Annotated in this window: 39 protein-coding genes (2 of these 39 only partly in view); 14 read left to right on the plus strand and 25 right to left on the minus strand. The window is 44.6% G+C overall.

Translation table 11 applies throughout. The annotated features are described in order from the left end of the window. The 7 genes from GO495_RS23975 to GO495_RS24005 all read right to left on the minus strand — a co-directional run. Positions 1 to 514, minus strand: the start of a protein-coding gene (locus GO495_RS23975; protein WP_205691316.1) for a porin. 785 nt of this gene lie to the left of the window's left edge; the window shows 514 of its 1,299 coding nt (coding positions 1–514); it begins with the start codon at positions 512 to 514; the stop codon falls past the left edge of the window. A 174-nt stretch (positions 515 to 688) separates the two neighbouring features. Beyond that, a complete protein-coding gene (locus tag GO495_RS23980; protein ID WP_157302484.1) occupies positions 689 to 2,176 on the minus strand; it encodes an MBOAT family O-acyltransferase in 1,488 nt (495 codons plus the stop codon). Beyond that, complete coding sequence (locus tag GO495_RS23985; protein WP_157302485.1) at positions 2,173 to 3,402, minus strand: GDSL-type esterase/lipase family protein; 1,230 nt, start codon at positions 3,400 to 3,402, stop codon at positions 2,173 to 2,175. Before GO495_RS23985 ends, GO495_RS23980 begins: the two co-directional genes overlap by 4 nt. Then, complete coding sequence (locus tag GO495_RS23990; RefSeq protein ID WP_157302486.1) at positions 3,377 to 4,696, minus strand: GDSL-type esterase/lipase family protein; 1,320 nt, start codon at positions 4,694 to 4,696, stop codon at positions 3,377 to 3,379. The genes GO495_RS23985 and GO495_RS23990 overlap by 26 nt, the downstream gene beginning before the upstream one ends. Positions 4,697 to 4,853: 157 nt before the next feature. Then, positions 4,854 to 5,384: a glucosaminidase domain-containing protein gene (locus tag GO495_RS23995; RefSeq protein WP_157302487.1), complete on the minus strand. Its 531-nt coding sequence runs from the start codon at positions 5,382 to 5,384 to the stop codon at positions 4,854 to 4,856. Positions 5,385 to 5,592: 208 nt separating this feature from the next. Beyond that, positions 5,593 to 7,341, minus strand: a complete 1,749-nt coding sequence (gene aspS, locus GO495_RS24000) for an aspartate--tRNA ligase (RefSeq protein ID WP_157302488.1) — start codon at positions 7,339 to 7,341, stop codon at positions 5,593 to 5,595. A gap of 81 nt (positions 7,342 to 7,422) precedes the next feature. Further along, complete coding sequence (locus GO495_RS24005; RefSeq protein ID WP_157302489.1) at positions 7,423 to 8,466, minus strand: NAD(P)/FAD-dependent oxidoreductase; 1,044 nt, start codon at positions 8,464 to 8,466, stop codon at positions 7,423 to 7,425. 551 nt (positions 8,467 to 9,017) lie between these two features. On the opposite strand from GO495_RS24005, the gene GO495_RS24010 reads away from it, so the two are divergent. Continuing rightward, positions 9,018 to 10,160: an alginate lyase family protein gene (locus GO495_RS24010; protein ID WP_205691317.1), complete on the plus strand. Its 1,143-nt coding sequence runs from the start codon at positions 9,018 to 9,020 to the stop codon at positions 10,158 to 10,160. Between the two features lie 165 nt (positions 10,161 to 10,325). Here GO495_RS24010 and GO495_RS24015 read toward each other — a convergent pair whose 3' ends face one another. The 8 genes from GO495_RS24015 to GO495_RS24050 all read right to left on the minus strand — a co-directional run bounded on the left by GO495_RS24015 (position 10,326) and on the right by GO495_RS24050 (position 29,882). After that, entirely contained in the window at positions 10,326 to 12,770 is a 2,445-nt protein-coding gene (locus GO495_RS24015; RefSeq protein WP_157302491.1) for an ABC transporter permease, read from the minus strand. A 554-nt stretch (positions 12,771 to 13,324) separates the two neighbouring features. Beyond that, a complete protein-coding gene (locus GO495_RS24020; protein WP_157302492.1) occupies positions 13,325 to 19,393 on the minus strand; it encodes an alpha-2-macroglobulin family protein in 6,069 nt (2,022 codons plus the stop codon). Between the two features lie 245 nt (positions 19,394 to 19,638). After that, positions 19,639 to 20,520 carry a succinate--CoA ligase subunit alpha gene (gene sucD / locus GO495_RS24025; protein WP_157302493.1) on the minus strand — a complete coding sequence of 294 codons (882 nt, stop codon included), beginning with the start codon at positions 20,518 to 20,520 and terminating at the stop codon, positions 19,639 to 19,641. Between the two features lie 64 nt (positions 20,521 to 20,584). After that, positions 20,585 to 21,388: an ABC transporter ATP-binding protein gene (locus GO495_RS24030; protein WP_157302494.1), complete on the minus strand. Its 804-nt coding sequence runs from the start codon at positions 21,386 to 21,388 to the stop codon at positions 20,585 to 20,587. A gap of 1 nt (position 21,389) precedes the next feature. After that, positions 21,390 to 22,133 (minus strand): MlaE family ABC transporter permease, encoded by a 744-nt coding sequence (locus tag GO495_RS24035; protein WP_157302495.1) that lies wholly within the window; start codon positions 22,131 to 22,133, stop codon positions 21,390 to 21,392. A gap of 31 nt (positions 22,134 to 22,164) precedes the next feature. After that, positions 22,165 to 23,196: a hypothetical protein gene (locus tag GO495_RS24040; protein WP_157302496.1), complete on the minus strand. Its 1,032-nt coding sequence runs from the start codon at positions 23,194 to 23,196 to the stop codon at positions 22,165 to 22,167. A 207-nt stretch (positions 23,197 to 23,403) separates the two neighbouring features. Beyond that, positions 23,404 to 26,976 (minus strand): PKD domain-containing protein, encoded by a 3,573-nt coding sequence (locus tag GO495_RS24045; protein ID WP_157302497.1) that lies wholly within the window; start codon positions 26,974 to 26,976, stop codon positions 23,404 to 23,406. Positions 26,977 to 27,581: 605 nt separating this feature from the next. Next, positions 27,582 to 29,882 carry an NADP-dependent malic enzyme gene (locus GO495_RS24050; RefSeq protein ID WP_157302498.1) on the minus strand — a complete coding sequence of 767 codons (2,301 nt, stop codon included), beginning with the start codon at positions 29,880 to 29,882 and terminating at the stop codon, positions 27,582 to 27,584. 122 nt (positions 29,883 to 30,004) lie between these two features. On the opposite strand from GO495_RS24050, the gene GO495_RS24055 reads away from it, so the two are divergent. Beyond that, complete coding sequence (locus GO495_RS24055) at positions 30,005 to 30,445, plus strand: DUF4293 domain-containing protein (RefSeq protein ID WP_157302499.1); 441 nt, start codon at positions 30,005 to 30,007, stop codon at positions 30,443 to 30,445. Positions 30,446 to 30,481: 36 nt separating this feature from the next. On the opposite strand, the gene uvrA is transcribed toward GO495_RS24055, so the two are convergent. After that, positions 30,482 to 33,286: an excinuclease ABC subunit UvrA gene (uvrA, locus tag GO495_RS24060; protein WP_157302500.1), complete on the minus strand. Its 2,805-nt coding sequence runs from the start codon at positions 33,284 to 33,286 to the stop codon at positions 30,482 to 30,484. Between the two features lie 321 nt (positions 33,287 to 33,607). Between uvrA and GO495_RS24065 the strand changes: the two genes are divergently transcribed. Then, positions 33,608 to 34,180: an RNA polymerase sigma factor gene (locus tag GO495_RS24065; RefSeq protein ID WP_089782128.1), complete on the plus strand. Its 573-nt coding sequence runs from the start codon at positions 33,608 to 33,610 to the stop codon at positions 34,178 to 34,180. 60 nt (positions 34,181 to 34,240) lie between these two features. On the opposite strand, the gene GO495_RS24070 is transcribed toward GO495_RS24065, so the two are convergent. Beyond that, complete coding sequence (locus tag GO495_RS24070) at positions 34,241 to 35,440, minus strand: thiolase family protein (RefSeq protein ID WP_157302501.1); 1,200 nt, start codon at positions 35,438 to 35,440, stop codon at positions 34,241 to 34,243. A gap of 126 nt (positions 35,441 to 35,566) precedes the next feature. Here GO495_RS24070 and rlmN point away from each other — a divergent pair, with 126 nt between their 5' ends. Genes rlmN through GO495_RS24085 form a run of 3 tightly spaced genes read left to right on the plus strand, consistent with a single transcriptional unit; the run spans position 35,567 to position 39,143 of the window. Further along, positions 35,567 to 36,604, plus strand: a complete 1,038-nt coding sequence (gene rlmN / locus GO495_RS24075) for a dual-specificity RNA methyltransferase RlmN (protein ID WP_157302502.1) — start codon at positions 35,567 to 35,569, stop codon at positions 36,602 to 36,604. Between the two features lie 35 nt (positions 36,605 to 36,639). Next, positions 36,640 to 38,379 (plus strand): pseudouridine synthase, encoded by a 1,740-nt coding sequence (locus GO495_RS32255; protein ID WP_157302503.1) that lies wholly within the window; start codon positions 36,640 to 36,642, stop codon positions 38,377 to 38,379. Positions 38,380 to 38,399: 20 nt separating this feature from the next. Beyond that, complete coding sequence (locus GO495_RS24085) at positions 38,400 to 39,143, plus strand: RluA family pseudouridine synthase (RefSeq protein ID WP_157302504.1); 744 nt, start codon at positions 38,400 to 38,402, stop codon at positions 39,141 to 39,143. Positions 39,144 to 39,342: 199 nt separating this feature from the next. On the opposite strand, the gene GO495_RS24090 is transcribed toward GO495_RS24085, so the two are convergent. Both GO495_RS24090 and GO495_RS24095 read right to left on the minus strand, forming a co-directional pair. Continuing rightward, positions 39,343 to 39,978 (minus strand): peroxiredoxin, encoded by a 636-nt coding sequence (locus GO495_RS24090; protein WP_157302505.1) that lies wholly within the window; start codon positions 39,976 to 39,978, stop codon positions 39,343 to 39,345. 389 nt (positions 39,979 to 40,367) lie between these two features. Continuing rightward, positions 40,368 to 40,952 carry a hypothetical protein gene (locus GO495_RS24095; RefSeq protein WP_157302506.1) on the minus strand — a complete coding sequence of 195 codons (585 nt, stop codon included), beginning with the start codon at positions 40,950 to 40,952 and terminating at the stop codon, positions 40,368 to 40,370. Between the two features lie 101 nt (positions 40,953 to 41,053). On the opposite strand from GO495_RS24095, the gene GO495_RS24100 reads away from it, so the two are divergent. Together GO495_RS24100 and ade are read left to right on the plus strand one after the other, a co-directional pair. Continuing rightward, on the plus strand, positions 41,054 to 42,055 hold the full coding sequence (locus tag GO495_RS24100; RefSeq protein ID WP_157302507.1) for a helix-turn-helix transcriptional regulator: 1,002 nt from the start codon (positions 41,054 to 41,056) through the stop codon (positions 42,053 to 42,055). An 11-nt stretch (positions 42,056 to 42,066) separates the two neighbouring features. Continuing rightward, positions 42,067 to 43,698, plus strand: a complete 1,632-nt coding sequence (gene ade / locus GO495_RS24105; RefSeq protein ID WP_157302508.1) for an adenine deaminase — start codon at positions 42,067 to 42,069, stop codon at positions 43,696 to 43,698. 59 nt (positions 43,699 to 43,757) lie between these two features. Here ade and GO495_RS24110 read toward each other — a convergent pair whose 3' ends face one another. Further along, on the minus strand, positions 43,758 to 44,843 hold the full coding sequence (locus tag GO495_RS24110; protein WP_157302509.1) for an anhydro-N-acetylmuramic acid kinase: 1,086 nt from the start codon (positions 44,841 to 44,843) through the stop codon (positions 43,758 to 43,760). 98 nt (positions 44,844 to 44,941) lie between these two features. On the opposite strand from GO495_RS24110, the gene GO495_RS24115 reads away from it, so the two are divergent. The 5 genes from GO495_RS24115 to GO495_RS24135 all read left to right on the plus strand — a co-directional run bounded on the left by GO495_RS24115 (position 44,942) and on the right by GO495_RS24135 (position 50,508). Beyond that, on the plus strand, positions 44,942 to 46,831 hold the full coding sequence (locus tag GO495_RS24115; protein ID WP_157302510.1) for a YfbK domain-containing protein: 1,890 nt from the start codon (positions 44,942 to 44,944) through the stop codon (positions 46,829 to 46,831). Positions 46,832 to 46,991: 160 nt separating this feature from the next. Further along, positions 46,992 to 47,645 (plus strand): uracil phosphoribosyltransferase, encoded by a 654-nt coding sequence (gene upp, locus GO495_RS24120; protein ID WP_157302511.1) that lies wholly within the window; start codon positions 46,992 to 46,994, stop codon positions 47,643 to 47,645. Between the two features lie 203 nt (positions 47,646 to 47,848). Continuing rightward, complete coding sequence (locus tag GO495_RS24125) at positions 47,849 to 48,868, plus strand: PorP/SprF family type IX secretion system membrane protein (RefSeq protein WP_157302512.1); 1,020 nt, start codon at positions 47,849 to 47,851, stop codon at positions 48,866 to 48,868. Positions 48,869 to 49,025: 157 nt separating this feature from the next. After that, entirely contained in the window at positions 49,026 to 49,805 is a 780-nt protein-coding gene (locus GO495_RS24130) for an EI24 domain-containing protein (protein ID WP_157302513.1), read from the plus strand. Beyond that, positions 49,789 to 50,508, plus strand: coding sequence for an SAM-dependent methyltransferase (locus GO495_RS24135; RefSeq protein WP_157302514.1), 720 nt, complete (start codon positions 49,789 to 49,791; stop codon positions 50,506 to 50,508). The genes GO495_RS24130 and GO495_RS24135 overlap by 17 nt, the downstream gene beginning before the upstream one ends. A gap of 110 nt (positions 50,509 to 50,618) precedes the next feature. On the opposite strand, the gene GO495_RS24140 is transcribed toward GO495_RS24135, so the two are convergent. Beyond that, complete coding sequence (locus tag GO495_RS24140; protein ID WP_157302515.1) at positions 50,619 to 50,993, minus strand: hypothetical protein; 375 nt, start codon at positions 50,991 to 50,993, stop codon at positions 50,619 to 50,621. 12 nt (positions 50,994 to 51,005) lie between these two features. Continuing rightward, positions 51,006 to 52,382, minus strand: coding sequence for a M20/M25/M40 family metallo-hydrolase (locus GO495_RS24145; RefSeq protein WP_157302516.1), 1,377 nt, complete (start codon positions 52,380 to 52,382; stop codon positions 51,006 to 51,008). Positions 52,383 to 52,583: 201 nt separating this feature from the next. On the opposite strand from GO495_RS24145, the gene bshA reads away from it, so the two are divergent. Beyond that, positions 52,584 to 53,726 carry an N-acetyl-alpha-D-glucosaminyl L-malate synthase BshA gene (bshA, locus tag GO495_RS24150; protein WP_157302517.1) on the plus strand — a complete coding sequence of 381 codons (1,143 nt, stop codon included), beginning with the start codon at positions 52,584 to 52,586 and terminating at the stop codon, positions 53,724 to 53,726. Positions 53,727 to 53,807: 81 nt separating this feature from the next. Here the strand turns inward: bshA and GO495_RS24155 are convergent, their stop codons facing one another. From GO495_RS24155 to GO495_RS24165, 3 genes are all read right to left on the minus strand, one after another. Then, a complete protein-coding gene (locus GO495_RS24155; RefSeq protein WP_157302518.1) occupies positions 53,808 to 55,232 on the minus strand; it encodes a murein hydrolase activator EnvC family protein in 1,425 nt (474 codons plus the stop codon). A 69-nt stretch (positions 55,233 to 55,301) separates the two neighbouring features. Then, on the minus strand, positions 55,302 to 56,132 hold the full coding sequence (lolB1, locus tag GO495_RS24160) for a lipoprotein insertase outer membrane protein LolB1 (RefSeq protein WP_157302519.1): 831 nt from the start codon (positions 56,130 to 56,132) through the stop codon (positions 55,302 to 55,304). Between the two features lie 16 nt (positions 56,133 to 56,148). Beyond that, a protein-coding gene (locus GO495_RS24165; protein WP_157302520.1) for a tetratricopeptide repeat protein crosses the window boundary here: on the minus strand, positions 56,149 to 57,671 show its 3' portion. It continues 283 nt past the right edge of the window; the window shows 1,523 of its 1,806 coding nt (coding positions 284–1,806); its start codon lies beyond the right edge, outside the window; its stop codon occupies positions 56,149 to 56,151.

Below are 57,671 nucleotides of genomic sequence, written 5' to 3' on the forward strand. Positions count from 1 at the left end.
CCGTTTTCATCAGGATCTGCGACATACGCCCGCGTTCCGGTGTTTCCCTATCTGCAGAGGCCAGATTTACCTCATAGCTGAAAGGACGACCGAACATACCAGCGGTAACAGAGAACACGTTCCAGTGGTTTTCGAATACGCGGCCAAAGAAATCACGGATAAATACCCCTCTTTCTGTTCCATCGAACTGAAAGGCAAACTGTACTTTCGGCATCTGATGATCATCGTAGCGGGAATAATCTAAGCGAAAACGGCCACGGCGGAGCGTAAAGCGATTGTTTACGTGAGCAGGAAAGTCTCCCCCGTCATAACTTTTTATACCCTTATCCTGAGCATATTGAAACTGGGGTTGGAGATAACCACTGAAACGCAGCGCGTCATATTTCTGATAAAGGGAGAACATTCCCTTACCCAGGCTTTTGGTAGTGTCGATCATGTCTGTAAGGAACTGGGCCTTCAGCGCATTAGAAAACAACAATAGCAGGCCAAGGGCCGGCAGATGTTTGAGCCGCATTGCAAAGGTAATTTGCCGCAAAGCAAAGAAAAATAATTAACAATAAGGTAATGGAAAATAATAGGTTCTCTCAGGATATTATCGTAACCAATTTGGGTAGAGGGCATTGCCCTGCACCCCTTCTCCAATTTTTTATGTGATGGTGCTTCGCACCACCACATAAAAATGGCTTATTTAAAACTGCAGATAAATCGGTAACATGGTATCAGATGATTTGACCTGTACCAGGATGTAAATAAAGAAGGCCATCACTGCTATGCTGCCCCATACAGGGAAACGGGCCATCGTCCTTTCGGCAAAGTTCTCACTGCGCTTAGGCAGGAAATGCAGGATAAATGCACCCAGCATCACCCAGAATACCATGGTATAGCCATTATACAGCTCCAGCCATACTTCCGGTTGGAAATCATGCACTATCTGGTTGATCAATGCCCAGGAATCATGGAATGTAGATGCTTTGAAGAATATCCAGCAGAAACATACGAAGTGGAAAGTGAGGAATATACCACCTATTTTCAGCACGGTCCCCTTCCATCCGGCAGGTGCTCCTCCCCGTTTCTTCTGGGCATCGATTCTCACTTTATCTACTGCCAGCGCGGTACCATGCAATCCTCCCCAGAAAATAAAATTCCAACTGGCCCCATGCCAGAACCCGCCTATCAGCATGGTTAACCACAGGTTGATGTATTGACGGACTTTCCCTTTACGGTTACCTCCCAAAGGAATGTACAGGTAATCCCTTAACCAGGAAGACAAGGAAATATGCCAGCGACGCCAGAACTCTGTGATTGAAGCACTCTGGTAAGGAGATTCGAAGTTAGGCGGGATCTTAAAGCCTGTCCAGCGGGCAATACCCAATGCCATATCAGAATAACCGGAGAAGTCGCAATAGATCACCAAAGCATACCCGTACACCCCTAAGAGACATTCCAGTCCGGTGTGTTTGGAAGGATCGTCAAATATATATTGTACAAAGTTCTGGTAGATAAAATCGGAGATGATCACCTTTTTGAATAATCCACTGATGATCAGGTACATTCCTTTCCCTATATCTTCTGAATCCAGTTCGTAAGGCTGGGAAATCTGCGGGATGAAATCAGCGGCCCTTACAATAGGTCCCATCATTAGTTTAGGGAAGAATGACAGGAAGAAGAGGTAATCCATGAAATTATCCACCGGTTTGATCTCTCTCTTGTAAACATCAATGGTATAACTGAGGTTCTCGAATGTATAGAAAGAGATCCCGATAGGTAATATAATATCTCTTATCAGGTTAAAGTGCCATACATTCAGATCATTCCCTACTCCGATAAAGAAGTTCATGTATTTAAAGTAGAACAACAATCCCAGGTTAAGGATGATACTGAACGTCATCAATCCTTTCCTGAATCCCGGTTTTTCTGAGTTATAGATCCACCTGGAAAGGTTGAAATCCACGATAGCAGACAATAGTATCAATCCTACATAAGGGCCGCAGGCCTTGTAGAAAAAGTACAGGGAGAAGATGGTATAGATAGCGACTCTATATCTTTTGCTCCTGGCGGCTGCCAGGTAGCAAAGCAGGAACACTGCAAAGAAGTAGAAGAAAAATGCGCTGTTAAATAGTATAGGGTCTTTTTTACTATACAGTAATGTCTCTAACAGTTTGTTCAGGTCAATCATTCCACTGTTTTTAAATATTTCTCGTATCCGGCGTGTAATGCCTCATATAAAAGTCGGCCCTGCAACTGATAACCACGTGCATTAAAGTGGATATGATCTACAGCCCAGGCGCCTGAAAAGCTACCCGCCATCGACCTTGTTAATGCGTTAAAATTCCAGCATGCCAGTCCGTTTTCCCGGCAATAATTCATAATCTGCTGGGTTACTACTGTGATATAAGGATTCGGATAATAAGCTACTTTATAATATGTGCGGTACTTTTTACCAGCTTTTCTTCTAAAAGCCTTTTTACTTGTTCTTTTGGATTCTGCCGGCGTAGTAAGTACAATAGAAACATCCGGGCGTGTACGTTTTATCAACTGTACGGTGCTATCAATCTGGGCACGAAAGGAAGAAGCACTGAGGCTGCTATACGCTTCGTTTGTTCCCAGGGAAATAATTACCAGTTGCGGTTGCAGCACGTCCATCTGGGCAGTAAGAATACTGCTCTGTTCATTGTAATGCTGGTACATGGCCCCATTGATACCAATAGCGCTATACAACACTCCATTATGACCATTACGCAGTAAAGCGCCATAAAAACGGAAAGGGCCATTCCCCTTTTCATCCCATCTTGCCTGGAAGGACTGCACCAATTCCGGAAAGGTTAAAGTAGCCTTCTTCACCGTTTCACCAGCGCCCCGGAAAGGTACTCCTGTAACCTGCACATCAGCGCCTGGTGCACTGATACTACTATCATCCACCCCGGCATCATAGAATAATTCTGCTACACGGATCGTGTTATCTATCCCATCCTGTTTGCCGCTGTAGGCGAGAGCAGGGGCCCCGCTCTGAGAAGTGAGAACAATAGCGCCCGGCCCCAGGGGATCGTCTTTATAACGGTCTACTACGCGGGCCGACTGCCATCTGCCGGTACTGTTCCAGCGGTAATCTTCCGGACCATTGGTACCTGCCAGGTTAAAAGGGAATACCCATCCACGACCCGCACTGCCAAAAGCCTGTTGCAGGTAATTAGCCGTTGTTAAAGGAAAAAAGCCTGCCTGAATATGAGAATCGCCAAGATGCAATATGGATATCACATGACTGTTTGCTTTATGTAAAGCTGCATAAAAACGGTCCAGTGCGGTATCCTGTGCAATCGTATTAGTTTGTGCTGTTACCGCGGTGCCGGCAATAGCCAGCATCACGGTCAAAAAAGATTTACTGATGTTCCATCTTATATTCATCCATCATTGCTTTATACAGCAGCGCCCCTACTTTGGCCGCTCCCTGTCTGTTAAAGTGTGTGTAATCTTTATTCGCAAGGGCAGGGTCCCCTTCTACCCACTGTACCATAGAACCTTCTCCACCCATGGCGGCATACAGGTTCCAGTAAGCGGCACCATGTTCTTTAGCCAGTTCGTGCTGCGTTTTTACCAGGGCAGGTACACCCGGAGCAGTCATCCAGTTCCCCCCTTTCCTGTACGATTTATCAGCGGTGGTAATCACCAGGAAAGAAGTATTCGGAAGGTCATTACGCAATGAATCCATTACTCTTTTCATGGGACGGCCGTACCAGGAATAGTCTGTCAGTTCCGGCTTCCAGAGCATGTTCGCACCATAATGCAGTACTACCAGATCGTACGGATGTTCAGTCTGCATCTGTTCCACTATCTGTTTAGACAATTTACCCAATTCTATGCCACTAATACCCCTGAAGGAATAATTATCTACATATACACCATTATCAGCTTCAAAACAAACCCCATAAAAAGGCATACTGCTTCCGCCAGCCCATTTAATATTAACGTTCGGATGAGCAGAATCCTGTTTCCAGGACAATGTATTGACAGGCGCCCGGCCACTTAAGGCATATTGCTTATCGTTTACAGAGATATTACCACCGGAAGCAGGGCCATATAACAGGCTCACTTCCTCAAATTTGTCGAGGTTGTGTTTATGTACAGGTGCATACCTGGTCCAGCTACTTTCACCCGGTACAAACGTATGCCCGGACATTCCCAGAGGAATACTGGCAGGGGGTAATTCTTTATAGCTATAGTCTTTCCAGTCTTTAGAGAAGGTATGATTGATGGTAGTCCTGAAGCCTGCTACTACTGAAGTAATAGGCACAAAACCTACCCCTGAACCACCAAACAGGATCTGCAGGCTGTCGCGCAGGTCTTCTGTGATCAGGTCTCCTTCTATCATAGAATCCCCGAAGTAGGCGATACGTACTTTTTTCCTCTTACCGGTTTTCAATTCATTCAGTGCCGACAGGAAATGTTCCAGCCCGCTTACAGCAGTATCATGTACTGCGTAGTTGAGGATCCCTGTATAAGAGGCAAAGTCGTGATCGTGGTCGGGGTCCGGAATACCAGCCAATGCGACGGTATCCGCCGGACTTATTGCGGCTGAAGTATCTGTTGGTATTTCAACAGCGATCGCAGTACTGTCTGCCGGCTCATCCTTACGGACATCTGCCAGCATATCTAAAGGGCGGGAAGTATAATGCTGAAGGGAAAAGGTGTTTCTGACCATTGACAAAGCCACTAAACACACTAAGGAACCTGCGATTATATAGAAAGGATAGGCCGATTTGTTTTTGCCGGACATAACTCTAAGTCGGATTTGTAATTCACGTTTGTAGTCCCCATTTACATCACACGATATAAGGAAATTGCTACAAATCTATAAGTTAATTACTTGAATACGCCATTTGCTCATCTAATTTGTACAATTTATGTTTAGTGATCATGTTGGTCACTCTTCTTACCCATTCCTTTCCTGCAGAGGAATATCCTCCGTGGTTCATATGGGTAAGCCATAATTTATACTCCGGTTTCCCTTTTACTTTGGAGAACCATTTTTTGCGGGAGAGCATATTTACAAAGTATTTGTAAGAGTCGGCGTCAGATGCAAATTCCTTGTATTTTGAGCGATAGGTAGCCCCTTTGATTTTATGTAGTTTGTTCTTCCCTACTATTCCGAAGTGATTATGCAGCAGCTTGGCATTTTTGCTGGTCCCTGAACCAGATTCCAGCATGGCCACGCCCAGTATTACACTGGCGGGGATCCCGGTCTCATTCATCAGTTTTACAGCAGTTTCTTTGTGATTGTCCACGTAGCGGGTTACTGAACGCTGCGCGAACGCTGTATTGCCAGCAAATAAAATGATACATAACACCGCACAAAACCATCCTCTGCAAAAAAAGCGGTTTAATGACATGGCATTGTTATTTTTTGTTCCGGCAATATAGTTTAAATATTTATACAATATGATGATTAACTTGTAATTAATTATTAATCTGTTAGTTATAAGAAACCAACAGTTAACGTTCCTTATTGTTTGCACTGATCCCCCTTAATACTGTAATTTCCAGCATCAAGGGGGACCCGGTTACAAAGCAACACCCTTTGGCAAATTTTATGCCATCCTACTTCACTAATGATATTTTGAGCTCGTTCAATTGTGACTGGTCAATGTCGCTAGGCGCGTCCAGCATTACATCGCGGCCGGAATTGTTCTTCGGGAAAGCGATGAAATCCCTGATGCTTTCGCTGCCACCCAATAGCGAACACAGGCGGTCGAACCCGAAAGCGATACCACCATGCGGGGGTGCACCATATTCAAAAGCACCGAGCAGGAAGCCGAATTTATGACGGGCTTCATCCGGGCTCATGCCTAATGCGGCAAACATTCTTTCCTGGAGTTCACGCTGGAAGATCCTGATAGATCCGCCACCAATTTCGGTACCATTGAGTACTATATCGTAGGCGTTTGCCTTAATGTCTGCGTATTTAGAAGTGTCCTCCATCCAACTGATATGTTCAGGCTTTGGAGAGGTAAACGGATGGTGCCGTGCTACCCAGCGGTTTTCTTCTTCCGCGTATTCGAACAGCGGGAAGTCTATTACCCATAACGGCTTAAACTCGTCTTTATTACGCAGGCCCATGCGTTCGCCCATTTCCAGGCGCAGTTCGCTCATGGCCTTACGGGTGCGTTCTTCCTTACCAGCCAGTACCAGTATCAGATCGCCGGGCTGAGCCTGGCATTTATCTGCCCAGATTTTCAGTTTGGTTTCGTCGAAGAATTTATCCACAGAGCTTTTAACGGAACCGTCAGCGCCTACGCGGGCGTAGATCAGGCCGCTCATACCTATTTGCGGACGTTTTACCCATTCGGTGAGTTCGTCCAACTGTTTGCGGGTGTATTCCGCGCAACCTTTGGCGCAGATAGCTACTACCAGTTCAGCTTCATCGAATACTTTAAAGCCGTTGTGTTTGGCAACGTCGTTAAAATTCACCAGTTTCATTTCGAAACGGATATCCGGTTTATCGTTACCATAGAATTCCATGGCATCGTCGAAGGTCATGCGGGGGAATGGTTCATTGAACGTAATCCCTTTTATTTCCTGGAAGATATATTTCAGCATCTCTTCAAAGTTGTTCAGGATATCTTCCTGTTCTACGAAGCTCATTTCACAGTCGATCTGGGTGAATTCCGGCTGACGGTCGGCACGAAGGTCTTCGTCGCGGAAACATTTCACGATCTGATAGTAGCGGTCGTATCCGCTGACCATCAGCAGTTGTTTGAAAGTCTGTGGCGACTGTGGCAGAGCATAGAACTCGTTAGGGTTCATACGGCTTGGTACTACGAAGTCGCGGGCGCCTTCCGGTGTGGATTTGATCAGAAAAGGCGTTTCGATATCCATGAAGCCTTTGCTGTCCAGGAAGTTACGGGCAGCCCTGTTGAGGCGGTAGCGCAGTTCCAGGTTTTGCTTCACGATATTACGACGCAGATCGAGGTAGCGGAATTTCATACGTAATTCATCGCCGCCGTCAGTATCGTCCTGTATGGTGAAAGGAGGCGTTTTAGCAGCATTCAGGATAGAAAAGCTGCTGACAGTGATTTCCACTTCACCGGTAGGGATGTTCTTGTTTTTGCTGGAACGCTCTGTAACGGTACCAGTTACCTGTATAACAAATTCGCGCCCAAGTGGCTGGTTATCAAGCTGCTGATTCAAAGATTCACCAAACAGCAACTGCGTGATACCGTAGCGGTCGCGCAGATCCACGAAAGTGATGCTTCCAAATTTCCGGACTGTTTGTACCCAGCCGGACAATGATACCTGTTTACCGTTGTGTTCCAGTCGTAGCTCGCCACAAGTGTGCGTTCTGTACATATAATTATATTATAAAGTTCAAATTTGGTCCGGAAACTTCGTTACCGGGGTCGGCAAAGATAACGTATGATCATTGCATTTCTATCCTTTACGCCTGTTAAAAAAGCGTTTAATATCTATTTCCTGCCATAGTGGCTTATCTTCAAGCAGATGTGTCACAAACTGAGCCGCCATAGCGGGTGCCAGAGATGTACCTTTTGTGCCCAGGCCATTGAAGATCCCCAGCACCGGGTGTTCCGGATGTACGCCCATCATAGGGCGGCGGTCTGTTCCGGATGGGCGAACGCCTGCGTATTGATCAAGTACCTCGTAAGGGACTTTCAGCAGTTGTTGCAGTCCAGCTTCCAGGTATTCTCTTTTTTCTGCGGTAGGCAGTTCATCTTTATAATCCCAGGCAAAGGTGGCTCCTACCCAGTAGATGTCCTTTTCCTGCGGTACGAGGGTAATGCTTCTCTTCACAATATCTTCGGTATAGAAACCGGGGATACGCACTTTCAGTACCTCTCCTTTATTCAGCAGGAAAGGGATATTATTGAACCAGGGGTTTGATGCAGTGGCCGAGCCTTCACAGAAGATGATACGGTTTGCGGTGATATCCTTGTATTTTATCTTCTCACCTATCTCTAATGCATTTACGTTAAAGCGTTCTTCTCTTAAAACATGATGCTGTTTCAGGTAATTTCTCCAGGCAGGCAACAGGTTATGCAGTAACACCGTAGCTCCTTTAATAACTGCTGCACCAAAAGGCTGATGCAAAAAAGCATCATAAGGATCATTATCCGGAACATGCATGTATGTTAGTCCGGACGTTCTCTCCATGAATGCATCCTTTAGCTGTTCAGATGGCAGCACATTCCAGATATCACGTTCCCTGAATACCGGTACGTTTAACAATTGTTCCAATCGCTGATAAGTCTTTACCGCCACCGGATATATATCATCATATAACCAGGAAACAGTAAACCGCCTGCCTGATACAGGATTAATAACCCCTGCCGCAATACGGGACGCACTATTGGGCTTGTACTCATCCATGACCATCACAGAACATCCTGCTTCCATCAAAGCATGACTAAGTACTGTGCCTGCAATCCCCTGCCCTATAATAAGAAAATCAACATTCATTGGGACGCAAATTACAATAAACAGCATGCTTCAGACAAGCTAAAATTTCAATTGCCAGGAATATTTATAAATAATAAAACAGTACAAATGATTACCGGTCCGGGAGTGCATCAAATATTATGAAAGCGTAGATTGGCAGATGTTGTTGATCATAAATACACTGCATCTGACTGTTTAGTTCTCTGATGTAGCTTTGGAATATGGGCTCAGGACTTGTTTTTCAATTTAACTTCACCTGATATTCACGTCAGATAAGGTGTATTTATCGATCAACAACATCTGGCGCGAAGATTATGTAATAAAAATGAGGCACTCCCAATTACCACTTATTTTAATAAATAAATATTTATACTTATCTTGATATCGATTCGTGAACAATGAGCTGCCATTTCTTTGTATTGAAAAAATCCGGTTTGGATACCATAACAGTGTAACAATAAATAAACCTACTAACACCTTAATCCATGAGAGCCAATTACCTGAGTGCACTTCTCTGTGCCTTTTCGTTATACGTTTTATTTGCTGCAGCATGCAAAAAAAGCAGAGAAACATTGACACCTTCCCTAGCTATCAATGATCATGACACCGCTTTCGTACATCCTGGGCTGTTACATACAGCGGCAGCTTTTGAACGCATGCAGGCAAAGGTGGCCGCCGGCACGGAACCATGGTTGTCCGGCTGGAATAAACTTACTTCCAATGCGCATTCTTCTACAAACTGGACTGCCAGTCCGCAAGCCATTGTTTACCGTGGAGCTGATGGTGTGCATGCCGAAAACTACAGTCTGTTATTTAATGATATCGCAGCCGCTTATGCATCCGCACTGAGGTGGAAAGTATCTGGTGACGAAGCATATGCAAGGAAATCTATCAGCATCATGAATGCATGGTCGGCCCAACTGACGAAACTGGCAGGGAATAATGATTCTGTGCTGGCTGCAGGTTTGTATGGCTATGAATTTGCCAATGCAGGAGAGATCATGAGAACATATAAAGGATGGTCTGCTTCTGATCTCGCACGTTTTCAGCGAATGATGCTGAATGTATTCTATAAAGTGAATCATACTTTCATAACGAGGTGGGAAAGATGCATGGGGCATTATTATGCCAACTGGGACCTGTGTAACATGTGTTCCCTGCTGGCAATCGGTGTACTTTGTGATGACCGGGACATTTATAATGAAGCCATCACCTATTTTAAATACGGAGCAGGAAACGGTAATATCAAAAATGCGGTCTATTATATTCATGATGGCGGACTGGGGCAATGGCAGGAAAGCGGTCGTGATCAAGGGCACACAATGTTAGGCATGGCCTTGATGGGTGCTTTTTGCGAAATGGCGTGGAGCCAGGGAGACGATATGTATGGATACGACGACAACCGTTTTCTGAAAGGAGCCGAATACGTAGCAAAATATAACATGGGACAGGATGTCCCCTACGTTGCATATACTAATTGCTTAGGAGTAGATCAGGAGATCATCAGTGATGCTTCCCGTGGTAACACCCGGCCGGTATGGGAACTGATCTATAATCACTATGTAAAATTGAAAGGATTGTCTGCGCCGTACACCACACAGTATGCAGAAAAAGTAAGACCTGAAGGAGGTGGTGGAGACTATGGTTCAGGCAGTGGAGGATATGATCAGTTGGGATATGGTACGTTGACGTGTACGCTGAATAATCCTCAGTAATAAAAACGATGCTCCTGACAGAACGAAATTCGCTATGTCAGGAGCATCAACTATAATTTTTAATGATGATAAAGTACTTCTTTGGGAATAGGATTAGTCTCCTTGCCTCCTGGCACGAGATAAATAATCAAAGGAATAACTGCACCTGTGTATTGTTTTTCATATTTATTCTGTTTTCAGACTTTTAACAGGATTTGCCAATGCAGCACTTACGGCTTTATATCCCACTGTAATCCAGGCGATGATTACGGATAACACAACAGACATCACAAATATCCCCCAGCCCATATTTGTATGATAGTAAAAACCAGCGAGCCACTCCTGCATGAAATAATATCCCAGGGGTGCTGCTACCAGGAATGCAATCCCGATTAAGATCGTAAATTCTCTGGAAAACATGTATACGATACTTTGTATAGAGGCGCCTAAGACTTTGCGGATACCTACCTCTTTTGTTTTCTGTACTGCCATGAATGAGATCAGTCCATATAAACCAAGGCAGGAGATAAAGATGGCCAGAAATGCAAATACCTCGAAAAGTTTTGCAGTGATCCCTTCTATCTCATAATATTCCCCAATCCTTTCATCCAGGAATGTGCAGTCGAACAGATAGGTAGGAAATACTGAAGTAAATACCTTTTGTACCTGTGGCAGCGTAGTTTGCATTTTAACAGGGTCCAGCCTCAACGCGACAAAACTGTAGGTCCTGAAATAGGTAGTTAATACTAATGGTTGCACAGCATAACGCAGGTTCCGGCTGTTAAAGTCCTTAAGTACTCCTACTATGGGATATTTTATACCATCATCAAAAGAAATTGTTTTATCCAGGATCTCATTGACTGATTTTAATCCAAGCTTTTTTACCATTGTTTCATTCACTAATAATTCCCGGATAGTGTCACTGGCATATGGCATTCTGCCTGCGACCAAACCTAACTGAAAAGTTCTTATATAACCGGTATCAGCAAATTGCTGCATCGTTACAAAAGGCTGCTTCTCCGGATTGTTATCGAAAAAGAAAGTACTGGAAGATTCCCAACCGGCAGAAGGAGCATCCATACATAAACTGGCTGCGGATACACCGGGTATCTGTGATAACTGCTGTTTCATGTTTTCATAATGCTGTTTATAACTGTCCTCACTGGGCAGACTTATCAGGATAACAGCTTCTTTTGCAAAGCCCATGGGCTGGTTACGGAAATACGCCATCTGCTTTACCACCACCAGGGTACCTATTACCAGCAACTGGGCAATCACGAACTGCATCACCACCAATCCCCTTCGTAATGAGATCCCCCCTATTGTACGGGTCGTAATCTTGCTTTTAATGGCCGCTACGGGGTTAAAACCAGATAAGACCATAGCAGGATAGGAACCGGCTAATAAAGTGATTAAAACGCCTGTAAAGAGCAAATACAAGATAGTGACAGGAGAATATAATAATTGCGGGGAAATCTCCTTCTGCATTAATGTGCTGAGGGCCGGTAATGACAGCGAAACTATCACACCCGCAAGTACCAGTGCCATCGCTGTTATCAGGGCTGTTTCATTCAGGAACTGACGAAGTAACTGGGTACGGGTGCTACCCAATACCTTACGCACCCCGATTTCTTTTGCACGGCTTACCGATTGCGCAGTGGCCAGGTTGATGAAGTTGATACAGGCTACAAGCAGCAGGAAGATGCCGATAAGTCCTAATGAGTAAAGTTCCCGGTAGGTGAGACTGGCTTTACCATAATGCGTAAAACGCTTATCCAGGTGCACTTCCTTCAGCGGCTGAAAAGCTAAATGTGTTTGTTTCGTTTTAAGCCCATGTTCTTCCGGGTAATAATGGTTTACAAAACCCGGCATTTGCTGCTGCAGTTTGTTCATGTCCTGTTTGGCAGATATCAGCACAAAGCAGGAGCTGTTAAAGTTCGGATGCGACCAGGACGATTTATCCAGCAGGTTGTTCCCATTCAGCTTAACGAAGGTCACAAAGGAACCCACCAGGCGCACAGGAACATCTGTATTGGCGGGAAGATCTTTATACACCCCTACGACCTTTAAAGGGACCCGATATGACCATAACTGCACTGTTTTGCCTATCGCATTGCTATAGTTACCGAAAAAGGTTTCTGCCAGGCTTTTATCAAGTACTACCGTGTTCAGGTCTTTTAAGCCTTCGGCATTACCTGCCAGCCAGGTGTAATCAAATATTTTAAAGAGATGCGGTTCTGAAAAAAACAGCCCGTTCTTTACATTAAAACGTTTTTCATCGGCTAAGTCTTTTCCGGGTACATATACCTGGGCCGGTCCTATATCCCAGATGCCTGCTGCCTGCTCAATACCGGGAAAATCCTGTCTTAATGTGCCTGATAAAGGCATGGGTGCAGCGGCATGCGTGGATTCCACTTCCCCGTTGCTGGCATTAGTTACTGTGGTCACGACACGGTAGATCCTGTTGACATTCTTATGATACCTGTCATAACTCATTTCATTCCTGATCACGAGGAAGATCAGCAGGCTGGCGGCAATACCTACTGCCAGTCCGGCAATATTCAGGAAGGAAAACGCCCGTTTTCTCCAAAGGGAGCGGTAAGCAATCTTAAAATGGTTGTAGTTAAACATGGTTGTAGCAATAGATGAGCGTGATGACAAAAAGAATACCACGCATTAAATGATTGATTATCATAAATATAAGAAGTAGACAGCCGTGTTTTTTCGTTCGATTTTGAAGAGGAAGTGTACGTTTTTGAACAGGTTGTAGGGCCTTTGAACAGGAAACGTCTTAAATACAACGCAGAAAGGGCATAAACTCTCTTATAAATTCTTTATAACCGTTAACAAACTACTATATAACAGGTATATAAGCCCTATCTATATAAGTATAGCTTATATAGCTGTTATATACAGGTTATATAGGGCTTATATACGGGTTATATACCTGAATGCACAGAGTATCAGTAGGTTATCAGTAGCAATTAATATTTCGATGCTTTTTTACTACTGATTAACAACAAATTAAAATATAAGGAAAATTATTATAACTGGAAATTGTATCACTAATGACGAAGGAATGTTGGAAGAATAAGCCATTAGAGAGCGTTAAAAGAGTATGGTTCAGCACATAAAAAAGGGGATCAGAACGTATTCTGATCCCCTTTGAGAAAAAAGTATGTTTATTACTCTACTACTTTCACTCTTATACCATCACTGTGCGCGCTGAATTCAGGCGCATACATACATTGTGCGGTACTGATACCATTGCTGAAGTTACCCTGGTGGGTGACGAACAAGGTATATTCAAATACATAGGTTCCTTTTGGCAAACGGCTGAAGAAGAAGTTGGTAGAAGCATCTTTTGTGCTTTCATAGTAACTCACTCCATTCTGCCAGTTACTACCGCTGATCACGTTCTCTGGTTCAAAGCAGGCAGCACGCATGTCTTTCAGGTGTACATATTCCATGTCCCTGTCTACTTTCATGGTCACCTGCACTTTCACCTTATCCCCTACTTTCAGTTCATTACCTTCCTGGATAGCAGTCAGTAAAGGACCATTGGCCGTATTCTTCTGAATGAACAAGCGTTTTTGCAGGGTGAGCGGAGTAGCAGCAGATGTTATCTTATCCAACTGCTCGAAATACTGCCAGTAGACAGCACCCCAGGCTGGCTGTCCGTGACTGCCTTCCAGTTTCACTTCTATCTTGCCCATATCAGGATTTACTTCGTGTCCTTCGAAACGTTTTTTGAAGTACCCGGTGCCTGCTTCTGTTTTCTCATTGGCAGAGCTGATAGTGGTGCTGCCAATATGAATGTCTACCTGCGGAGTGGCAGACAACCAGTTACTGCCACCGAGTAACATCGCATAACAAGCGTCGGCGGTTGCCTTGGTAGTATGCCAGTTATTGGTCTGTTTGTTTTTGAGCAACCACGTTTTCATATCACTGACAGCAACTGTATCATGGGTAACGTCTTCAAATGCTTCTATGAGGATAGCCTGTGTTTCTATAGGCGCTTCGTACCACCAGTAACCAGCGCGTACATCCTTCCAGTACATACCCATTTCATCATTTACAATCGCATTTTCTTTCAGCGAGCGGATGATTACTTTTGCAGTTGTTGCCTCACCGCTTCTCTGCAAAGCCAAAGCCAGCATTGCCTGGGTATATTTACCCTGTTTCAGCCAGTATTGCTTTGCCTGTGAGAGATAGTATTTGTAAGACTCTGCGTATTGTTTAGCAACAGGTTTTTCCGGGAACAGGCTGCGTACATATAAATAGTGCGCTTCCAGGTAACCGAGGTGCTGTTGTTTGAGGTCTGCTTTGTGCTGTTTCAGGTATTGATAGCGTTCTTCTATTTGTTTCTCTACATATGCCATTCCCTTGTCTACGATTCTTTGTGTGGCTTCTTTATCCATTACGCCGATATGCTGTAAACGACCGATACCGGCGAGTATATATTGTGTGATGTACTGATCTTCCCACATACCGGTGAACCAGGGGAACGCTCCGGAAGGCAATTGTTTCTGCTCTAACTGACTGATTGCTTTGCCCTGTTCTCCACTCATACGTTGCAGATCGAATAACAACCCGATACGCTGTTTCTGTTCTGCTTCATTCTTTGCTTCCATTACCCATGGGGTTTCCTGTAACAGTACTGATTTCAGCTCTTCATTCTTTTGCAGGTTGCTTTGCAGTGCAGCCGTATCCGTTGTCTTCCACTTCTCAAACATATCCTTTATACCAGGTAATGTATTAGCGATATGTGATGCCAGCGCATTTGCATAGAAGCGGTTGAACACCTGCTCAGAACATTCATACGGATATTCCATTAAATAAGGCAATGCCTGTACCGCATACCAGGCAGGGTTACCGGAGAATTCAACGGTTAATGCATGTTGCTGTAATGTTTCTGAAGTATCACTACTTAACAGTTTAGGCATTGTAAAGGAACGGCTACCATCTCCACGCATTGCCAATGGTAATGTTTCAGTTACCAGCATCCTGTTGGTAAGAACAGGCAATGCATTCTCTTCACCATCACTGAACTTTCCTGCCTGTGCTACTATGCGGTATAAAAGTGAACTCCCGAAGTTGAAAGGAATCTGTACAGGGAAATTCACGGCGGTGCTTTGTCCTTTCTCTACAGTGAAATGCTGTACCGGGAAGACATTCTGGAACCAGCCATCTACAGGTTTCATTGTAACGGCATCCAGCAATTCGAGGCGGGCCTCTCCTGTTAAGGAGCTGTCTGCGAGGTTGCTGATTTTGGCAGAGAACGCTATCTTATCCCCTTCGCGCATAAAGCGTGGTGCATTGGGTTGCACCATCAGTGGTTTTTGTGTAATGATGCTGGCGCTTACCTGACCGAAAGAAGCGGTTTTAGTATGTGCCAGTCCTATGAAGTTCCACTTTGTTAATGCTTCAGGTACAGTAAATTCGAAACTGATATTACCGTCTTTATCTGTATGTAAGTCTGGTAAGAAGAATGCCAGTTCGTTGAGGTTTGTACGTGGTTGTACCTTCTCTGCTGGTTGTGCATTTGCCGGAGCGGCTGGTTTTTGCCCCCCTGCAACAGCGCTTTCAAGCAGAGCAGCCGGAGCTGCTTTCGCCATATCCATTGCAACCTGCCCCTGTAAATTTGAAGGAGCAGGTGCCATCGCCCTCATACTTGGCTCTGCGGCAATACCACTTTCTTTTTTCAGCATGCCTATTCCTCTGATGCGAATATTTCCACCACCTGGTCTTGCATAATCCATGAACCAGTTTAAGGCATCGTATGAGAACCCTTTCTCGTTAGGAATATCCGGAGATGTAATTTTCTGCCAGTTAGTAGAAGCAATTTCCCTGAAGTTTACAGCACCACTCCATTGGTTATAGGTATATAAAGAAGGATACAGCGTTGGTGTTTCCCAGTAATGTCTGCGGAAAGCATCCAGTGATGCATCGTACATCGTAGCTACCATTTCAGCAGCAACCTGTGTACCTTTATATCCTTTAATATTTACCTGCCATTTTTCCTTTTCGCCAGGTAATAGTTTATTACGGTGTGTAGCTAATGTGATATTCAGTTGCTTGTTTGTCCAGGGAATCCGTACAGTTTTACTGGAGGTAAACACGCGGTTATCCTTTACAAATACATACTGAAATCCTACATTTCCCCTGTCTTCTTCAGTGGCCGTATAAGCCCTGTTTTCTATTTTTCCATCTACAGTAAAAGTGCTGAATACTTCTTTCTTATCTACTTTCTCAAAGATCTGTAATACCTGTACATCCTTTGCTGCTGTACCAAACAACATCTGTTCAGTTTCTCCCGGCTCTATTTCCATTTTATCTTCATACTGCCATAAGTAAGTTGGATAAGATACTGTTTTCGCCGTTGGATCTATCAGTTCAAATGTTGCTTTCTGTATTACAGGTACTCCATATTTATCAACTGCACTTACTTCCAGTTCATACCAACCTGCGGGCAGTTTTTTTGCATCCAGCGCAATGGTACTGTCTGCCTCTGTCTCTACCTGTTTGGTAACAGTAACTGCGCCACGTACCCAGTTCTCGGTCTTATCTTCATCTTTATAAATGTCTACCGGGAAGTCTTTGATGTAATCTGCCTGCGGAATTACAAACTGGTCTGGCATATTCCAGTAACGTGTGCGTAATAAGCGGCCAGGATGCTGTAATGGTTTTACCGCCAGGGTTATTTTAGCAGGTTCAAAGTGACCGTTTAAGTTTTGTGTGGTAACAGACAGCGATTTCAGATCTTTCTGCAGGAGAGGACTCGGAATTTTCACTGAAATTTCGAGCGACTGATACCCTACACTTACGCTTTGATTACCGCTATGTGTTTCACCGTTGATATCTGTAATATCTGCCTGTACAGTATAAGTAAAGACAGGCTTCAATGCGGTATCTATACTTAATTCCGGTAAGGCAGGGAAGGTAACGTTAAATGTACCATCGGGCAGTGTCGTCGTTTCGCCCTGTGTGATCTCACGGGCAGGAACATTATAGAACGGACGTTTCCACATCAGCCACGGATAAGGGAAACGGGCCATTCTTGTAACACGGTACCTGACTTTTGCGCCATCAATATTATTGCCGGCATAAGCCAGTGCTTTACCATTCACGGTAACGGAATCCCCTACACGATAAGTGCCTTTTACCTTATCAAATTCCACATAGAATTTAGGTCTTTTGTATTCTTCCACAGAGAAAGAAATACTACCGGCATTATCTGCTTCTTCCAGGCTGAAGTTTCCATTGAGGCGACCAGCAGGCAGACGGAATTTACCGGAGTAAGTACCATACTCATTGGAAGTAACTCCCATGGAATCTACTTCATCCCCGTTTACATCATGCAGATGTATGATGGTTTTGCAGGCTGGCAATACGCGGCTTTTAATGGCCGGATTACCTTTCTTTATAACGATACCTTTGAAGTACACTGTTTGTCCGGGGCGATAGATAGCCCTGTCCGTAAACAGGAATGTTGTATGAGGCGTGGTATCTTCCTTATACCTGGTGTAGTTATAAATGTATTTATAATCATCCGTGAACAGCTCGTCTTTTCCATTAATCCATTGGAGTCTTACGTTCGTATTACTCTTCAGTTTCTTCATCTGCAGTGATCCGTCTTTCCCCGAAAGGTTGGTTGAAATGAGTTTCAAATCGTCTTCACCGGAATTAGGGTTTCTTACATTCTGCCATATATTCAATTTAACATCGGGCATTGGTTTGCCAGTCTGTCTGTGTAAAACGTAATAGAGGTCTGGTCCACCGTCATTGTCATCCCGGCTGATATAACTGATCTCTGATACATGAATGAACTGTGCCGCCAACAGGTTTTCCTTGATGGAGAACTGAGGGTTTGTACTGGCCAGGATCATGTACTGGCCTATCGGTAATGCATTTATTTTAATCTCAGTAGTATGCTTACGGTAATCTTCCGATCCTGTTAAAGGTTGTTCCCATGCTTTTGTCACGGGCCTTTCTGTTACCAGTCGCCAGTAAGCTTCATTATCAATATAAGCGGTCTGGGATGCTTTGCGTAACGACTGAAGGAAATCCTCGTCGATACGGGCAATGCGCAGATAGATCTTATTCAGATTACTATAAGTGACCAGCGTACGGAAAGGTAAGTCCGGTACATTCACCAGTTCAGTTTCCAGCCTTAACTCTTTGCTTTTGATCTGTTCCAGTAAATGGGCCGCCTGTATACCTCCGCGGGATGATGGCGCCTGTTTAATGGCTTTATCACACAGCGTTTTTGCTGTTATATAAGCATCTTTATCAGGTAAACCGTAGTAATATTGTGCCAGCAGGCAGGTAGCCTGTGTACTTTCAGCTTCGCCTGCATATGCCACTTCCATTTCTTTCAGGAGTTTCACATACAGCGCTGTTTTATCAGGCATCACACTTACCTGGTTCATATACGCCACTCTTTCAAGGTCTACGTCCAGGAGCGCAGCTTTGCCGTCCTTCTCATGAAAACGCAGCAGTTCCTGTAATATTAACAGGGCTTTGTATTGTAAGGAGACATTATCCGTAGTAATGAAATGATGCACTGCGAATGTCTGTGCCGGCGCAAAAGCTGCGGGGTCTGTCAGTTCGAACTGGTTAGCCGGGCGGGTGGCATTTGCCTCTCCTGTTTTGAAATAGTCCAGGGCACGGTGTGCAAGCAGGTCATATAGTGTAGGGCGTAATTCCCTGGAGTTCTCTCCTTTGTTTATGATTGGATCGTAGGTAGCAATATTCACCTTTTGCAGATCAGCGCTTTTTTCTAAAGAAGCCAGATAGGCCGCAGAGATTTCTTTGTTCAGGCGGTCGGGGCTCCAGGCGGTGATGTCTGTAGTGGTATCATTTTCCACGGCAGTGCGACGGTACAGCATATACCTGTTCTGCTGCAGGTAGTTCCAGATCAGTTCTCCTTTTATGCTCAGTAAAATAGCTTTTATGGGGCCATCGAACTGTGCGATATGGGTATCCACTTCATGAAGATCTTTCATGGGAGAATACTCTTCGGTGATATTGATGTATTTAATACGGTAGATCAGTGCTTTCAGCAGTTGCACATCCTGTTTTTGTTTCAGGGCCTGTGTATAGATGCTGTTCACTTCTTCCAATGCCGACTTTGGCAATCCTTTTTTGTCAAAAGCTTCTACTTTTTCCCAGTGGGCGTCATAGTTGAATTGAGCCATAGCGGTAGTACTGATAACTGTTAGAAAAATGAATAATGAGAAAATGAGGCGCATACGGACAGCATTTAAGGTTTGTATTGTTCAGAGGATGCAGAATTTCAGGGTATTCCACAATGACAGGGTATAAAAGTCAAGAAAATTAATCTCAGGGCAAAAAAATCCTTTCCGGTTGAAGCTGGTGAAGGATATGACTGGCAAAAAAATCCTTGTCTGTCAAGGATATAGCTGGCAAAAAAAATCCTCCCCCGTTGATGCCGGAGGAGGACTTTCTATATCATTAACTAATTGATTAGTATAGGTTATGCTTTCACAGCCTTCAGTACATCCGCCATAGTCTGGCCAATGTTCGCAGGGCTTGCTACTACGTGGATACCACATTCTGCCATGATTTTCATTTTAGCAGCAGCAGTATCGTCAGCACCACCTACGATGGCACCGGCATGACCCATACGACGGCCCGGAGGCGCTGTCTGGCCAGCGATGAAACCTACTACAGGCTTAGTACCGTTTTCCTTGATCCACAGTGCCGCTTCTGCTTCCATGCTACCTCCGATCTCACCGATCATGATGATACCAGCGGTTTCAGGGTCGTTCATCAGCAGTTCCACTGCTTCTTTGGTAGGCGTACCGATGATTGGGTCACCACCGATACCAATAGCGGTAGAAACACCCAAGCCAGCCTTAACTACCTGATCAGCAGCTTCATATGTTAAAGTACCGGATTTAGATACGATACCAATGTTACCTTTTTTGAATATAAAACCAGGCATGATACCTACTTTCGCTTCTTCTGCGGTGATTACACCAGGGCAGTTTGGTCCGATCAGGCGGGATTTGCGGCCTACCAGGAAGTTTTTAGCCCTGATCATGTCCTGTACAGGAATACCTTCTGTGATACAGATAATCAGTTCAATACCTGCTTCTGCTGCTTCCATGATAGCATCTGCTGCGAATCCTGGTGGAACGAAAATGATGGATACATTGGCTCCGGTAGCTTTTACAGCATCCTCTACCGTGTTGAATACGGGTCTGTCCAGGTGCTTGCTTCCGCCTTTTCCCGGTGTAACACCGCCTACTACCTGTGTACCATATTCAATCATCTGTGTGGCATGGAACGTACCTTCTGTACCGGTAAAGCCCTGTACAATCACTTTGCTATGCTTATTAACTAAAACACTCATCGCGCTTGGTTTATTGTTTTATAATGATATCGGCAAAATTAAAGTCCTATTCTTAAATTCCCAATCAATCTTTTTTCAGCTTATCCCTCCAGTCTTTCTGCTGGAACATTTCCATCTGCCGAATTTCCTTTGCTTCCCTTAAAAAGTCGGATGCAAATATAAAATCATTCAGTTTCTCATCCTTGCTAAAAATAATATCCTTGTTACTTCCTTCCCATTGTTTACGTCCCTGGTACATATATACAATATGATCACCGCTTTCCATTACGGTGTTCATATCATGGGTATTGATAACTGTGGTAATGTTGAATTCTTTGGTAATATCCTTGATGAGCTTATCTATAAGCAGGGAAGTCTGTGGGTCCAGACCGGAGTTTGGCTCATCGCAGAACAGGTATTTCGGGTTGAGAACGATAGCCCTGGCAATACCTACTCTTTTTTTCATCCCCCCGCTTATTTCGGCAGGGAACTTCTTGGCGGCATCTTTCAGTTGCACCCTTTCCAGGCATTCCATTACCCGCTTCTTCTTATCCCTTAATGAACCGGAACCGAACATATTGAGCGGGAACATCACGTTCTGCTCTACGGTCATACTGTCGAACAGGGCAGATCCCTGGAACAGCATACCTATTTCGCGACGAATTTCTTTACGGTTTTTTTCTTCCATCCCGGTGAAATCCTTCCCTTCGTACAGGACTTTACCGCTATCCACTTCCATCAGGCCAACCATACACTTCATCATCACGGTTTTACCACTACCGCTGGCGCCTATGATGAGGTTCACTTTCCCGGTTTCCATCAGCGCCGAGACTTCCGGCAGGATCACCTTATCACCAAAACCCTTCTTTATATTAACCAACTCGATCATACTATAATAAGATTGCTGCCAGCAAATAGTCCATGAATAATATCAATACGCAGGTAACGACTACTGCAGTAGTACTTGCCTTACCAATTTCCAGCGCTCCCCCCTGTACGTTATATCCGTAATAGGATGGAACGGTAGATATAATGAATGCAAAGACGAATGATTTGAATAAGGCAAAGAATATATTGTATGCCTTGAATTCCTGTCTTAATCCCTGGAGAAACTCTTCACGGGAAAGGATGCCGCCTAATTCACCGGCTTCCAGTCCACCCCAGATACCCAGGAAACCTGCGATAGCGATTAAACAGGGGATCATGATAAGTGAAGCAAGGATTTTGGGACCGATAAGATATCCTTTTGTATTGATACCCATGATCTCCAGGGCATCGATTTGTTCGGATACCCGCATATTACCCAGTTCTGATGCTATCTTGGAACCTACTACACCCGCCAGTACGATACAGGTGAGCGTTGGCGCAAATTCCAGGATGATAGTATCTCTCACAACCTGTGCTATTGTAGCTTTGGGGATGATCGGACTTACCAGCTGGTAAGAGATCTGCAAAGTGGTTACCCCTCCCATAAAAATGGAGATAATCAATACTATCCCCAACGAACCAATGCCTATATCAACGCACTGAAGCATAAACTCCTTCCAGTACATCTTCATGTTTTCCGGTCTGGAAAACATTCCTTTGAGCATAAGCAGGTAACTTCCGAAATGATGAAAGAATCTAAACTCCATAACTGGCCAAAGATAGTGGAAAATGTTATAATCATCTCAGGCTCCTGACGAGGAGACGCTTCAAACTGCGTTCTATGATCTCCCCCATTGTTTTACAGCGTGAAAATACGGAGTCATCGTAGTACTGGGCCAGTTCATGGCCCAACTGGGATATTTTTTCGGGGAAAGAGACATTGTCTTTCATAATTACATCCCTTAAATCTTTGATCCTGTGGCGTTGGGCTTTTATTCTCCTGGCTATCAGCGATCTTTCTTCCTGCTGGTATTGCTTTACTACTTCGGCGTTGAGGTGTTTCATGGCCAGTTCCACGAATACCCGGTTTTCTTTGAAAAACTGGGGCATGTACAGTGTGCGTTTGCCTTCGTAGAATTGCTGGTCGAAGTCGATGGCCCTTATCCTGAACTGTACATCGTCGAAGTCCGGGGTGATATCAAATACAAAGTTATAGGAGCGCATATCGCCCAGCAGGCGTACAAAACAGCGTTCATTGAACTTTACAAACTCTTTAGCTATACGTTTTGGATTGAATTCCGGGCGGTCCAGGTAATGTGCGGCAAACTGATCTCCGGGTACACCAGCGATATGTTCTTCTACCAGGGTGTTCCCATCTACCATAAAGTTCATCCAGTATGGGGATAAGATATGTTCCAGCTCCAGTCCGTAGATACGGGAGGCGTCGGCAATCTTAATATAAAAATAATCATACACCTCATTGTAGGTGTTCACGATCTTTATGCGGAAGGGATGAGAATTCCCGAATGTGCAGATATCGATGCGTTCTATGCTTAAATGTTCTTCAGCCGCCTGGTCTCCTCCGGCTTTCATGATAGAATAGATCCTTTTCAGACCGGCCTGTAAATGGCCTATCATGCTCTGTGGATAAAATACTGATTCCCAGAGGGTATCTTTTCCGTTTTTGTCATAAACAGGGATGCTGTTATCGTAGTAACGGAGTTCCTCGTATGATACCGGCAGCGGCACTTCTCTCTCATATAACTTGAGATATCCCCGGAAACTGGGATTGAGCGGGAAGAATGCTTTCTTTTTTGAGATTTGCTGCATAATTCAAATATCGGAGAAAAAATAAGCCGCGCCAAAAGCCAGTTTCTATGTGGAACACTGCTACAAACACGGAGCTTCTAACGAAGCTAATTATTGTCTATGCATAATGTCCATCTTTTTTATCAACCGATTGAACAGTCAATAAAAAAGATGGACATTGAAGTCTTCTATTTAAGTAGTTTTTCAGTATTGGTAAACTCTCAGACTTTAATCAGACTTGATGAATTTATAATACAAATCCGGATTACTATCATTTTTGATTTGTAGTATGTACATCCCACTCGCAAGATTATTTACATCAATATCCTTTTGAATGGAGGTAATAGTACCCAGATAATAAGTTCCCTTTATTTCCCCATTGCTGTTATAAATCCTGACAACAACCGTTGCGGTTGCATTCAGCCTGAGGTTTAAATGCAATATACTAACCACCGGATTTGGATAAATCCGTATATCAGACGCATTCATCATAGCAACGTCCAACTTTTTCGAGCTCATCTTAACAGCTGTCCCTGCGCCTGTATTACCAACAATGATGGTTACATCGTCTGTAGCAGTATTATTATACGTATCTGTTACTTTTAGACGAAACACATAAGTACCTGTTGCGGTAAATGTAACGACCGTTACCGGGGATGATGCGTTCATAATGCTATATCCGTCCGGACCGCTTACTTTTGTCCAGGCATAATAGGATATATACCCATGATTTGTAGCGTAGGACGCAGATCCATCCAGTGTAACCTTATTGACAGAAGGATAAGCTATGGTCTGATCAGTACCTGCATTGGCAAACAACCCATGGGCAGGATTAGGAATTACAAATATGGATACATCATCCGTGGCTTTCATTCCTTTATTGTTAGTGACTGTTAACCGGAATATGTAAGTACCTACACTGGTCAGCCGGTTAAGATCAGTCTTAACTTTGTTAGGTGAAACGATGGTAGCGATGGTAGGCCCTGAAACCTGTGTCCAGTTATAGCCAGTTATAGTTCCGTTACTATCTGTAGAACCAGCTCCACTGACAGCACTACTATTCTTTGGCTGTCTGATGGTTTTATCCGGACCGGCATTCGCTACAAGTTCAGATGTATCTGCTATTAAAATAACATTTACCTGATCGCTGGCAGTATCTCCTGCATTATCGGTTACTATTAGCTTAAAACCGTAAGTACCGATAGTCGTCAGTCCACTTATTACCGGTTTACTAGTTGTCGCAGATCCAATAGTAGCTGTAACAGGGCCTGATATCTGTGTCCAGGCATATGAAACGATGCTGCCATCCGGATCTGATGAACCAGAGCCATCCAGCGTGATGCTTGAAACCGGAAATACTATGGTTGTATCGGCACCGGCAACTGCTATCGGGGGTTTGTTTATAATTGTACCGGACTCATATTCATCTGCACCTACGTCATAAGTTATCCCCCAGGGCCTTATATCTCCATCAATATCCGTATTAAAATACGCACTCAGGTTTAAGCCTTTATCAATGGCCGGGGACCCTGATGCCAGGTGAAAGTCCTTAGCGCCGGCATTAGAAAATTTAACAACCGTTATATCGGCATAAGAAAGATTGTTAGAAGCCGTATAATCTATACCTGTCGCTACATTCAGGTACTTTGAACCTACATTTGCCATTAGGTTATTGTAGAACAGATTTCCCGGCGCTACAGTACCATAACTATTCATATAACGGATGGCATCTCTTCCTGAATTAACGATAGTGTTATTAAACACATTTACGTGCAAAGGAATATAATTGTATTTAGTAGGCCTGTCATCAATAAAGAGTGCATCTTGTTTTGAGGTAGTGCTATCGAAACCAGCATCACTGATAATATTATTATATACGGAACAAAGTCCGATACCAAATACCTCTATACCGTTGCCGGTACCTTTGATAACGGTGTTGTTGTATACCTTTCCATTAGTTTCGCCACCGAGAATAATGCCCGCCTGCTGGCTCCCCACATTCATAATACCAAAATTCGATACTGAATTATTATAAATCTCAACATCTTCGGGTGCAGATGCTACCTGTATAGCATCCCAGCCGGTATTGGCAACATTGATATTATATATTCTCAGGCCATAGATACGTGGAGGCAGTACATTTTTCACCGTACCATCCGTGCAGGTTACTGTTGTCCCATTCGGAGCAGTGTTACCTATATACATTCCTTCTCCTGATACATCGTGAATATATATATCATGTAATTTCACATTGCGTATAGCAAAATAAGGATACTGGTTAGCAGTATCACAGTCGGGGTTCACTTTAGCCATTACGCCTACCTCACTTCCAGTAATTTCAACCCTTTCTGCTTCATAGTCGGTACATCGTTTACCCATTGCAAGGCCCACATTCAACCGCTTGACGACACCATTTACAATGAACCCATATTTGTCACTGGAACCAGAGCCCGTAACCTTAAAATATTTAGTGTTATTAAATATAAATCCATAATTACCTCCATTTCCGATGTTCACCGGGCCTCCACAGTTGACAAATACAATAGGTTTGACCGCACTGCCGGTAAAGTTAAAGAACTGGATATAACTATAATTACCAGCCTGAATACAAACAGTATCACCAGGTTGCACATGCAGATTTACACCGTTGATATAGGCCCCTCCATCAACTCCCGGTGTTATAAGAAATTTGCAGAAATTGCAAGTGGAACCGGCAGCTCCTCCTATCGGATTTACTACTACTGTAACTTGTTTTGTGCTTATCATCCCAACCGTATTCTTCACTGTCAGGTTAAATGTATATCTGCCGCTTATCAGTTTGGTTACAGTAATTATGGCATTATTGGTGCTGCTTAAGATTGGACCCAAATGGCCTGAAACAAGTTTCCAGTCATAACTGATTATCCTGCTACCCGGCGCTGTTGAAGGTGAGCCATCCAGTACAATACTATCCACAGGTAGTGTAATGGTTGTGTTCCCGGCCGCCACTGCTGCTATTGGCGGAGGAATTTCTCTTGCCGTATCGGTATATTGCAACATCCATTCATAAATGTTTGGAGACTGGTAAATGTGTGTTGCATCATACGCTTTGTCCCATACATTATCGCTATGTGTACCTCCCGGGTAAGAAGTAGCAATAGCTGGATATGTCGGACCGCAGGTATTAATCTTATTAACGTAATTAACCTGGTTATCAATAAAACCATCCAGGCTGCCGCAAAGAAACCACGAAGCAATATTACTACCGGCGATATTACAAAGGCCGGCTACTTTATTATCATCTATAGCGGCTGCAGATACCGGTATAATTGCAGCCAGTTTGCTCGAAAAATCGAAACCTGAAGCTACATAGTTCAGGACACCATAACCCCCGGCACTCAATCCGGTAAGATAAACACGGGAAACATCAACGCGATATTTTGACTTAATATCATTTAGAATATTTTGGACCATATCTTCACTGGCCCAGCCATTGGGGATTTGGGGTGAAACGGTAATGAATTTGAATAATTTACCGTTTACTGTAAATTCCATTTTTGCCCCCTCTGCAATGATCTTTGGCAGACCATGTGCAAGTACTACATTCAAATCCGTACCACGTTCGGTTGCACCGTGAAGAAAAATGATGAGCGGGTAATTGGTAGATGTGCTGTTGTAATCATCCGGTAAATGTAGCCAGGCTCCCGTTGTTTTATCTGGGGTGATATTGATTGCAATCTTCGTTTGATTCCCCTGTGCACGGCTTTGTAAGGGGTAAAACATGCTGATCACTAAGCCTGCAAATAATAATAATCTACTCATAAGTAGGTGATTAAATGGTTTTAAATTTAAATAACCACACCGTTTTTCTTATGCTATTGTGCCACAACGATCCCCGCCTTTTTGTCGGGCATCCTGTATGCGCGATTATTTAGCAAACATTTCTTTAACAGCTAAGAGCTGTATCAAGACCTTTGTTACATTTTTCCCACAGGCAACATCTAAGGAAACGGCTAAATCATTAAAGCAAAAAGGATCTCTAATTGAGGACAGTAAAAGGAAGATTACCTGCATCATCCCTGGCTTAGATCAACCATGGAGTACTTTTAGTCATTTCGACAGGATAGCAGATATAACTGAGAAGGAGGACGTTCGTAATTAAACCTATATCTTTTGCAAAGATAAGAAATATAACGTCCTGTTGACATTTCCTTATGATAAAATATCTACGAGCAGGATTGTTTAATAATTCAAAAAAGTTACACAAAAAAGGCTGTCTTTTAGTAAGACAGCCTCATGATTATTTCTGAACTTGGTCCAGGCGGAAGAACCCTACAGACTTTTCGGGTATCAATAGTTTCCAGATTAAGCTTAGCATTAGGAGCTTAAAGTGCTATTGGGAAAGAGTTTTCAATTCTTCCCCTTTTTCATTTCTTCTTAGCGGGCGTTTTTTCTTTACAGCATTTATGCTGTGCATCTACTACCGCAATGTTCACCATATTCACGATCTGACGCACCGTACTGCCTAACTGCAGGATATGCACCGGCTTTTTCATCCCTAACAGGATGGGGCCTATGGAATCAAAACCCGCTACTTCCTGTAACAGGTTATAAGCCACATTGCCAGCTGTAAGATTGGGGAAAATGAGGGTGTTCACTTCCTGGTCTATCAACTCGCTGAAAGGATAGCTATCCTTCAGGATTTCTTTGTTGAATGCCATTGCAGCCTGGATTTCGCCGTCCACGATCAATGAAGGGTCCTTTTTCTTTACTATTTCACGGGCCTTGCTTACCAGTTGTGCTTCAGGAGTACCACTGGAACCGAAGTTGGAATAAGATACCATGGCTATACGGGGAACAATGTTGAACTGTCTTACTTCGTTTGCTACCAGCAATGTGATATCTGCCAGTTCTTCCGCTGTAGGATTGAAGTTCACTGTAGTATCCGCAAGGAATAACGGTCCGCGTTTGGTATTGACGATATACATGCCAGCCACACGTTTCGCATTCTCTTCCATACCTATTACCTGTAATGCAGGACGTATAGTATCCGGGTAGTTACGGGTAAGACCGGAGATCAGTGCATCTGCTTCACCGGTTTCCACCATCATACAGCCAAAGTAGTTACGCTCACGCATCACTTTCTTAGCCTCATACAGATTAAACCCTTTACGCTGACGCTTTTCAAAGAATAACTGTCCGAATTGATGGCGTTTATCATGCATCTCATCGCTCTTAGGATCGATGATCACGGTATCTTCCAGTTCAATACCGTTTTCTGCTGCCAGTTGCCGGATCTTGAGTTCATTACCCAGCAGGATCGGATAGGCAATACCTTCATCTCTCACTACCTGTGAGGCTTTCAGTACTTTCAGGTTATCTGCTTCTGCAAATACCACCTTACGAGGGTCCTGACGGGCCTTGTTCCCGATTACGCGGAATAACTGGTTATCCAGTCCCAGCCGTTTGTTCAGTACTTCTATATAATCCTCCCAGTTAGTGATGGGCTGTTGTGCAACACCGCTATCCATGGCTGCTTTAGCTACTGCAGGAGCTACATGGCTCAATAAGCGCGGGTCCAGTGGTTTTGGGATGATATATTTTGGACCGAAAAAGAGGTTCCTCTCATTGTAGGCCAGGTTCACGATATCCGGCACCGGCTCTTTGGCCAGTTCTGCCAGGGCCTTTACTGCAGCCAGTTTCATTGCTTCGTTGATCTGGGTAGCGCGTACGTCCAATGCTCCGCGGAAGATGTAAGGGAATCCCAGTACGTTGTTCACCTGGTTAGGATGATCTGAACGGCCGGTAGCCATGATCACATCCGGGCGGGAACCGATGGCCAGGTCGTAAGCGATCTCCGGATCAGGGTTTGCCATGGCAAATACGATAGGGTTCTTGGCCATGCCTTTGATCATGTCCGGTGTTACCACATTCCCTACAGAAAGCCCTACGAATACGTCTGCACCTTTCATCGCTTCTCCCAGTTCCACTACTTTGGAAGTGGTGGCGAACTGTGTGTGCATCTCTGTGAGATCTGTACGGGAGGTATTCAGCACCCCGTTCTTATCAAACATCACGAAGTTCTCCAGTTTTGCACCTAAGGCCACATACAGCTTTGCACAGGCCATAGCAGCAGCGCCGGCCCCATTGATGACTATCTTTACTTTATCTATCTTTTTCTTTACCAGTTCCAGGGCATTGAGCAATGCAGCGCTGGAGATGATAGCCGTACCATGCTGATCATCGTGCATGATAGGGATCTTCAGTTCTTTTTTCAGGCGTTCTTCGATAGCAAAACATTCCGGACTCTTGATATCTTCCAGGTTAATGCCCCCGAAAGTAGGTTCCAGCGCTTTTACCACCTGCACAAACTCGTCTACATCCCTGGTATTCAGCTCTATATCAAACACATCTATATCTGCAAAGATCTTGAATAATACCGCCTTCCCTTCCATTACCGGTTTACCGGCCTCCGGGCCAATATCTCCGAGTCCCAGTACAGCGGTACCATTACTGATTACCGCTACCAGGTTACCTTTGGCGGTATATTTATATACATTTTCTACGTCTCTGTGGATTTCCTTGCAGGGTTCAGCTACACCGGGAGAATAGGCGAGTGAAAGGTCCCATTGCGTTTTAGTGTTCTTCGTAGGTATAACTTCTATTTTGCCAGGCCGTCCCATAGCATGGTAATCCAATGCATCCTGCTTGTTCAGTTTTTTAGCCATAATTCAAATAAGATTGTTCTTGGGCGTGCAATATACGAAGTATTGCAGGAACAGGAAGTACCACGAAAGAGTAGGTTCACAATAATTACTTACTTTTACGACGCTAAACCTGACTGTCTAACATGATACAACGTATTCAAACTCTTTATCTTTTATTAGCTGCTGCGGCTGGTGCAGCTACCTGGTTTTTTGATATCTGGAAAGCGACGCTGAGTGATAATGTAGTGAGCTATTTTAATGTACAATCCAGCTATCTGGTGTTTGTGCTTTATATGGTGATAGTGATGCTGGCATTGATTTGCATCTTCCTTTTCAAGAAACGTAAAATACAGTTCAGATTAACCGTGCTGAATATCTTCCTGTCCATAGCCGCTATTGTACTTCAGTATTTTAAAGTGATGGATTTTGCGAATGTTTTGCAGACAGGCGGCAAAACAATTACCTCTTCCAGCTATCTTCCGGCAGCATTTCTGCCGGTACTTATATTAGTATTCCTGTTTTTAGCGGCGAGAGGAATTTATAAAGATGAAAGGTTGATTAAGTCGCTGGATAGATTAAGATAATTTAAAAAGCCCCTGACGATGTCAGGGGCTTTCTTTTTACAGATATTTACCTGTATAACTTTCTTTTACTTTTTTCAATCCTTCCGGTAAGCCTGCGTAGAGCAATTTACCACCACCGGCACCACCTTCAGGCCCAAGGTCTATTACCCAGTCGGCGCTTTTTATCACATCCATATTATGCTCAATGACCAGTACGGTATGTCCCTGATCTATCAGAGCATTAAAGGATGCGAGTAGTTTTTTGATATCATGGAAATGCAGACCGGTAGTAGGTTCGTCAAAAATGAACATGATATGTCCCTGTGCTTTGCCTTTTCCCAGGAAAGAGGCCAGCTTTACACGCTGTGCTTCGCCACCACTAAGAGTATCACTGCTCTGACCCAGTTTGATATAGCCGAGGCCCACATCACCTAAAGGACGGATCTTGTTGCATACGTCCTTCTCTTCCTTAAAGAATTCAAGTGATTCTTCCACACTCATAGACAGTACATCGTAGATGCTCTTGCCCCTGTAGGTCACTTCCAGTACTTCTTCCTTGAAGCGTTTGCCACCGCAGGTTTCACATACCAGGTGCACATCGGCCAGGAACTGCATTTCTACGATCACTTCCCCTTCTCCTTTACAGGTGTCGCAACGGCCACCATCCACATTAAAGGAGAAATGTTTGGGCTGGAAGCCACGCATTTTGCTCATGGGTTGTTTGGAGTACAGGTCCCTGATCTCATCATATGCTTTGATATAGGTGACCGGGTTGGAACGGGACGATTTTCCGATGGGGTTCTGGTCGATCATCTCTACCTGGGTGATATCATCCACTGCGCCTTTGAGCGCGCGGTGCTGTCCTACTCTTTCAGCGAATTCCCCTTTCAGCTTCATCATAGCCGGGTATAGGATTTGTTTGATAAGAGTAGTTTTACCAGAGCCACTTACACCACTTACAACGGTGAGTACCTGTAAGGGGAAATCGACGTCAATGTTTTTAAGGTTGTTTTGTTTACAGCCTTCCAGTGTAATGGCTTTTTTCCATTTACGGGTGTGGGCCGGTGGTTCTATGGTCAGATGCCCGCTTAGGTATTTACCTGTAAGGCTTTTGCTGTCTTTTAGTATTTCCTGGTAGTTACCGGCAAAGATCACTTCTCCGCCGAGGTGACTGGCCAGAGGGCCCATGTCAATAATGTAATCCGCCTCTTCCATCATTTGTTCATCGTGTTCCACTACTACGACGGTGTTGCCAAGATCGCGCAGTTCTTTCATGACGCCGATGAGACGGTGTGTATCCCTGGCGTGCAGCCCTATACTGGGCTCGTCGAGGATATACATGGAGTTGGTAAGATTACTGCCAAGGGAGCGGGTGAGCTGGATACGCTGGCTTTCCCCACCACTTAATGTATTAGCCAGGCGGTTGAGGGTAAGGTAACTAAGACCTACATCCAGCAGTGTTTTAAGGCGGTGATGTATTTCTATCAGTATCCTTTTACCAACCTGCTGGTCGTATTCATTGAGCTGGAGATTGTTGAACCACCTGTTGAGGTCTTCGATGGGCAACTCCACCAGGTTGGCGATGTTGGTATCGTTGATCTTTATGTACAGCGCTTCTTTGCGGAGACGGCCCCCATTGCATTCGGGGCAGAGGGTACGTCCGCGGTAGCGGGACTGTAATACGCGGTATTGTACTTTGTAGAGGTTCTGCTCTACCATTTTGAAGAACTCGTTGAGTCCGTAGAAGTGTTCGTTGCCTGTCCACAGCAGTTGTACCTGTTCATCTGTCAGATCGGTGATCGGTTTGTGAACGGGAAAGTTGAACTTACGGGCCACTTTGATGAGCGCATCTTTGTATTCGCCCATCTTTTCCCCTCTCCAGGGAGCGATGGCCCCTTCAAATACGCTGAGGCGTTTGTCGGGGATGACTAAGTCGGCATCTATGCCTAAAACCTGGCCAAATCCTTCACAGACAGGGCAGGCACCATACGGATTATTGAAGGAAAACAGGTTAGGGACAGGTTCCTCGAATTGCAGTCCGTCCAGTTCAAAGCGGTTGGAGAAGTGTTTCATCTCGCCACCATCCACCTCCACGAGGCAATCGCCTTCACTTTCATAGAAAGCTGTCTGTACGCTGTCTGCGATGCGGTGCAGGTCGTCTTCCTCGAAGTCTTTTACCACGAGGCGGTCTACCAGCAGGTAAGCATCTTTGCCTACAGCAGGTTTTTTCTCTTCCAGCAGTTCTTCTATGCGCAGCAATTTATCCTTTGCGTATAAGCGGGTAAAGCCTTTCTGCATCAGGATCTGTAGTTCTTCCTTTACCTCACGCTTGGCGTGGCGGCGGAAGGTAACCAGCAGTTGTACTTTGGTACCGGTGGGGAGTTTTTTGATGAAATCCACCACATCGCTCACCTCATGTTTTTTGACTGGTTGTCCGGATATGGGGGAGTATGTTTTACCTATACGGGCAAAGAGCAGTCGCAGGTAGTCGTAGATTTCTGTCATGGAGCCCACGGTAGAGCGTGGGGTACGGGTGATCACTTTTTGTTCTATAGCGATAGCCGGGCAGATGCCTTTAATATAATCCACATCGGGTTTATTCATACGCATGAGGAACTGGCGGGCATAGGAGCTGAGGCTCTCTGCGTACCTGCGTTGTCCTTCTGCATACAGCGTATCCATTGTTAATGATGACTTACCAGAACCAGACACCCCGGTTACCACAACCAGCTTATTGCGGGGGATGCCAACGCTTACGTTTTTCAGGTTATGTACTCTTGCGCCTTTAATGAATATTTCATCCTTTGTATTAACTGGCTGATCGTCAGTTATTGTTTCCGTTTTCTTCACTTTAGTAGCCATGAATCTGCAAATTTCCTCGAAAAAGTTTAGAATTCTTCCGTTAAATACCGAAAGTAAGGATATTCTCAGATAATTATATTCGCACTGAATCGATTACGCAGCAAAGCTGCACCCTGCCTCAATTACCTTATATTAAATCCTTTCAAACGTATCTTGTTTTATTCAACTATTCCATTATATTTGCAATATACCAGAATTTAGGATTATCTTAACATTCACCAAAAAACTGCCAATTATAGCATAAACTCTACACAATACCTACTGACTGTTAAAGGTCTGTTTCTTATTTTAAACCCGCTATTGTAGACGTTTATGCAAATAATGTACAAACTCAGTGACGAGCAATTAATTACCCTTTTTAAGAAAGGGCACGCTTCCGCATTGGAGGAATTAGTTCACAGGCACAAAGACAAGCTCTATACCTCCATCTTTTTACTGGTAAAAGATTCTTTCCTGGCAGAAGATATATTCCAGGATACCTTTATCAAGATCATTGATACGATACGGGCTGAGCGTTATACAGAAAAAGGCAAGTTCCTTCCCTGGGCAATACGTATTGCACATAACCTGTGTGTAGACCACTTCCGCAAAATTAAACGTAACCCGATCATCAAGACGGGCGACGATAAAGATATCTTTAATGTATTGGGCTTCAGCGAAAGCAGTGCAGAAGAAAAGATGATCACCCGGCAGAGCCACGACCGTGTGCGCAGAATGCTGGATATGCTTCCTGAAGAACAACGGGAAGTGATCATACTGCGGCATTACGCAGATCTGAGTTTCAAAGAAATTGCTGACCTCACACACGTGAGTATCAATACCGCATTAGGCCGTATGAGATATGGCTTAATCAATCTCCGTAAAATGATGACGGAGAAGCAGATTTGTTTGTAATCCGTTTTTTTGCTTGCCATCAGCGGGCAGCCGGTTTAAGTCTCCGACTGCCCGTTTTTTTTATATCTTCTCGAAGATAATGGTGGCTCCCTGGCCTACACCCACACACATTGTAGCCAATCCATACTTAGCGCCGGACCTCCGGGCCATCTCATGCATTAACGTAGTAGTGATACGGGCCCCGCTGCATCCTAAAGGATGACCGATAGCGATAGATCCACCATTCACATTGATATTTTCAATATCGAGGTTAAGGTCTCTTATGCAGGCCAGTGATTGCGCCGCAAACGCTTCGTTTAATTCTATTAAATCAAGTTGATTTACGGAGATACCTGCCCTGCGGAGCGCTTTCTCTGTAGCAGGGACAGGGCCAATCCCCATGATGGAAGGGTCTACACCGGCTACTGCCATGGCGTTGATCTTCATGATGGGGGTGAGATTGTATTGTTTCAAGGCCTGTTCTGATACGATCAGTACTGCCGCCGCACCGTCGTTGATACCGGAAGAGTTACCGGCGGTTACGCTGCCGTCTTTGGCGAACGCAGGTCTGAGGCCAGCCAGTTTCTCGTAAGAAGTTTCGCGGGGAGGTTCGTCTCTGGAGATAATTACCTGTCCGTCTTTATTGGGAGTGATAGCGATAGACATTATTTCAGCCTCCCATTTACCGGCATCCAGCGCTTCTTTGTATTTTATCTGGCTCTGGAGGGCGAAATAATCCTGGTCTTCCCGGCTGATCTTCCACTGGCGGGCTACGTTTTCTGCCGTTTCACCCATAGAATAGGGATGGTACATATCGGCCAGTTTCCTGTTGGTAAAGCGCCAGCCGATGGTAGAATCATAGATTTCTGTTTTACGGCTGAAAGCCCCATCTGCTTTGGGCATTACCAGCGGAGCGCGGGTCATGCTTTCCACGCCACCGGCAATGTATACGTCGCCTTCCCCGCACATGATGGCTCTGGCAGCGTCCATGATGGCCTGCAGCCCTGAAGCACAAAGGCGGTTAACGGTATTACCGGCAACGGTTACCGGCAAACCAGCCAGCAGTGCGGCCATACGGGCTACGTCACGGTTGTCTTCACCAGCCTGATTGGCGGCCCCGGCAATCACGTCTTCAATACCGGCAGGATCCAGTGTGGGATTGCGTTCTATCAGTGCTTTGATCACGTGGGCCAGCATATCGTCTGGCCGGATGGTGCTGAGTACCCCACCATAACGACCGATGGGTGTGCGTACCGCATCTACTATATAAGCAGCTTGCATTGTTCTGTTTTGGTTATAAAAGGCTGTAAATGTAGGTAAAAAGTCCATCGACTAAAAAAACCTTACCTTTGTCGCTCATATCGACTGCCGTAAGGCAGACATTATCTCATTTAAAGGTCAAACAAATTGGGTAAAACAAACATCCGGCATCTTAATTTACCGGCATTACAGGAATACTTCGGGTCAATTGAAGAGAAGCCATTCCGAGCAAAACAGGTCTACGAGTGGCTTTGGCTGAAACATGCTACCAGCTTCGCCGCGATGACCAACCTCTCTAAAGATCTCCGCAACAAACTGGAAGAGCATTTTACACTACCGGCAGTGACAGTGGATGCTACACAGAACAGTGCAGATGGTACCATCAAAAACCGCTTTAAGTTACATGACGGTCATCTTGTGGAAGGTGTACTCATCCCTACAGATACCAGGCAAACTGCCTGTGTTTCTTCCCAGGTAGGTTGCAGCCTCAGCTGCAAATTCTGCGCTACCGGGTATATGGACCGCAAACGCAATCTGGACTTCGACGAAATTTTTGATGAAGTGGCCTGGCTGAATAAGCAGGCACTGGAATCCAGCGGCAAAAAACTCACTAACATCGTGTATATGGGTATGGGCGAACCCCTCCTTAACTACAGGAATGTACTGCAATCCATTGAACGCATTACTTCTCCTGATGGGCTGGGTATGTCTCCTAAACGTATCACCGTATCTACTGCAGGCGTATCCAAAATGATCCGTCAGCTGGGAGATGATCAGGTGAAGTTTAATCTGGCGCTGTCGCTGCACGCTGCGAATGATGCAAAACGTAGTGAGATCATGCCTATCAATGATACCAATAACTTACAGGTACTCATAGAGGCGCTGAACTACTTCTACAAATGCACACAGAACCAGATATCATTCGAATATATCCTTTTCAAGGATTTCAATGATTCCCTGAAAGATGCGGACGAGCTGATAAAGATCTACCGTCAGGTTCCTGCTGATCTCATTAACATTATCGAATACAATCCCATCTCACACGCGAAGTTCCAGAAACCGGACGAGGAAGTGGCAGATGCCTTTATGGAATATCTCGGCAAACATCGTGTAAATGCACGACTGCGCCGGAGCCGTGGTAAAGACATTGATGCTGCCTGCGGACAACTGGCCAATAAAGGCTGATCCGTTTCCTTTGCGAATAACTTAAAATTAATCTGATGAAGAAAAATACGTCTGCTAAGAAGGGTTTTTCCCCTTTTAAAGAAAACAAAAGCAGTTCAAATAAAAAGGCTGCAAAGCCAAATAATGGTGCGTACAGACCACGTAAGACAAAGTCTGAAGATGGTGCTGCGACAGAAAGACCTGAACGGAGTGAATGGACAAGACCTGAGCGTCCTGAAAGAGAAAAGACCGACCGTAAGTTTGGAGAGAAACCACCAAGAGCTGAAGGCAAGTTCTGGGACAAGTCTGACAGGAAACGTACAGAAGCAAGACCAGAAAGAGGTGATAGCGAACGTAAAGACAGACCTAAAACAGAGAGAAGCAATAAACCAAGCAAGTTTGCGGAGAGACCTGAGCGTAATAGCTTCGGTGGAGAGAAAGCTGAGAGAACAGAGCGTAAAAGCTTTGGCGACAGACCGGAAAGAGGTGAGCGCAAGAGCTTTGGTGGAGAAAGAACAGAACGTAAAAGTTTTGGAGACAGACCGGAAAGAGGTGAACGTAAGAGCGAAAGAGCAGAGAAACCAGCAAGAGGTGAAGGCGAACGCAGACCCCGTATCTCCAATAAAACAGAAAAGAAAACTGCCAATGGCAGAACTCCTTTCAAACCCCGTCCTAAAACAGACGACGACAGCGCATTTCACAGTCCAGGTGGCGCACGCAGCAAGGATACCCGTGAAGAACGCGCTACTCCAAGCGGATTTAACCGCAAGAAATTCTTCGATACTGCAAACGACCGCTTTGCAGATAAACAGGAGCGTAAAACTGATGCAAGGAAATCCCGCAGGGATGATGATTCCGAAGAGAGAAAGCCTCGCAGAGATGATGCTGGTGAAAGAAGCCCACGCAGAGATAATTCTCCAAGAGACTCCGAAGAAAGAAGACCCCGCAGAGAAGATTCAGAAGACAGGAAACCGCGCAGAGATGCTGACGACAGGAAATCCCGCAGGGACGATTCTTCCCGGGAATTCGGTAAACACCGCCCCAGGAAAGGAGAAGGAGAAAATACAGAATATGCACCCGGAGAAATGCCGCTGAATAAATACATCGCGCATTCCGGACTCTGTTCCCGTCGTAAAGCGGTAGATTTTGTGAAAGAAGGTAAGGTTACAGTAAACGGTATCGTCATCACAGAACCTGCTACCAAAATAACGCCTAAAGACGAAGTTGCGATCAGCAATAAACGTATCAATATCCAGAAGAACCTGGTATACATCCTGCTGAACAAACCAAAAGGATACATCACCACTACCGACGATCCTGAAGGCAGGAAAACAGTGATGGAACTGGTACAGGACGCTACCACAGATGAAAGAGTATACCCCGTTGGACGTTTAGACCGTAATACTTCCGGTTTATTACTGTTAACCAACGATGGTGAACTGGCACAGAAACTGGCACATCCTAAACATAATATCCGTAAAATATATCACGTAGGACTGGATAAACCACTCACCAAAGCTGACTTTGATCAGATCGTTGCAGGGGTTACACTGGAAGATGGCGTGGCAGTGGTAGATGCCCTGGGATATGTGGAAACTAATGACCGGAAGGAAGTTGGAATCGAGATCCACAGCGGTAAGAACCGTATTGTACGCCGCATATTTGAACACCTGGAATACCAGGTAGAGAAGCTGGACCGTGTAACGTATGCTGGTCTTACCAAGAAGAATGTTAACCGTGGTAAATGGCGTTTCCTGACAGAAAAGGAAGTCATCTTACTGAAACATTTTAAATAACAGCCTATCTATTACGAATTATGAGGATTAACGACATTATTATAAAAGAAACACCGGACTTTGTTGTATTGAACAAACCGGCAGGTACACTAACAATACCCGACAGGCATGATAACCAGTTATCGTCCCTGCAGGGAATGCTGAAAAAACACTACGGTGAAATATTCACTGTACACCGCCTTGATAAGGATACCAGCGGTATCATCTTGTTTGCGAAAAACGAAGTATCTCACAAGTACTACTCCCAGTTATTCGAGACCAGGAATGTAGAGAAATATTACCTGGGACTGGTGAATGGCCAGCTGACTCCTGCTACCGGCAGTGTGGAACAGGCTATTATGGAACATCCTGTTCAAAAGGGCAAGATGGTGATTAACAGCAAAGGGAAAGCATCTCATACTGATTATGAAGTACTGGAATCTTTCGGGTTGTATAGCCTGGTGAAGTTTCATCTGCATACCGGCCGTACGCACCAGATCAGGGTGCATGCGAAATACCTGGGGCATCCGATAGCAGTAGATGAATTATATGGTACTGAGGCTCCTGTATTCTTATCTTCTATCAAGAAAACCTACAAATTAGGTAAGAGAACTGAGGAAGAACGTCCGCTGTTAAAGCGTCTGGGACTGCATGCATGGCAGCTACAGTTTACAGATCAGCAGGGAGAAAAGCATGTTATTGAAGCGCCATTGGCGAAAGATATTCAGGCAGTAGTAACCCAGTTGCGGAAGAACAGTGGCAGAAGCTCTGAGCTTATCTTATAAAAGATTAATTAGTTGATAATTATTTAGTGTAGCCATTCGGGATCATCCTGGATGGCTTTTTTTAATTGCTATAAAAAAGAAAAACGGGGAGAAATCCCCGTTTCGTAAAAATCAAAAACCAACCATTAAAAACTCTTATGAATAAAAACCTGACACCCCTAGGTGCAGGTTTTAAACGTTATATCTTATGTACACGGCCTTATTTGTTCGGCTGTGGTGTTGTTCTGAGATAAGGCTTGATGATTTTGTGACCTTTAGGGAATTTTTCAGGAATATCTTCCGTCTTAATTGCTGCGGTTACAATTACATCTTCGCCATCCTGCCAGTTTGCAGGGGTAGCTACACTGTATTTAGCAGTCAGCTGTAAGGAATCAATTACACGTAATACTTCCTGGAAGTTTCTTCCTGTAGAAGCCGGGTAAGTGATCATCAGCTTTACCTTTTTATCCGGTCCAATGATAAACAACGATCTTACCGTAAATGTTTCAGAAGCATTTGGGTGGATCATGTCATAGAGGTCAGATACTTTCCTGTCTTCATCCGCGATGATAGGGAAGGTAACGTCTGTGTTCTGTGTTTCGTTGATATCTTTGATCCAGCCTTCGTGTTTAGACAATGAGTCTACACTCAGTGCAAGAACCTTTACATTACGTTTTGCAAATTCGTCTTTCAGCTGTGCCGTTTTACCCAATTCTGTAGTACATACAGGGGTATAATCTGCAGGGTGAGAAAATAATACACCCCAGCTATCGCCAAGATACTCGTAAAAATCTATATCTCCTATTGATGTCTTCGCCTGAAAGTTTGGCGCAGTATCTCCTAATCTTAAGCTCATAATTACATCTTTTTACGTTTCAAAAGTAGGATATTCCTACAAATATTATAGACTTTAGTTCTTTTTTTTGTAAAAAAAGTCCCTGTCTGGGGGAACAGACAGGGATGGAGTGTAACAAACAATTCAAAATAAACGCATTATGGATTATGCTTAATTATATAAGCGATCCAACTCTGCCGGGGTACAGGGTTTTCAGGGGGGATAGTCAGGGTTAACATGGATGGAGGGCACAGGTCAAATGGAATACATCATCAACTCTTTACAATATTTATCGAATAAAAAACCAGATAAGGGAAAGGGTCATTCAACAGATGTGTTGAGGTGCTTGTTTCCTTACCTGTCAAAGACTGACAGGCAAGGGAAACAAGGGGGTTAATGGTTAAATGGACCTAAATTGTTCTTTCTTTCCAGGCATAATATGCCAGGGTGTATTTAAGATCGTCTGTGAGATCGGCCTTCTGACGGGCAGCATCTTCCTCAAAGTCCAGCTCCATATAACCGAGATAGAGGGCATAGCTTTGATACAGCACATCCATGCAGTGATCGATCTTTTTTACATATTGTTTGGTTTTCTGAGGGGTTAACGGAGATACGTCTTCGATGAAGTAACACTCTCCTTTTGTATATTCTACCCAGTTGCCTTCTTCGCGGTAACCAGGGCGTGTTAAGCGGAAACTCATGTTATCGAACACAATAGCTGAACCCAGTTCTGCTTCAAGATCAATCATTTCAGGGATCTGACGCATGTTTTCCAGCTTCTGTACGATAGTCATCTGTACAGCATCGCTCCTGTCTTTTACATGGCGCAGCATGGTGTTCAGCACTTCATAACTGGTTACAAAGTCGCAGCGGTGCCAGCCATCAGCCTTTTGCAGGTGGCCCCAGAATGTTAAATAATTGGAATCATCCAGGATGATCTGTCCTATTGATATAGCCTGGAATGTCTGTGCGGTTGCTGTATTTACCTTGTTCATAGTGATTAGGCGTTTATAACAATTCAAAGGTATATGGGCATAACGCAGCGAATATGCGTAGCGAATTTTAACTATTTTTATCATCTAAATAATAACTGTCCATGCCGAAAAATAAGGATGCCGTCTCACGTTATCGCTGGATAGATGAACGGCTCCGCAATAAACGTTTAAAGAAACCCACCCTGGAAGACCTTATTGAATATGTATCCAGGAAAATGGATGCAACCATTTCTGTACGTACTATTCAAAAAGACATCCAGGACATGCGGCATGATCCTGAGCTGAACTATCATGCCCCCATTCTATATGACCGCAGCTCCGGGACTTACCGTTATGGCGACGATAATTTCTCCATCAGCAGTATTCCTATTGATGAAACCGATCTGCAGGGTCTTGAAATAGCGATCAGTATCCTGGAACAATTCCGCAGCCTGCCCGTTATACAGCAGTTTGAGGATGCTATCCTGAAAATAGCGGCCAGCCTGAAACAGAACCGTGAGGTGATGGAACATAAAGGACTGATCAAATTTGCGCGTGCGGCACAGTATAAAGGAGCGGCACATATCCCGGTGATAGTAGACGCGATCAAAGCACTGGAAGTGATCCGTATCTCGTATCAGAGCTTTGACAGAACAGAACCCAAGGAACACTGGGTAGAACCTTATCATGTACGGGAGTATCAGTCGCGCTTTTACCTGATAGGAAAAAGTCAGAAAGCGAAAGGAGGGACCCTGCTTACATTTGCGTTAGACAGGATCGTGGATTTATGGCCTACGGATAAGAAATTTGATGAGAAGAACTTTGATGATGCCAGTTATTACCAGCATGCAATAGGTATTACAGTGCCGCTGGGAGAGCCGGAGAAAGTAGTGCTGGCATTCACTCCCATACAAGGGAAATATATCAAGTCGCAGCCTGTTCATCCTTCTCAGCAAGTGGAATCAGATAATGAAAAAGAATGCCGTATATCACTGAATGTAGTTATCAATCATGAGTTGCAGATGCTTTTACTAAGCTATGGAGCGAATGTGAAAATATTACAGCCACAATCGCTGGCAGATAAAATAGCAGCATCTGCAAAGGCAATGCTCGAACTTTATTAATACCCGCTCATATGAAAACATTCGAGGTATCAGGTAACCTGATAGACATATTACAGCAAAGCATTTACCCGGCTACCATACAGGTAACTGACGGACGTATCAGCAGTATTACACCTAATGAAAACGTGTACGATCAGTATTTGCTGCCAGGGTTTGTTGATGCGCATGTGCATGTGGAAAGTTCCATGCTTACGCCTTCGCAGTTTGCACGACTGGCAGTGGTACATGGTACTGTAGCCACAGTCTCTGACCCGCATGAAATAGCGAATGTACTGGGTGTGGAAGGTGTGGAATACATGCTGAAGAACGGGAAGGAAGTCCCTTTCAAATTCTGCTTTGGAGCGCCGTCCTGTGTACCTGCCACCACGTTTGAAACGGCTGGTGCTACGGTGAGTGTAGCTGATGTGGAAGCATTGTTGGCCAAACCGGAAGTGCTTTATTTAACAGAGATGATGAACTTCCCGGGTGTATTGCATGAACAGCCGGACGTAATGGCTAAAATCGCAGCTGCCAAACGAGCGGGAAAGCCCGTAGACGGCCATGCACCAGGATTACGGGGAAAAGATGCTCAAAAATATATCGCTGCTGGTATCAGTACGGACCATGAGTGTTTTACAGCAGAAGAAGCGCAGGACAAATTGCAGTATGGCATGCAGATCCTGATCCGTGAAGGAAGTGCTGCCCGAAACTTTGATGCGCTGATTCCTTTGCTGGACGAGCATTATGAGAAGATGATGTTTTGCAGTGATGATAAACATCCGGATAACCTGGTGGAAGGACATATCAATGTGCTGGTGAAACGTGCGCTTGCATTAAAGCTTGATCTGTTCAAAGTATTGCGTGTGGCCTGTGTGAATCCGGTCTTACATTATAAGATCCCTGCCGGTTTGTTACGCGTGGGAGATCCTGCAGATTTTATCATCATCGATGATCTTAATTACTTCAATATACTCTCTACCTATATTGACGGAGCCTTAGTGGCGGATAAAGGTGTTACACTGATAGATTCTATTGTAGCTCCCGTAATCAATAACTTTGATTGTATCCCAAGTATCCCCTCTGATTTCTGGATTCCTGCCAGTGGAGATACCATTACTGTTAAAGTAATAGAGGCGCTGGACGGACAGCTTATTACCAATAGTTTGCAGGAAACATTACCTGTTCGGGATGGTGTGGTCAGTACTTCTGTGGAGAAGGATGTGTTGAAACTGGCGGTGGTAAACCGTTATCATCCTGCACCTGTTGCACTGGGCTTTATCCGCAACTTTGGATTTTCACATGGCGCGATTGCTTCTTCAGTAGCGCATGACAGTCATAATATTATTGCAGTAGGTGTGGACGATGTAAGTATCAGTCTTGCCGTGAATGCCGTGATAGCAGAACGTGGTGGTGTAAGTGTGGTACGTGACGGTGTCGCCAGCGTATTACCGCTACCGGTAGCAGGCCTGATGAGTAACCTGGACGGTTATGAAGTAGCAGCCAGGTACAGTGAGCTGGATGCAGCGGCCAAGGCTTTAGGCAGCCAGTTGGGCGCTCCTTTCATGACCTTATCATTTATGGCATTGCTGGTAATTCCACATCTGAAACTGAGTGATCTTGGGTTATTTGATGGAGATACTTTTAGCTTTACGAATGTTATCTGATTTTTTTGTGATGGTGCGAAACACCATCACAAAAAAATTGAAGATGTTTTGTATCCAGATTATATAGCCCATAATGCTCCGCCAACACTGTCCTTTTCTGCACCGGTCACGGAAGACAATGCATTCGGCTCCTGCCTCCAGCGTAAAGTTCCCAGTAACGCCATCATCAGCGCATTTCTGAATGTGATGGTTTGTTCATCAGGAGTAATGATCTCAATATTATAAGGCTGTAACTGTTCGCGAATGTGCTGCAACAGGAAACTGTTAAACACACCACCACCTGTCAGTAATAACTTTTGTTCCTGTTCTGATCCGCTTTGCAACTTGGCAATGGTTTTCGCTATCTGCGTAGCAATATGATGGGTATACGTGTTTAGCTTCCCCTGTGTAGAAAGCTGATGTCCCTGAATAAGCGGTAATACAGTACCTGTACCGAATTTACCTGCCAGTGTTTTAGGATGATCCTGCCCGTAATAGGACAACCCGTTCAGGGATTCCAAGAGGGCATTATCGGTAACCCCACCCGCTGCCAGTTTACCATCTTCATCGAAAGGTTTACCGAGGGTTTCTGCCAGGGCATCCAGGATGTAGTTGCAGGGGCAGATATCGAATGCAATGAAATTGTTATTCACCATAGAGGAGATGGTCGCATTTCCGCCAAGATTAAGGCGGTAGCGGTAATCCGGGAACAGAAGCTGTTCTGCGACAGGCACCAGTGGCGCTCCTTTTCCTCCCAGGGCTACGTCCATAGCACGCAGGTCGCTGATTACCGGCAAGCCTGTTACAGCAGCGATGGCAGCGCCTTCTCCCAACTGGGCCGTCATTTTCTGTGAAGGCATATGGAATACAGTATGGCCATGTGCAGCAATAAAATGCACCTGGTGATCCAGCTGATGATCTGTGATGAACTGTTTCACAGCATAGCCGATATAATGACCGAACTCACTGTGTAACAGCAGGTAATCCCTGGCGGAGAGACTTACGGCAGCTCCAAGTTTCTCTTCCCATTCTATTGTATATGCCTTGCGTTCAGCGGCTTTGATCTCATACGTCCATTTACCCCTTACTTCTGTAAGCCCTGCAAACACGAGGTCCAGTCCGTCCAGCGAGTTCCCGGAGGTGATCCCTATTACATTATATACCATCCACTAAAATTTGTGCAAAAGTAGGAGATATTTTTTTCCTGCTTTTATGGAATCGGATAATACCCCTGCATCATAGTAGCAGATTAAAACAAATCGTTATGCAAAAATATCTTTTTCTGTTGCTGGTGGGACTGATCAGCTTAAACGCACAGGCCCAGCGTATCATTACCGGAACGGTATCAGATTCCGCGACCAAATCGCCGCTGGCGGGCGCTGTGATCAGTATTGCCGGCAGTTCCATTCAGACTACAAGTAATGCCAAAGGTGTTTTTAAACTGACGGCACCGGCGGCCGCGGTTACCATACAGGTTACTTATTCCGGGTATGAAAAGGGAACTGCTATTGCACAACTGACGAATAATACTGTCAATATTCTATTAACGCGGGCAAAACGGGATTTGCGGATAAAAGATGTGAAGAGAAAGACGATAATGGCCAATGAGAAAGAGCTAAGTGAGGTGGTGGTAACAGGTTATGCCAGTCCCAAAAAGGCACTACAGAGCAGAGCCTCCGGGGTGGTCGTATCGCCATCAACTTCCTATTCAGGAATCTATTCAGCCCCACCACCTGCAGATAACACAGAGACCTACAGTGCTATCAATGAAAACAACTTTCATACGGTAAGTGATCAGCCACTCAGCACCTTCTCTATTGATGTAGACCGTGCCTCTTATACCAATATCAGGCGTTTTCTGAATAACGGTCAGCTCCCTCCTGCTGATGCGGTGCGTGTAGAAGAAATGATCAATTACTTTGATTATCAATATAAAAATCCAACTGGAAAAGATCCGGTAGCGATCTATGCTGATATGGCCATTTGCCCATGGGAACCTTCTCATCAACTGGTACGTATTGCATTGAAAGCCAAAGATGTCCCTAAAGAAAATCTTCCCCCTTCCAACCTGGTGTTCCTGATAGATGTATCCGGTTCTATGGCAGATGAAAACAAGCTGCCACTGGTAAAACAGGCGATGAAAGCGCTGGTGCAGCAACTTCGTCCCCAGGACAGGGTAGCGATCGTTGTATATGCAGGAGCAGCCGGACTGGCATTGCCTTCTACTTCAGGAGGGGAGAAAAAAACCATTCTGGATGTGCTGGACCACCTGGAAGCTGGCGGCTCCACAGCAGGCGGAGAAGGGATCAAACTGGCGTATAGTACAGCCGCGGCCAACTTTAAATCAGAAGGTAATAACAGGGTGATCATTGCTACGGACGGAGATTTTAACGTAGGCCCTTCCAGTGACGGAGACCTGCTGCATATTATTGAGAAAGAACGTGATAAAGGGATTTTCCTTTCTGTATTAGGCTTTGGAATGGGCAATTACAAGGATAGTAAGCTGGAGTTGTTGTCTGATAAGGGGAACGGGAACTATGCCTATATAGATAATTTCGAAGAAGCCCGCAGGACCTTTGTCACAGAGTTTGGCGGAACCCTGTATACTGTAGCGAAGGATGTGAAATTACAGATAGAGTTTAACCCTGAATATGTACAGGCATACAGGCTGGTAGGATATGAAAACCGCTTATTACAGAATGAGGATTTTAACAATGATAAAAAAGATGCCGGGGAGATGGGTGCCGGACATACCGTTACTGCCCTGTATGAGGTGATTGCAGCCGGTAATAATGCGGAGGCGATCAGTTGGGTAGATCCCCTGAAATATCAGCAGCAAAAGATTATAGGAAGCAATACGGCGGAAGTGCTTACTGTGAAACTCCGGTACAAACAACCACAGTCAAACAGCAGCCAGTTATTATCACAGGTACTGCCCTGGAAGAATCAGCCGGTAACAGCTACAGCGCCCGATTTCCAGATGGCCACAGCCGTTGCGGCCTTCGGATTATTGCTGCGGAATTCTGAATACAAAGGACAGGCCACCTATGATCAGGTATTAGCCCTGGCAGGGAAAGCCAAAGGAGAAGATCCTGAAGGGTACAGAGCAGAATTTATACAGCTGGTAAAGAAAGCGATGATTATAAAAGAATAGCTATCCAGGAATAAAAAAGTATCAGAAAGATAATAGCCGTAAGGCATTTGTAAGCCCCTTAAACAGTTAGCAATCAGAGCCGTATAAAAATTTCTTTATACGGCCTGATTCTGACGACCAATCATTTAACACTACAATGAAAAATGTGTACTTTGCACACATGTTAATTAATCTAAGTAATACCAATTCGCTGGTAGGAGAATGGCTAAGTGAGATAAGGAGCATGGACATACAGACAGACAGGATGCGCTTCAGACGTAATATGGAACGTGTTGGAGAAATAGCCGCCTACGAGATCAGCAAAACATTGGAGTACGAGGAGAAAGAAGTTCAGACCTCCCTGGGTATTGCCAATTGCCGTGTATTGAAAGAACAACCGGTACTGGCAACTATTTTAAGGGCAGGCCTGGCATTACATCAGGGATTGCTCCACTATTTTGATAAAGCTGATCATGCCTTTATTTCAGCGTACCGTAAACACAAGCATGACGGTTCTTTTGAAATTAGCCTGGAATATGTTTCCAGCCCGTCCATAGAAGGACAGGTAGTGATCTTGTCAGATCCTATGCTCGCCACAGGAGCCTCCCTTGTGAAAACCATCGAACACCTGCAGGGAATAGGGAAACCCAAACATATACACCTGGTAGTAGCCATCGCCTGTACCATAGGAATTGAATATGTGCAAAGACATGCCGGCAACAACCTTAGTATATGGGCCGGAGATATTGACGATGAACTGACTGCCAAAGGTTACATTGTTCCGGGTCTGGGAGATGCCGGCGACCTGGCATTCGGTAACAAACTGCAGCAATAAGCCAAAATCATCATAAGACTGGATTATAGATATACCCGGAAGATCCTTAGCCAATAAAAAATTATAATAAAACACCCATTAATTACTAATGAGTTAGGGCGTCCTCATCCTTTCTATTATATATTTTTAATTTGCGATATGACGAGTTTTTAATACCTTCACATGGAACCATGAGAAAACCCTATACATATAAGTATTGTTTTATGAAGAAAGTGCTGCTTTTATTCACGATCATTGTTGCAATGATGACCCCGGCAAGGGCGCAGGATCCGCATTTTTCGCAATTCTTTGCCTCTCCGCTTACCCTGAATCCGGCTTTTACCGGCCTTTTCTCCGGTGACTACCGTGTTTCCGGCAACTACAGGTCTCAGTGGAGAAGTATCTCTACTCCATTTACTACAGGTACTGCGGCGATCGACTTCGGCATTCTTAAAAATGCAATTAATTATACAGATATATGGGGTGTTGGTGTAATGGCGATGTATGACAGAACAGGGGGTGGTGCACTTACATCTACTTACCTGAGTTTCAGTACGGCTTATCATAAAGGTCTGGATCCTGAAGGGAATCATACACTAGCTGTTGGTATCCAGGCTACTTATGTACAAAAGCGACTGGATCAGACCAAACTGATGTTTGAAAATCAGATCGATAATAATGGTTATAACCCTGCTCTTCCCAGCGGTGAATCCTTTGCCCATCCATCTATCTCTTATATAGATCCTAATATCGGTATCCTCTATAACGGTCTTGTAGGCGAATCCTCCAATATCTATCTTGGAACATCCTTCTATCATATCACGCAGCCTACCGAAACTTTCCAGAACGAGAATAACAACAGGCTTACTGCCCGCTGGACGGCTCACGGTGGTGGTTCCTTCCCTGTAGGGATGGGTAACCGTATCCACGTGAGTGCCCTGTATATGAAACAGAGTACTGCTTCTGAGTTTACTTTCGGTGGAGCTTACGGATTCGACCTGAGCGGTGGTGATGAGGATAATCCAAAAACATTCTACCTGGGTAGCTGGTATCGTTTAAAAGATGCGATCAATCCTTATGTAGGTATGGAAATCAACGGTTTTACCGTAGGTCTTTCCTACGACATGAACGTTTCTTCACTGAAACCCGCTTCCAATTACCGCGGTGGTATGGAAATATCAGTGATTTACATTCACAAGAAGAGTGACGGTAACAAGTACAGAACACTTTGCCCACGGTTCTAATCAACTAATTATACCTAAAAAAACCTGCCGGTTGTATCAGCCTGGCAGGTTTTTTATTTCTGCCTTCCACATTTTTTTTCTGTTGTTCCACTGATTTTTAGTTACTTACAACCGGATCGATAACCAGAAGGGCTAACTAACCACTAAATACATTCAATTGTTTTCATTCAGAGAAGTACTGGCAGCCGTGCAGGCTTATGGGAAAGCGCATCAGTTTATAATGCAGCATAAATTATGGAAATGGATACTGGTACCCGGTATCCTGTACTGCATATTGTTTATTACCGGAAGCTATTTTGTATGGGGATATTCGGGAGACTTTGTAGAGTATCTCTTCAACCTGTTACCTATCCGTGTTTGGATTCAGGACCTGGCCAGCAGCTGGATCAGTTTCTTTTTCATTCTACTGGCATTTTCCATACGGATAGTGTTCCTGCTGTTATATTTTTCCTACTATAAATATCTTTTCCTGGTACTGGGGTCTCCCCTGTTTGCTTATTTATCAGAGAAAACGGAGGCCCTGCTGGACAGAAAGGAATTTCCTTTCAGCATGCAGCAGTTTTTGAAAGATATGATGCGGGGGATACGCCTTTCCTTACGGAATATGTTGTATCAGACCATCTGTGTAATATTCCTCATCATCTTATCCTTCATACCTGTTGTGGGATGGATTACGCCGCTCATTGCCTTCTTTATAGAATGCTATTTCTATGGTTTTTCTATGATGGATTACAGCTGTGAAAGGCATCAGCTCACTACGAAACAAAGCATTTCCTTTATAAAGGCGCATAGAGGCATGGCACTTGGCAATGGTATGGTATTTTACCTGCTGATGTTCATTCCCGTGCTGGGATGGGTAATGGCCCCCTCCTATGCTGTTATTGCCGCCACTATTCACTTATCAGATAAACGACTGTTGCATGGAGCCCGTTGGTAAAGTATACCTTATTCCCACCGTATTAAGTCCGGATACATTACATACCATTCCACCGTATGTAACTGCAGCCGTACAGCGGATCAAGGTGTTTTTTGTAGAGAATGAACGTACAGCACGCCGTTATATGAAAGCGCTGGACAGGACTGTCAACATAGATGAGATGCAGTTGTTGCTGATGGATTCTCATAATCCTCCGGATATTGCGCTGGCAAAGAAGACATTACTTGCCGGACAGGATATTGGGGTAATCAGTGAAGCAGGATGCCCTGCAATAGCTGATCCCGGGCATCTTGTGGTGAAAGCCGCACATACTATAGAAGCACCGGTGATACCCATGGTAGGGCCTAATTCCATCATACTGGCGCTGATGGCTTCGGGCATGAACGGACAGAATTTCCAGTTTGTAGGATATCTGCCAGTGAAACCCGCCGAAAGAATGAAAGCGATTGCTGACCTGGAAGTGCAGGCGAATAAGAAAAAACAGACCCAGATCTTTATAGAGACCCCTTACAGGAATAATTATATCCTGAAAGATATACTCGCTACCTGTAAGGACCATACATTACTATGTGTGGCAGCCGATATTACCGGGACAGAGGAATACATTCATACCCGTACGATCAGGGACTGGAAACAAACGACATTACCGGAGCTGAATAAGAAACCGGCCATTTTTCTCCTGTATGCAGGGGAACCGCAGTAGCTTCATGCTTCATCCATGCATCAGGTATGCTTCAGGTATGAAGGAGACATGAAGGAGGTATGCTTTAAGCATATAAAAAGAGAGGCTGTCATGTAGCCTCTCTTTTTATATTAATTAGCGTCTTTCATCGATATCACACTATCTACTATAAAATTACTGTAGCCTCTCCAGGGGATAGCACCCAGGTATTCTTTATAGTGTAACTCTACAAATTTCCCACTGGACGTCATCAGTTGCTGCGCGATACGCTCGTCTGCCACTGAAAACTGGAATTCATTTGACTGTAAAGCTCCCGGTTGTTTGGAACGGTAGCCAGTCTGAATCAGCCGGCCTTCGTATGTTTTAAATATATAGCCTTTCTGAACAAAGTAATTCAGTTCTCCTGCCTTTACGCCACGGCCAAATACGAAGTAGTATTTATAGCCGAAGAACGCAGCCAGAATAACAATAACAGCAAGGGCAATCAATAATAGGAATCTGCGCATAATTATATAAGATTATAGTCCGTGTTCATCTACAAGATAAATCAATGCTGCCAGGCTGAATGCGCCCAGTTCCAGTTCTCTTTTATTTACGGCGGCAAAGACATCATTGACAGCATGATGTAAATCAAAATAACGCTGGGAATCCGGGAATAGTTCACCCATCGGACATCCTGTTGCTGCACTCAGCTCTCCTACGTCCACGCCACCACCTACTGCATCAAATTCATAGATATCGTATGGCAGGAACAATGGGGCCCAGGACTTGATCTTTGCCCTCTTTTCTGGCGGCATTTCAAAAGAGAAGCCTCTTGGAGTGAAGCCACCCGCATCACTTTCCAGCGCGAAGATGTGCTGTTCGTGAGCCGCTTTAGCTAATTCCCCATATTTCTTACCACCACGGGAACCATTTTCTTCATTAGCAAACAATACGATACGTATTGTGCGTTTAGGACGGATACCCAGTGCTTTGAAAGCCCTTAATACTTCGATGGACTGTACACAACCGGTACCATCATCATGTGCACCTTCGTTCACGTCCCAGGAATCCAGGTGACCACCCACAGTGATGATCTCCTCAGGGTGTTCAGTACCGCGGATTTCCCCGATAACATTGTGTCCAATTGTATCAGGTAACATGCGGCAACTGGTACGCAGGTAGAGTTTCAAGTCGGGTTCCCCTTTCAGGCGGCTGCTCAGCAGGTCTGCATCCTGCAGGCCCACGGCTACAGCCGGGATCTTAGGGAAGGAGTCGTTATAAGCCATTGCGCCGGTGTGCGGGAAGTTATTGGCACCATGTGTCATGGACCTGATGATAATGCCCACAGCACCATATTTGGCAGCACGGCTGGCACCCTGTCCACGGTATCTCACTGCTTCTGCGTAAGAATCGAATGTGCGGACAAAAGCCGGATTAAAGGGATGGTTGTAGAATACGATCTTACCTTTAATCTTGTCTTTCTTTGCTTCCAGTTCATCGAAAGTTGCAATTTCAATGATGGGCGCTGTGATACCACCCGGAGCGCTGGCTACAGAATTACCCAGGGCCAGTACATTTAAAGGAGGAATGAAATCGCGGCGGCGGGAAATGATCCGCACTTCTTCTTTTGCACCACGTACCCAGTGAGGCACCTTACATTCCTGCAGATAAACGGTATCTGCACCTGATTCTTTTAATGTCTTTGCTCCCCATTGTTCGGCTTTCACCATTTGAGGAGATCCTGCCAGGCGACCGCCTACAGTTTGTGTGAGTACTCTCAGCTCTTCGTAAGCCTTACTGTTTGTAAGTACTTCCGTTGCTAACTGGCGTAGTTTTAATGAATCATTCTCTAATTGTTGCGCACTTGCCGGGAGTGAACAGATCAATAATACCGGCAGTAGATATTTTCTCATAAGCACTAATCTGATATTTGGATTTAAAGCTAAATAATTACCGCTGTTATTTCAAATGTGCCGCAAATCATCTAACAAACCGTTAATCCCATTAAACGCCTTAATCATGTTAAAATGTTATAATTTCGTAGTCTGTAATTGAGTAAACGGCGTTATGTGTACAATGTACCACGCTAAGGGTTAAGTATCAAACAATAAAATATGCGTATAGGAATAGTATGTTATCCTACTTACGGGGGTAGCGGTGTCCTTGCTACTGAGCTGGGCAAAGCGCTCGCGGATAAGGGGCATATGGTACATTTTATTACATATCAGCAACCTGTGCGTCTGAGTGCCTTTCATGCCAATATATTTTACCATGAGGTGCAGGTGCCGACCTACCCTCTCTTCGACTTTCCGCCATACGAATCTGCATTAAGCAGTACGATGGTAGACGTGATCATGAATCATCAGCTTGACCTGCTGCATGTACATTATGCTATTCCTCATGCTTCCACTGCTTACCTGGCAAAACAGATCGTAGGCAAGCAGGGAAGAGTTGTTCCATTTATCACTACGCTGCATGGTACGGACATCACCCTGGTAGGGAAAGATAAAACCTATGCCCCGGTAGTTACCTTCTCCATCAATGAATCTGATGCTATTACAGCAGTGTCTAATAACCTGCGGGAAGAGACGTACAAATCATTCCCTATAGAAAAAGATATTGAGGTGATCTACAACTTCGTAGATGTGGAGCGTTTTAAACGCAGGGAACCTGAGTTACAGCATTTCCGTAATGCGATCGCTCCTGATGGTGAGAAGATCCTGTTACACGTATCCAACTTCCGTAAGGTAAAAAGAGTGCCTGATGTGGTAAAGATATTCCGTAAAGTGCGTGAGGAAATGCCTGCTAAATTGTTGCTGGTAGGTGATGGTCCTGACAGACCAGTAATAGAAGGCATGTGCCGCGAATGGAACCTTTGCGGGGATATCCGTTTTGTAGGTAAGCAGGAACAACTGGAAGATGTGATGTCTATCTCTGACCTGTTCGTTCTGCCTTCTGAATACGAAAGTTTTGGATTGGCAGCGCTGGAAGCAATGGCAGCACAGGTCCCGGTAATATCGTCCAATGCAGGCGGTTTACCGGAAGTGAATATTCATGGACAAACCGGTTATTTAAGCAATGTAGGAGATGTGAACAGCATGGCCAAATATGCCATACAGTTGTTGAAAGACGATAAGCTGATGTCTGTTATGAGACAAGGTGCACTGGAACAGGCGCAGCGTTTTCACATCAGCAATATTATACCGCTATATGAAGCCTTGTACGAAGAGGTGATTAATAAAGCATTAGTGATGTAAGGTGTAATTTTTTTGAGATGGTGCAAAGCACCATCTCAAAAAAATTGAAGGGGTTTTGCCCTGCACCCCAAAAGTGAAGTATTATTTTCTTCTTATCCAGCTCTCAGGATTCTGTTTGGCAATACCTTTATAGATCTGTAATTCTACTTCTCCCTGGTTTTCCAGTTCATTGGTACCCGCTGTTCCAATCACCTGTCCGGTGTTTACTTTATCTCCTGTTTTTACATTCACTGTCTGCAAGCGAACATAGTTGGTAAAGTACTGACCATGACGGATGATCACAAGCGCTCCACCACCAGGGATGATTACCACTTTCCTTACCTCGCCCTGGAAGATCGCCCTTACAGCAGCCCCTTTGCTGGTGCCGATGATGATCCCATCATTCTCTACTGTGATCCTTTCCATTACCGCGTGCTGTTGTTTACCGAAGTGACCGATGATGTTACCGGAAGTAACAGGCCATGGTAATTTTCCGCGGTTAGTTTCAAAACTTTCTGATAATGCAAGGGCTTCAGGTGTAGCTTCCAGTACGTTTTCCACACGTGCCGGTTTTTCTACTTCTGCAGGCGGTGCCGGAGCTGGTTTGGAAGGAGCTTCAGGAGCAGGTCTCTCTACTTTTTCCGGTTTATCTGCTACTGCATCATTTACGGCATTGGCTTTTGCTGCCGCCGCTGCTGCGGCTGCCGCTTTACGGGCAGCATCCTCACGTCTCTTCTTTTCTTCCAGCGCTTTCCGCTTGGCCGCAGCTTCTTCTTCAGCCTGTTTACGGGCTGCTTCAATTTCACGACGGATTACTACCTGTATCGCTATCTGCACTTTCTGTGCGTCTTTCTTATTCTTATTGATATCTGCTATCAGTTCCTGTTCCCGGCCTTTGAGCTGCGTGAGTACCTGATCTTTTTCTTTCTTATCTGTTTCCAGGATGTTGCGCTGTTCCTGTTCCGTTTTCAGTGTACCGGCACGTTTATCTTTCTGATCTCTTAAGTTCTCTATTTTCTTATTCAGCAACACCTGTGTTTCGAGAATATTATCAGCCTGACGACGCCGGTAATCGCGGTATTGTTTCAGGTACTGATACCTCTTGATCGCGTCGTTGAAACTCTGCGAAGAAAAGATAAAGTTGAGCATGTCGTAGGTACTGCGGTTTTTATAGGCATATACTACGAGTTGTGCGTACTGAGATTTGAGCGTATCCAGATCTTTCTCCAGTGTTTTAATATCACGGTAGGCAGAGTTGATATCTCCGTTTATGAAATTGATCTCTTCGTTGATATTATTGATAAGCCGGGTACGCAGCGTGATCTTATCGCGCAAAGCTCTCAGCTGACCAAGGCTTTCGCGGGTAGACTTCTTGGTTACCTTTAATGCTTCATTCGCTTCATCAATCTCTTTCTGTAGCTCTTTTTTCCTATGTTCCAGTTCTTCCCGCGATGGTTGAGTTGCCTGCGCGTTGAGCAGTGCAGGTAGTAAACCTAGAATCAATATAAATGGGAGAAACTTCTTCAAATTCAGCATGATGGTTTTAAAGATAACTGCAAAACAGCAATTTACAAATTTGTGTTCAACAGAAGCGTACTATTCTTTAGAATAACCGGAAGGTATTGTAAATGGAAAACTAACAGGCTGATTGAAATCTACCTTATTAAAATCCATATCTATCTTCGTAAAATTCTTATCTTCTACAAATACACGGCGACGTGTAGCGAACTTATGCCCATCCTGAGATTTGTATTCACCATAGGTGAGTTCGCAGGAACGTTTGCGTGAGCTGTCCTTATCCATCACCTTACTCTGCTGTAACACATAATCATCCGCAAAAACATTAAACAAACTGGTGAATAAAGTACTGTCGCAACTGAATGAAATAACTGCGGGCGTTTTAACAACCTGGTAAATGGAATCCGTGAGATATACCGGATTACCTATGATTAAATCCTGCAGTGTTTTAAAATCGAATGGAATATTCAATACATCGTTCGCATCTCTTATAGCGCGGAGATATTGTTTTTTATGAAACTTGTCTATTGCTTTAAGGCTGTCCGGAGTAATGATGGCACGTGCTACTTCACCAATTACGGGAAGAGAAGCTGAGATCCAGATGATACTGTCTTTCTGCATACGGATCACAGCGCTGATACCAGCCATCTGTTTTGCTTCACTTTCAAAATCTACTTTCAGTTTGGCTGAAAAGGTATTGAAACCGATGATGTTACTACGGATTTTGGACAGCATGTTTTTATTGAAAGTGTTGGCTTCTGCGATTGCGCTGCTGTCGGGAGTGGTGGTGTTATGTTGACTAGTATCAGTTACGGGAAAAGCAGAACGCTGTATATGGCGTGCGTGCCTGCATGAAAACATTCCTGTGCTTATAATACCTAATGTAATTAGTGCTAGTGTCTGCTTCATCATGTTCTTTATTCTGTTATTCTCTTTCTGTAGCCAGGATGTAGCGCTTTTCTGCAATTTTGCGCGCCAGTCCTACAGAAGTTGCCCCTTTTTCCTTAGCCAGTTGCCAGTATTCCATTGCTTTTTCCACTTCATGCAGGTTAAACAGAATGTCTCCGTAATGTTCCAGCATATTGGGGTTTTGCATGGCGTCTTTAGCCTGCAAGGCTTTCTCCATCCATTGTTTTGCCTGATCGTATTTTCCCAGCCGGAACAGTACCCATGCATAGGTGTCCATGTAATTGGTACTTGCAGGTTCCAGTTCCAGTGAGCGGCGTGACATCTCTTCAGCTTTGTTTAGTTGTTCGCCGCGCAGGGAAAGGTAGTAGCTATAATTGTTCAGTACAGTGGCATCATTTGGCGTAATGGCCAGCGCACGGTCGTAGCTGCTGTCTGATTGTGAATGCTGTCCTGTAGCATGGTAGGCATCTCCCAGCAGAGAGTATACATCTGCTTTCATGCCCTTTTCTGCCTTGCTGGCCATCAGGGAACTGTTGAGAGCGTCTATTGCTGCCGGATAATTTTGTAGCAAAAAGTCAGCCACGCCTTTGAAATAGTGGCCCATAAATTCCTGTGGGAACTTTTTAGCAACTATTGTACTCACTCTCAATAAGTTATTAGGATCTTCCCTTCGGGAATAAATCCACATCATCTGATACCATACGGTGTAACGTGTAGAATCCAGTGTCACCGCCTTGTTGTAGTCAACGAGGGCGCTATCCAGTTGTCCTGCCTGGGAGTACATATCCGCCTGTAAAGCGTATGCTTTGGCTTCGTCCGGGTGAGCCTGGATAACCAGCTGTGCCAGTTGCAGACCTTCCTTTAGCTTGGAGCTGTCTACTCCCTGCATCTGCAGGTAAGGATATACATAAGCCACTTTTTCATCGATGCTATATTCAGGATTGGCAAAAGCACGGGTAAGGTATGCCCAGTATTCTTTGTAATTGCCTTCCTTTTTAGCATAACCGGCTAAAGCAATCAATGCACGCGGGTTACTGGAATCCAGTCCGAGTGCAGTATTATAGATGGCTTTGGCTTCGTCCGTACGGTCATTGGCATTATAAATATCTCCCAGCACCAGGTAAAAGCGTGTCTCACCCGGGTTCTGGTTGATGAGTTTCTGGATTTCCGCCGCCGCATCATCTACCCTGTCCAGTTTAAGCAGCAGGCGTTGTTTTTGATAGGCCAGTTCTTCCACGACACCGGTTTTTTGTTCCAGCTGGTCGAAAACGTCCAGGGCTGCGGAGTTCTTCTCTGCTTTTGCCAGGAACATCCCTTTGTTGTAAAGGTATTCGTCGTTGGAAGGGTATCTTTTTGAGAGATTGTCGTAGACATTAGCTGCACTATCGTACATACTGTTCACCCCAAATGCATCTGCCAGGGTAATCTGGAACCATTTGTTGGCAGTATCCAGACTGGCAGCACGCCGGGCAAAGCCCAGTGCATATCCGGGGTTATGAACTTCCACAAAAAGGCGGGAGAGCTCGTAGTAAGCAGTCG

Source organism: Chitinophaga oryziterrae, assembly GCF_009758125.1.
Classification (GTDB): Bacteria; Bacteroidota; Bacteroidia; order Chitinophagales; family Chitinophagaceae; genus Chitinophaga; species Chitinophaga oryziterrae.

What these genes read in the sequence shown, in the direction of transcription:
- GO495_RS23980 (WP_157302484.1), bottom strand. Translation starts at nt 2,176, where the DNA reads ATGATTGACCTGAACAAACTGTTAGAGACATTACTGTATAGTAAAAAA.
- GO495_RS23985 (WP_157302485.1), bottom strand. Translation starts at nt 3,402, where the DNA reads ATGAATATAAGATGGAACATCAGTAAATCTTTTTTGACCGTGATGCTG.
- GO495_RS23990 (WP_157302486.1), bottom strand. Translation starts at nt 4,696, where the DNA reads ATGGTCAGAAACACCTTTTCCCTTCAGCATTATACTTCCCGCCCTTTA.
- GO495_RS23995 (WP_157302487.1), bottom strand. Translation starts at nt 5,384, where the DNA reads ATGTCATTAAACCGCTTTTTTTGCAGAGGATGGTTTTGTGCGGTGTTA.
- aspS (WP_157302488.1), bottom strand. Translation starts at nt 7,341, where the DNA reads ATGTACAGAACGCACACTTGTGGCGAGCTACGACTGGAACACAACGGT.
- GO495_RS24005 (WP_157302489.1), bottom strand. Translation starts at nt 8,466, where the DNA reads ATGAATGTTGATTTTCTTATTATAGGGCAGGGGATTGCAGGCACAGTA.
- GO495_RS24015 (WP_157302491.1), bottom strand. Translation starts at nt 12,770, where the DNA reads ATGTTTAACTACAACCATTTTAAGATTGCTTACCGCTCCCTTTGGAGA.
- GO495_RS24020 (WP_157302492.1), bottom strand. Translation starts at nt 19,393, where the DNA reads ATGCGCCTCATTTTCTCATTATTCATTTTTCTAACAGTTATCAGTACT.
- sucD (WP_157302493.1), bottom strand. Translation starts at nt 20,520, where the DNA reads ATGAGTGTTTTAGTTAATAAGCATAGCAAAGTGATTGTACAGGGCTTT.
- GO495_RS24030 (WP_157302494.1), bottom strand. Translation starts at nt 21,388, where the DNA reads ATGATCGAGTTGGTTAATATAAAGAAGGGTTTTGGTGATAAGGTGATC.
- GO495_RS24035 (WP_157302495.1), bottom strand. Translation starts at nt 22,133, where the DNA reads ATGGAGTTTAGATTCTTTCATCATTTCGGAAGTTACCTGCTTATGCTC.
- GO495_RS24040 (WP_157302496.1), bottom strand. Translation starts at nt 23,196, where the DNA reads ATGCAGCAAATCTCAAAAAAGAAAGCATTCTTCCCGCTCAATCCCAGT.
- GO495_RS24045 (WP_157302497.1), bottom strand. Translation starts at nt 26,976, where the DNA reads ATGAGTAGATTATTATTATTTGCAGGCTTAGTGATCAGCATGTTTTAC.
- GO495_RS24050 (WP_157302498.1), bottom strand. Translation starts at nt 29,882, where the DNA reads ATGGCTAAAAAACTGAACAAGCAGGATGCATTGGATTACCATGCTATG.
- GO495_RS24055 (WP_157302499.1), top strand. Translation starts at nt 30,005, where the DNA reads ATGATACAACGTATTCAAACTCTTTATCTTTTATTAGCTGCTGCGGCT.
- uvrA (WP_157302500.1), bottom strand. Translation starts at nt 33,286, where the DNA reads ATGGCTACTAAAGTGAAGAAAACGGAAACAATAACTGACGATCAGCCA.
- GO495_RS24065 (WP_089782128.1), top strand. Translation starts at nt 33,608, where the DNA reads ATGTACAAACTCAGTGACGAGCAATTAATTACCCTTTTTAAGAAAGGG.
- GO495_RS24070 (WP_157302501.1), bottom strand. Translation starts at nt 35,440, where the DNA reads ATGCAAGCTGCTTATATAGTAGATGCGGTACGCACACCCATCGGTCGT.
- GO495_RS32255 (WP_157302503.1), top strand. Translation starts at nt 36,640, where the DNA reads ATGAAGAAAAATACGTCTGCTAAGAAGGGTTTTTCCCCTTTTAAAGAA.
- GO495_RS24085 (WP_157302504.1), top strand. Translation starts at nt 38,400, where the DNA reads ATGAGGATTAACGACATTATTATAAAAGAAACACCGGACTTTGTTGTA.
- GO495_RS24090 (WP_157302505.1), bottom strand. Translation starts at nt 39,978, where the DNA reads ATGAGCTTAAGATTAGGAGATACTGCGCCAAACTTTCAGGCGAAGACA.
- GO495_RS24095 (WP_157302506.1), bottom strand. Translation starts at nt 40,952, where the DNA reads ATGAACAAGGTAAATACAGCAACCGCACAGACATTCCAGGCTATATCA.
- GO495_RS24100 (WP_157302507.1), top strand. Translation starts at nt 41,054, where the DNA reads ATGCCGAAAAATAAGGATGCCGTCTCACGTTATCGCTGGATAGATGAA.
- ade (WP_157302508.1), top strand. Translation starts at nt 42,067, where the DNA reads ATGAAAACATTCGAGGTATCAGGTAACCTGATAGACATATTACAGCAA.
- GO495_RS24110 (WP_157302509.1), bottom strand. Translation starts at nt 44,843, where the DNA reads ATGGTATATAATGTAATAGGGATCACCTCCGGGAACTCGCTGGACGGA.
- GO495_RS24115 (WP_157302510.1), top strand. Translation starts at nt 44,942, where the DNA reads ATGCAAAAATATCTTTTTCTGTTGCTGGTGGGACTGATCAGCTTAAAC.
- upp (WP_157302511.1), top strand. Translation starts at nt 46,992, where the DNA reads ATGTTAATTAATCTAAGTAATACCAATTCGCTGGTAGGAGAATGGCTA.
- GO495_RS24125 (WP_157302512.1), top strand. Translation starts at nt 47,849, where the DNA reads ATGAAGAAAGTGCTGCTTTTATTCACGATCATTGTTGCAATGATGACC.
- GO495_RS24135 (WP_157302514.1), top strand. Translation starts at nt 49,789, where the DNA reads ATGGAGCCCGTTGGTAAAGTATACCTTATTCCCACCGTATTAAGTCCG.
- GO495_RS24140 (WP_157302515.1), bottom strand. Translation starts at nt 50,993, where the DNA reads ATGCGCAGATTCCTATTATTGATTGCCCTTGCTGTTATTGTTATTCTG.
- GO495_RS24145 (WP_157302516.1), bottom strand. Translation starts at nt 52,382, where the DNA reads ATGAGAAAATATCTACTGCCGGTATTATTGATCTGTTCACTCCCGGCA.
- bshA (WP_157302517.1), top strand. Translation starts at nt 52,584, where the DNA reads ATGCGTATAGGAATAGTATGTTATCCTACTTACGGGGGTAGCGGTGTC.
- lolB1 (WP_157302519.1), bottom strand. Translation starts at nt 56,132, where the DNA reads ATGAAGCAGACACTAGCACTAATTACATTAGGTATTATAAGCACAGGA.